This window comes from Colwellia sp. E150_009, from assembly GCF_053543955.1.
In genome coordinates this window covers 1-53,258 of record NZ_JBHFOM010000029.1, presented here as the reverse complement: position 1 = coordinate 53,258, position 53,258 = coordinate 1, and the positions used below count along the sequence as shown (strand labels likewise).

Annotated in this window: 44 protein-coding genes and 1 pseudogene; 20 read left to right on the top strand and 25 right to left on the bottom strand. The window is 36.5% G+C overall.

Translation table 11 applies throughout. From position 1 onward, the window contains the following. Window positions 1-296: 296 nt before the first annotated feature. Together pgeF and rluD are read right to left on the bottom strand one after the other, a co-directional pair. Window positions 297-1,076: a peptidoglycan editing factor PgeF gene (gene pgeF / locus ACE1OF_RS13200; RefSeq protein ID WP_448895083.1), complete on the bottom strand. Its 780-nt coding sequence runs from the start codon at window positions 1,074-1,076 to the stop codon at window positions 297-299. A gap of 19 nt (window positions 1,077-1,095) precedes the next feature. Beyond that, window positions 1,096-2,070, bottom strand: coding sequence for a 23S rRNA pseudouridine(1911/1915/1917) synthase RluD (gene rluD, locus ACE1OF_RS13195; RefSeq protein ID WP_448895081.1), 975 nt, complete (start codon window positions 2,068-2,070; stop codon window positions 1,096-1,098). A gap of 192 nt (window positions 2,071-2,262) precedes the next feature. Between rluD and ACE1OF_RS13190 the strand changes: the two genes are divergently transcribed. Continuing rightward, on the top strand, window positions 2,263-3,027 hold the full coding sequence (locus tag ACE1OF_RS13190) for an outer membrane protein assembly factor BamD (RefSeq protein ID WP_448895079.1): 765 nt from the start codon (window positions 2,263-2,265) through the stop codon (window positions 3,025-3,027). A gap of 95 nt (window positions 3,028-3,122) precedes the next feature. Here ACE1OF_RS13190 and glnB read toward each other — a convergent pair whose 3' ends face one another. Continuing rightward, window positions 3,123-3,461: a nitrogen regulatory protein P-II gene (glnB, locus tag ACE1OF_RS13185; RefSeq protein ID WP_448895077.1), complete on the bottom strand. Its 339-nt coding sequence runs from the start codon at window positions 3,459-3,461 to the stop codon at window positions 3,123-3,125. A 188-nt stretch (window positions 3,462-3,649) separates the two neighbouring features. Between glnB and nadE the strand changes: the two genes are divergently transcribed. The 3 genes from nadE to ACE1OF_RS13170 all read left to right on the top strand — a co-directional run bounded on the left by nadE (window position 3,650) and on the right by ACE1OF_RS13170 (window position 5,927). Further along, window positions 3,650-4,516, top strand: coding sequence for an ammonia-dependent NAD(+) synthetase (gene nadE / locus ACE1OF_RS13180; RefSeq protein ID WP_448895076.1), 867 nt, complete (start codon window positions 3,650-3,652; stop codon window positions 4,514-4,516). Between the two features lie 108 nt (window positions 4,517-4,624). Next, window positions 4,625-5,209, top strand: coding sequence for a GspH/FimT family pseudopilin (locus ACE1OF_RS13175; protein WP_448895074.1), 585 nt, complete (start codon window positions 4,625-4,627; stop codon window positions 5,207-5,209). Between the two features lie 163 nt (window positions 5,210-5,372). Further along, window positions 5,373-5,927 (top strand): GspH/FimT family pseudopilin, encoded by a 555-nt coding sequence (locus ACE1OF_RS13170; RefSeq protein ID WP_448895072.1) that lies wholly within the window; start codon window positions 5,373-5,375, stop codon window positions 5,925-5,927. A gap of 88 nt (window positions 5,928-6,015) precedes the next feature. On the opposite strand, the gene ACE1OF_RS13165 is transcribed toward ACE1OF_RS13170, so the two are convergent. The 12 genes from ACE1OF_RS13165 to murJ all read right to left on the bottom strand — a co-directional run bounded on the left by ACE1OF_RS13165 (window position 6,016) and on the right by murJ (window position 20,917). After that, window positions 6,016-6,354, bottom strand: a complete 339-nt coding sequence (locus ACE1OF_RS13165; protein ID WP_448895070.1) for a TapY2 family type IVa secretion system protein — start codon at window positions 6,352-6,354, stop codon at window positions 6,016-6,018. 1 nt (window position 6,355) lies between these two features. Then, window positions 6,356-6,799, bottom strand: a complete 444-nt coding sequence (locus tag ACE1OF_RS13160) for a type IV pilin protein (RefSeq protein ID WP_448895085.1) — start codon at window positions 6,797-6,799, stop codon at window positions 6,356-6,358. Beyond that, a complete protein-coding gene (locus ACE1OF_RS13155) occupies window positions 6,799-10,356 on the bottom strand; it encodes a pilus assembly protein (protein ID WP_448895069.1) in 3,558 nt (1,185 codons plus the stop codon). Before ACE1OF_RS13155 ends, ACE1OF_RS13160 begins: the two co-directional genes overlap by 1 nt. A 77-nt stretch (window positions 10,357-10,433) precedes the next feature. Beyond that, entirely contained in the window at window positions 10,434-10,919 is a 486-nt protein-coding gene (locus tag ACE1OF_RS13150; RefSeq protein WP_448895067.1) for a PilX N-terminal domain-containing pilus assembly protein, read from the bottom strand. Window positions 10,920-10,959: 40 nt separating this feature from the next. Continuing rightward, window positions 10,960-11,979 (bottom strand): PilW family protein, encoded by a 1,020-nt coding sequence (locus tag ACE1OF_RS13145; RefSeq protein WP_448895065.1) that lies wholly within the window; start codon window positions 11,977-11,979, stop codon window positions 10,960-10,962. 39 nt (window positions 11,980-12,018) lie between these two features. Next, entirely contained in the window at window positions 12,019-12,600 is a 582-nt protein-coding gene (gene pilV, locus ACE1OF_RS13140) for a type IV pilus modification protein PilV (RefSeq protein ID WP_448895063.1), read from the bottom strand. Window positions 12,601-13,041: 441 nt separating this feature from the next. After that, on the bottom strand, window positions 13,042-13,971 hold the full coding sequence (gene ispH, locus ACE1OF_RS13135) for a 4-hydroxy-3-methylbut-2-enyl diphosphate reductase (protein WP_448895061.1): 930 nt from the start codon (window positions 13,969-13,971) through the stop codon (window positions 13,042-13,044). Between the two features lie 54 nt (window positions 13,972-14,025). Then, complete coding sequence (fkpB, locus tag ACE1OF_RS13130) at window positions 14,026-14,463, bottom strand: FKBP-type peptidyl-prolyl cis-trans isomerase (protein WP_448895059.1); 438 nt, start codon at window positions 14,461-14,463, stop codon at window positions 14,026-14,028. Between the two features lie 57 nt (window positions 14,464-14,520). After that, on the bottom strand, window positions 14,521-15,018 hold the full coding sequence (lspA, locus tag ACE1OF_RS13125; RefSeq protein WP_448895057.1) for a signal peptidase II: 498 nt from the start codon (window positions 15,016-15,018) through the stop codon (window positions 14,521-14,523). A gap of 157 nt (window positions 15,019-15,175) precedes the next feature. After that, a complete protein-coding gene (ileS, locus tag ACE1OF_RS13120) occupies window positions 15,176-18,034 on the bottom strand; it encodes an isoleucine--tRNA ligase (RefSeq protein ID WP_448895056.1) in 2,859 nt (952 codons plus the stop codon). Window positions 18,035-18,093: 59 nt separating this feature from the next. Further along, entirely contained in the window at window positions 18,094-19,023 is a 930-nt protein-coding gene (ribF, locus tag ACE1OF_RS13115) for a bifunctional riboflavin kinase/FAD synthetase (protein WP_448895054.1), read from the bottom strand. Window positions 19,024-19,285: 262 nt separating this feature from the next. Further along, window positions 19,286-20,917: a murein biosynthesis integral membrane protein MurJ gene (murJ, locus tag ACE1OF_RS13110; RefSeq protein WP_448895053.1), complete on the bottom strand. Its 1,632-nt coding sequence runs from the start codon at window positions 20,915-20,917 to the stop codon at window positions 19,286-19,288. A 307-nt stretch (window positions 20,918-21,224) separates the two neighbouring features. Between murJ and rpsT the strand changes: the two genes are divergently transcribed. The 5 genes and pseudogenes from rpsT (at window position 21,225) to ACE1OF_RS13085 (ending at window position 27,612) form a co-directional block, all read left to right on the top strand. Beyond that, entirely contained in the window at window positions 21,225-21,485 is a 261-nt protein-coding gene (gene rpsT, locus ACE1OF_RS13105; RefSeq protein ID WP_448895051.1) for a 30S ribosomal protein S20, read from the top strand. Between the two features lie 231 nt (window positions 21,486-21,716). Beyond that, complete coding sequence (locus ACE1OF_RS13100) at window positions 21,717-23,432, top strand: dipeptidyl-peptidase 3 family protein (protein ID WP_448895049.1); 1,716 nt, start codon at window positions 21,717-21,719, stop codon at window positions 23,430-23,432. A gap of 359 nt (window positions 23,433-23,791) precedes the next feature. Next, window positions 23,792-25,318, top strand: a pseudogene (locus ACE1OF_RS13095) (methyl-accepting chemotaxis protein); the annotation flags it as partial. A 70-nt stretch (window positions 25,319-25,388) separates the two neighbouring features. Further along, entirely contained in the window at window positions 25,389-27,023 is a 1,635-nt protein-coding gene (locus tag ACE1OF_RS13090; RefSeq protein ID WP_448895047.1) for a GMC family oxidoreductase, read from the top strand. Window positions 27,024-27,111: 88 nt separating this feature from the next. Continuing rightward, a complete protein-coding gene (locus ACE1OF_RS13085) occupies window positions 27,112-27,612 on the top strand; it encodes a peroxiredoxin family protein (RefSeq protein WP_448895045.1) in 501 nt (166 codons plus the stop codon). A 73-nt stretch (window positions 27,613-27,685) separates the two neighbouring features. On the opposite strand, the gene ACE1OF_RS13080 is transcribed toward ACE1OF_RS13085, so the two are convergent. From ACE1OF_RS13080 to ACE1OF_RS13070, 3 genes are all read right to left on the bottom strand, one after another. Beyond that, window positions 27,686-29,482, bottom strand: a complete 1,797-nt coding sequence (locus ACE1OF_RS13080; protein ID WP_448895044.1) for an acyl-CoA dehydrogenase C-terminal domain-containing protein — start codon at window positions 29,480-29,482, stop codon at window positions 27,686-27,688. 225 nt (window positions 29,483-29,707) lie between these two features. Next, a complete protein-coding gene (locus ACE1OF_RS13075; RefSeq protein ID WP_448895043.1) occupies window positions 29,708-31,696 on the bottom strand; it encodes a hypothetical protein in 1,989 nt (662 codons plus the stop codon). Window positions 31,697-31,833: 137 nt separating this feature from the next. Continuing rightward, a complete protein-coding gene (locus ACE1OF_RS13070; RefSeq protein WP_448895042.1) occupies window positions 31,834-32,262 on the bottom strand; it encodes a DUF3010 family protein in 429 nt (142 codons plus the stop codon). Window positions 32,263-32,343: 81 nt separating this feature from the next. Between ACE1OF_RS13070 and ACE1OF_RS13065 the strand changes: the two genes are divergently transcribed. The 4 genes from ACE1OF_RS13065 to ACE1OF_RS13050 all read left to right on the top strand — a co-directional run bounded on the left by ACE1OF_RS13065 (window position 32,344) and on the right by ACE1OF_RS13050 (window position 34,872). Then, a complete protein-coding gene (locus tag ACE1OF_RS13065) occupies window positions 32,344-32,691 on the top strand; it encodes a putative quinol monooxygenase (RefSeq protein ID WP_448895040.1) in 348 nt (115 codons plus the stop codon). A gap of 69 nt (window positions 32,692-32,760) precedes the next feature. Beyond that, window positions 32,761-33,276 (top strand): S-ribosylhomocysteine lyase, encoded by a 516-nt coding sequence (luxS, locus tag ACE1OF_RS13060; protein ID WP_448895038.1) that lies wholly within the window; start codon window positions 32,761-32,763, stop codon window positions 33,274-33,276. A gap of 37 nt (window positions 33,277-33,313) precedes the next feature. Beyond that, complete coding sequence (locus ACE1OF_RS13055) at window positions 33,314-34,111, top strand: NRDE family protein (protein ID WP_448895036.1); 798 nt, start codon at window positions 33,314-33,316, stop codon at window positions 34,109-34,111. Window positions 34,112-34,335: 224 nt separating this feature from the next. Then, a complete protein-coding gene (locus ACE1OF_RS13050) occupies window positions 34,336-34,872 on the top strand; it encodes a DUF4389 domain-containing protein (protein WP_448895035.1) in 537 nt (178 codons plus the stop codon). 21 nt (window positions 34,873-34,893) lie between these two features. Here ACE1OF_RS13050 and ACE1OF_RS13045 read toward each other — a convergent pair whose 3' ends face one another. Further along, entirely contained in the window at window positions 34,894-35,067 is a 174-nt protein-coding gene (locus ACE1OF_RS13045; protein ID WP_448895034.1) for a hypothetical protein, read from the bottom strand. Between the two features lie 86 nt (window positions 35,068-35,153). On the opposite strand from ACE1OF_RS13045, the gene ACE1OF_RS13040 reads away from it, so the two are divergent. The 4 genes from ACE1OF_RS13040 to cobO all read left to right on the top strand — a co-directional run bounded on the left by ACE1OF_RS13040 (window position 35,154) and on the right by cobO (window position 40,267). Further along, window positions 35,154-36,380: a threonine/serine ThrE exporter family protein gene (locus tag ACE1OF_RS13040; RefSeq protein ID WP_448895032.1), complete on the top strand. Its 1,227-nt coding sequence runs from the start codon at window positions 35,154-35,156 to the stop codon at window positions 36,378-36,380. 23 nt (window positions 36,381-36,403) lie between these two features. Then, window positions 36,404-37,081, top strand: a complete 678-nt coding sequence (locus ACE1OF_RS13035; protein ID WP_448895031.1) for a TetR/AcrR family transcriptional regulator — start codon at window positions 36,404-36,406, stop codon at window positions 37,079-37,081. Window positions 37,082-37,323: 242 nt separating this feature from the next. Beyond that, window positions 37,324-39,396, top strand: coding sequence for a M13 family metallopeptidase (locus ACE1OF_RS13030; RefSeq protein ID WP_448895030.1), 2,073 nt, complete (start codon window positions 37,324-37,326; stop codon window positions 39,394-39,396). A 247-nt stretch (window positions 39,397-39,643) separates the two neighbouring features. Further along, entirely contained in the window at window positions 39,644-40,267 is a 624-nt protein-coding gene (gene cobO, locus ACE1OF_RS13025; protein WP_448895028.1) for a cob(I)yrinic acid a,c-diamide adenosyltransferase, read from the top strand. A 46-nt stretch (window positions 40,268-40,313) separates the two neighbouring features. Here the strand turns inward: cobO and ACE1OF_RS13020 are convergent, their stop codons facing one another. The 4 genes from ACE1OF_RS13020 to ACE1OF_RS13005 all read right to left on the bottom strand — a co-directional run bounded on the left by ACE1OF_RS13020 (window position 40,314) and on the right by ACE1OF_RS13005 (window position 47,735). Beyond that, window positions 40,314-40,706, bottom strand: a complete 393-nt coding sequence (locus tag ACE1OF_RS13020; RefSeq protein WP_448895027.1) for a hypothetical protein — start codon at window positions 40,704-40,706, stop codon at window positions 40,314-40,316. Between the two features lie 70 nt (window positions 40,707-40,776). Next, a complete protein-coding gene (locus tag ACE1OF_RS13015; protein WP_448895025.1) occupies window positions 40,777-43,272 on the bottom strand; it encodes a reprolysin-like metallopeptidase in 2,496 nt (831 codons plus the stop codon). Window positions 43,273-43,284: 12 nt separating this feature from the next. Next, window positions 43,285-46,509, bottom strand: a complete 3,225-nt coding sequence (locus ACE1OF_RS13010) for an efflux RND transporter permease subunit (RefSeq protein WP_448895023.1) — start codon at window positions 46,507-46,509, stop codon at window positions 43,285-43,287. A 2-nt stretch (window positions 46,510-46,511) separates the two neighbouring features. Then, window positions 46,512-47,735 (bottom strand): efflux RND transporter periplasmic adaptor subunit, encoded by a 1,224-nt coding sequence (locus ACE1OF_RS13005; RefSeq protein WP_448895022.1) that lies wholly within the window; start codon window positions 47,733-47,735, stop codon window positions 46,512-46,514. A 381-nt stretch (window positions 47,736-48,116) separates the two neighbouring features. Here ACE1OF_RS13005 and ACE1OF_RS13000 point away from each other — a divergent pair, with 381 nt between their 5' ends. The 3 genes from ACE1OF_RS13000 to ACE1OF_RS12990 all read left to right on the top strand — a co-directional run bounded on the left by ACE1OF_RS13000 (window position 48,117) and on the right by ACE1OF_RS12990 (window position 52,037). Next, window positions 48,117-48,572 carry a tellurite resistance TerB family protein gene (locus ACE1OF_RS13000; RefSeq protein WP_448895021.1) on the top strand — a complete coding sequence of 152 codons (456 nt, stop codon included), beginning with the start codon at window positions 48,117-48,119 and terminating at the stop codon, window positions 48,570-48,572. Window positions 48,573-48,639: 67 nt separating this feature from the next. Beyond that, window positions 48,640-49,506 (top strand): CvfB family protein, encoded by an 867-nt coding sequence (locus tag ACE1OF_RS12995; RefSeq protein WP_448895020.1) that lies wholly within the window; start codon window positions 48,640-48,642, stop codon window positions 49,504-49,506. Between the two features lie 164 nt (window positions 49,507-49,670). Then, entirely contained in the window at window positions 49,671-52,037 is a 2,367-nt protein-coding gene (locus ACE1OF_RS12990; RefSeq protein WP_448895018.1) for a TonB-dependent receptor, read from the top strand. A 268-nt stretch (window positions 52,038-52,305) separates the two neighbouring features. Here ACE1OF_RS12990 and ACE1OF_RS12985 read toward each other — a convergent pair whose 3' ends face one another. Further along, the gene (locus ACE1OF_RS12985; protein ID WP_448895017.1) at window positions 52,306-52,479 is read right to left on the bottom strand and encodes a DUF6897 domain-containing protein; all 174 of its coding nucleotides are present in this window, start codon (window positions 52,477-52,479) and stop codon (window positions 52,306-52,308) included. Between the two features lie 179 nt (window positions 52,480-52,658). After that, complete coding sequence (locus ACE1OF_RS12980) at window positions 52,659-52,982, bottom strand: DUF2834 domain-containing protein (RefSeq protein ID WP_448895016.1); 324 nt, start codon at window positions 52,980-52,982, stop codon at window positions 52,659-52,661. Between the last annotated feature and the right edge of the window lie 276 nt (window positions 52,983-53,258).

Here is a 53,258-nt window from a genome sequence, read left to right as displayed (position 1 = left end):
TGATTGAAGAGAATGGTCATTCCCTTGTCAAAATCAATAACGCCGCATATAAGCCTTTTAAACTCGCCCTTTGGGAGCTCATTAGCAAACTGATAACATCACAAAATTGAAGAAATATAGAATAACTATGTTTAATCAATTTTCCTTGTTCTAAGCTCGCTAATGAAGCTCTGAGTTGGGAAAAAATTTAATCAAATTGGTATTACCTATAACATTAGGGTTAATATGGTTTTTTTCAATAGGAAAATATTTATTAGCTTGATATAGAATAAGTTATCAACAGTTAATTGATGCCATTACACAAGACAAATTAGGCTAGCCATACGCCCTGTAACGGCATTTTTTCGGTAGGAATAATATTTTTCAGTTGCAGAGTAAGTACACTCTGGCAAAGTGCTTATTTGCTTAACCCCCAAATGCGCTAGCTGTAATCTAGCAATTTGATGTAAATCAGCTAGATATTTATCATCAACACTGGCGATAAAGGCTGATGCAAAACATTTATCCTGTTCAATAAACTTAGTTTTCACTTCTTGACCTACTTCAAAGTATTTTTGTGAAATACAAGGACCAAGCCAAGCATAAAGATCGACTGCTGGGGTTTGCATTTTTTCAAGGGTGTTATTGATAATATTAGCCGCTAATGGCCGCCAACCACCATGAATAGCAGCAATTTCATTCCCATCCTTGGACGCTAACAAAATAGGTAAACAATCGGCTGTCATGATGGCTAAACAAATATCTTTTGAACTGGTAACAGCTGCATCTGCCGTGATCTTTTGTGGTGAAAATTCATCGACTACCGCAACATCATTACCATGTACTTGGTTAAACCATTGTACTCTAGCATTATTAGGTAATATTGATTGCAAAAATTGTCGGTTTTTTTGTACTTTTTCTGCACAATCCCCCACATGTAAACCTAAATTAAAGTACTGATAAGGCGAAATTAATTGACTAATACCCTGAAGGGGCGCAATGCGCGTGGTTTGTATAGCAAACACCTGCTCGTCTATCTTTTTTTTATCAATAGACGAGTCAACAGACCATTGAACAAGCTCAATGGCTGAATTCAATTTTGATTTAGTTATATTGTTAATACTCTTCAGATGCATTTAGTTTAGTATCAGCTTTTAATAGTTCCACTAATTCTACAAAATCATCGGGTAAATCAGCATGCCATGTCATTAATTCACCAGTAACCGGATGATATAATGACAGCATAGCTGCATGTAATGCTTGGCGTTTAAAGCTACGCAACTTTGCCAGTAATTCTGGTGTTGCATTTTTTGGAGGTCTTGGTCTACCTCCATAAACTGGATCACCAATAAGGGGATGAGTAATGTGTGCCATATGGACACGAATTTGATGCGTGCGCCCAGTTTCAAGGCGTAAACGCAAACGTGTATGCAGGCGATACTTTTCCATAACTCGATAATGCGTTACAGACGGTCTACCTGAAAATGTTACTGCCATATGTGTGCGTTTGGTAGAATGACGACCTATAGGTTCATCAACAACACCTCCTGCAGTCATTAAACCATTAGCCACCGCTTCATATTCTCTGGTAATTTCTCTTAGTTGCAATGCTTCAACTAAGTTAGTTTGTGCTGCAATAGTTTTTGCAACAACCATTAACCCTGTGGTGTCTTTATCTAAACGATGAACAATACCCGCACGAGGTACTACCTCAATAGCAGGAAAATGATGTAATAAGGCATTCAACACCGTTCCATCAGGATTACCCGCACCAGGGTGAACAACTAAGCCTGCCGGCTTATTTATCACTAAAATATGATCATCTTCATAAACAATATCTAATGCTATGTTTTGCGCTTCAAAACGTTGCTCAGCTTCAACTTCAGCATTAATGGCTATGGTTTCGCCACCGTACATTTTTTCTCTAGCTCTGGGTAATACTTCATCATTTACCATCACGCTACCAGCTAAAATCCAATCTTTTAACCTTGAACGTGAATAATCAGGAAACATTATCGCCAAAGTTTGGTCTAAACGTTTACCTAAACACGAATCAGGCACGGTATCTTTATGTTGAATTATTTCTGACATTAAACTCTCTTTAAATTTTTAACGTTGTGTAACTAATGATTGCTAGGTTAGAATGCTAATACTCAGGTATGCTCTAACAAATATGTACTAGGTATAATAGTTTCATTTTACCCTTTTTATGATATCCATGCTACACGGGTTGAAGGGTTTCATACTTATTTAATTTTAAACAAAGGCGTAATTGCAAATTCCATGGAAAAATTGACAATAAAAGTAATATTTATCACGCTAGCAGTAATGTTAGCTGGTTGTTCATCTTCAGAGATTGAAAACGATATAGATAAAGTCCCTGATAAATCAGCGCAAGCACTCTTTGTAGATGCTCGAAGTGCGCTAGATAGTGGTTTATATCAAAAAGCTATTCAAATTCTTGGCGCAATTGACTCTCGTTTTCCTTTTGGGCCAATCTCTCACCAAGTACAGCTAGATTTGATTTATGCCTATTACAAAGTAGGAGACGCAGCACAAGGTATAGCATTAACAGATCGCTTTTTGCGATTGAATCCAAACAATCCTAATACTGATTATGTTTATTACATGCGTGCATTGATCAATTTATCCACCGAAGAAAATTTATTTCAAGATTTGGCTGGTATAGATAGATCAGATAGAGATCCAACAGCCGCTCGGGATGCTTTTAATGACTTAAAACGTATCGTAAATGATTTTCCCGAAAGTAAATATGCTGCTGATGCACAAAAAAGAATGATTGAAATTAAGTCTAGGTTAGCCAAATATGAGTTAGCTATAGCAAACTTTTATTTAAAACGTGAAGCCTATGCCTCTGCAGCTAATAGAGGCAGATACATTGTAGAGTATTTTGCCCCAAGCCCTGAATTAGAGCCTGCATTAGAGATAATGATTGAATGTTATGAAAAGCTTGGATTACTTGATTTAAAGAAAAATGCCTTATTAGTATTAGCGGCAAATTATCCAAATAATTCGTTGGTTAGATAACCTTCGTTTACAAGTAAATCGAGTTACGGATTCGACAACTGTTCACTCCAAGAAGAGTGACGTCACTATTCGTAACTCGGTATAGACATTTAAAATCAAATTGCTTCTTGATTTTCTTCACCTGTTCTTATACGAACAATACGTTCCACATCAGTAATAAATACTTTACCATCACCAATTTTACCCGTTTGTGCCGTTTCCAAAATGACATTGACACAACGCTCTACATCTTCTTTGGCAATCACTATTTCTAATTTTACCTTAGGTAAAAAATCAACCATATATTCTGCACCACGATACAACTCAGTATGACCTTTTTGTCTACCAAAACCTTTTACTTCTGAAACTGTCATACCCGTAACGCCAATTTCACCCAAGGCTTCTCTTACATCATCCAGTTTGAATGGTTTTATAATTGCTTCAATCTTTTTCATTATTTCTCTCTGTATGTTTTAAATGTCCGTATGACTTTCTTTAATATTACAACGCGTTTATTACCAAATCACGCTTTTATTTTGTTAGACTGTTGATTTAATATAACACCCTATTGATTAAGTTTTTAGTTCTATATTATAAAAGACACTTATTCAAAGGCGTATTTTCTCTTAAAACAGGATCCCTCATGGAACAGCAAGCTATTATTGATGAAATGAAAGTTCTACCTGAAATAGATGTTCAGTTTGAAATTCGTCGACGCGTTGATTTTATAAAATCAACGTTAACCAATTCAGGTTTAAAAACATTAGTGCTAGGTATTAGTGGTGGTGTCGATTCGTCTACCTGTGGTCGCTTAGCCCAACTTGCAGTCACTGAGTTAAATAATGAGTTAATTCAAAATTCAAGTGCTAACTCACCTGAAAATAAAACAAATGAATTCAAATTTATTGCGGTAAGACTCCCCTATGGTGTGCAAGCTGATGAACATGATGCACAACAGGCATTAGATTTTATTCAACCAAGTCATTGCTTAACCACAAATGTACTTGATTGTGTAAATGGCATGCATCAAGAAGTTATTTCAGCATTAGCTAGTGCAAACTTATTAAATGCCTCTGAAAGTCAAATTGACTTCTCAAAAGGTAATGTAAAAGCTCGTGCACGAATGATGTCTCAATATCATATTGCTGGCATATTAGGTGCTTTAGTACTGGGTACAGATCACAGCGCTGAGAACATTACAGGCTTTTTCACTAAATGGGGAGATGGAGCTTGCGATTTAGCGCCATTATTTGGTTTGTCCAAACGACAAGTTAGAATGTTAGCTGAGCAATTAGATGCGCCTACTATTTTAGTTAAAAAAGCACCCACTGCCGATTTAGAAGATTTAGATCCAGGTAAAACAGATGAGTCAGCTTTAGGAATAAGCTATGACCAACTTGATGATTTTCTAGAAGGAAAAACAGTGCCTGCGCAAGTCAAAAATCATATCATTGATATTTACAAAAAAACACAGCATAAACGCCAACCTATTCCAACGATTTATGATTAGTTTTTTATATCAACATAAAAAAACGATTAAAATACAAGCATAATTAGCAAAATTCATTTTTATCGACTATACCTAATTTACAAGGAAGTTATTTAAAATGGATTTTTTATGCTTAAACCTATTCCCCTCCCTTCCGCTGCTAAAGGCATTTGGGGTTTTACTCTGCTGGAATTGATGGTTTCACTTACAATTTTGTCAATACTTGCCGCTATTGCTACTCCCAATTTTAATGCATTTATTGTAAAAATGCGTGTTGACAATGAGATTTCTCAGCTACACAGAATGCTACTCATAACACGAAATGCCGCTATTAATAATGGGCAAAAAACAATTATTTGCCCATTAGATAATACCTCACAATGCACAACGCACTGGCAGAATGAACTCAGTGTTTTTACCGATTTTAACGATAATAAATTACTTGATATTGATGAAAAGGTTATTAAAGTTAGAGCACCAATAACAACTGGCGATAAACTTATTTATGGAAAGGGTAGAAACAAAATCACATTCAAACCAACAGGACAATTAAGTGGTCTCGCAAATGGAACATTTAGATATTGCCCTAAAGATTATAGCGACTATGCCAGAAGTATTATTGTGGCAAGATCTGGTCGAGTCTATCAATCAAGTGATATTGATAATGACGGAATAGATGAAAATAGAGGAAACATAGAAGTCAAATGTAATTAAATAATCAAAGAGGGCTGAGAACTAAAGCATAGAATATAGCTTTTTATTTTGTATACACATGATTTTAAAAGTATTTAATCTGACGAAAAAACAAGCACTGGCGAGATAAGCAATTAAATGATATAAATACAATAACATCCAAGCAGTAGATTATGGGTATATTATGGATAACACCTCTGGCACCTTTTCCTTCTCTCGCAATAAGCAAGGATTTACCTTAATTGAAACCATGATTACTATTGCAATTGTTGCAATTATGACCGCCATTGCTTTACCCAGTTTAAATAACTTTATTGTACAAATGCGCGTTGATAATGAGGTAAATGAGCTACAACGCTTATTGTTAACCGCCCGAAATGCAGCCATTAATAGCAGTCAAAATGCTCAACTTTGCCCATTAAAAGCAAATGACACGTGTAAGCCAACGACCGATTGGTCAGGACGAATAGGTGTCATAAGCATTGACGGATTAATTAAAGAAAAGTCGGCAATTAGTACTGGTGATAAGTTAACTTTTACCTCACAAAGTGTTACCTACGATCCCAGTGGGCGCTCTGATAATTCTGCTTTGATAACTTTTAAGTATTGCCCTAAAAGTGATACTGATTATGCTAGAGGTGTTTCATTAAGTATTTCAGGGAGAAGTTATTTAAGCGCTGATATAAATGGTGATGGCAAAGACCAAGACAGGGCTGGTGCTACTATTAGCTGCCCTTAATAAATGCTAATAAGGCTTTATCACTTTATTAAAACACTATCTTTATCTCACTACATTAAACATATTAAATAAATGCTTTATAATCAAATTATCTTATCAGTTTAGCTTCTAAATTACGTGCTTGGCTATCCCTAAACGCTTCATTTTGAAGTACACATTGAAAAACACTCACAATAGGTAGTTCTTTTTCTTGTAGGTTCCTTGCTTTCTCTCCTACAATCTCTACTGCTATTGTTGACTTATGTGAAGGTTTGGTATGCCAAAAATTGATACTTTTACTACCATCAATAAGTTCTGTATAACATTTTATAACAACAGACGGCTCCTCAACATCTTGTAGAGTATTCGCCTCACTAGGTGTAGCAAAACCAATGATTCCAATGATGCTAACGAGAGAAAAAGATATCAATTTTAAATAGGTATTCATATTATTGCTCCCAACATTCGGCTGGTGTTTTTTTACCCGTATCGGTAATGTCTATCGTCTTACAGTCAGGGTCGTTAGTTAATTGCACTCCCAATGCCTTTGCTCTTAATCGAAAAGTTCCTGCGCTAGGTATTGAAGGGACAATCCTGTAATTATTTGAAGGTAATTCATAATTTTTTGCACTACCAATACCTAAATCTTTCATACTACTGCTATAGGCTCTATGGTCTATAAAATATTGCTCTTGAAGATTAGCAAAACGTGTTAATTCTTGTAATGCTTCTGCTCGGTTTGAGCGTGTTACAAAATCAACATAGGATGGGTAGGCAACCGATGCTAAAATGCCGACAATAGCAACGGTTATCATGACTTCTATCAAGGTAAAACCTGATACTTTATTTTTTATCGCTTTAATGCTTCGTTTACTTCTTTGAGTATAATTCATCACTGGGCTTCATCCACATAAAGGTAATTTCGTAAGGTTTCTAAATTAAAACCTACAGGAATAACTTTTCGGCCAACAATAATATTGCCGTCGGCGTCATCTGTTGTTGGATCACCATCATCTGTTTCTGTCACAATTAAGGTAGGCGCGCCAAGAAATTGCTCACTAATAAAGGCTATTCTATCTTCTCGATTTCGAGAGTCCTCTGCTTCCCAATTATATTTTTTAGTGCCTAAGGCTAAGTCAACTGCATATAACCAACCTTGCCCACTCGGTAATAAACAACTCACCGGAGTGCCTGTGAGATCTGGCGGTGTAAAAGAAGTAAAATAAGCAACATTATTAATAACTAAAGCTGATGCGGTGTTTTTCTCTCCCGATTGCTCAAAATCAAAATACCAACCAGAGTATTCACTGACCTCCTTGGCTTTACTGTCATAACTAACGCCAGTTAACCCTTTAAAAGGATCATCAGTATAATTAAATAAATCACTAACCATTAAAGGAGCTGGAGTTGCAGGAATAGAAGATGTAGTAAATTCTTGCGTTTTTATATTGGCATCCTTAATCATATAAAAAACATCTTTTGTATCAATGCTTAAAGGAGTTACCCTATCACCTGAACCAATCAAAATCGCATCATAAGGTATTTCTTCTTTAACGACAATAGCATCACCACTGCCGTTTTTTTGACCTGAATCAATGGTTTCTGTAATAAAAGTTCGAACGATAGAGGGCTCATAAAAAAAGCGTCTATCATCCTCATTTGAAGTTGCATGACCAAAACTAGCTAATTGAAATAAGGAGAATTTACTGGTATCTGTGTCTGGCATATCGACTCGCCAAACATTGCCGCCTGTATCCCCCACATATAATCTATCAGTCAGGCCGTCTGCATCACTATCTAACGTACCAATAGCTGATGGAATACTGTCTTCAAATTGAGATGAGGTTAGACTCCATTTCAAAGTGCCATTTTCAGCATCAACCATGTAAATTCCTTTACCTACATTATCAGCAGTGCCAACACCTGAGTTATCCTTATTAATGTCATAACCACCACCAAAAAACAATACGGGTTTCGCTGTTGACCCTGAAATATTAAGCTTGCTATAAGCAACTTTAGGCTGTGACCAAGTTTGGCCTAAGTCACCAAATCCTGAAGTTTCACCTGCCTTAATTTGCCACATTTTACTCGGTACAAGCGGGTTAGTAACATTAATAGCATAATAAGAGCTACCGCCACGGCGTAAGCCAAAAAATAGCCAAGCTTGATCAGCACCATCGACAATACCATTACCATTATGATCAACTATATGAGAAGTGATAGGACCATCAACTCCATATATTTTACTTGCTGTAGAATAATTCTCTCGTAATGGTCTAATATTTGGAAAAAAGTCTTTAGGTATAAACGCCCATGCTTCATCAACATCACCCGTTTTTGAATCAGGATCGAGATCTTGGAACATATGTAACGCCCCTTGATTAGTACCTACCGCTATATATATGCCATTATTACCATAATTTAATACAATAGGTTTAGAGTGTAATGGGTCACCGAAAACATCTGGGCGAATATCTGTGGTATCGCCATCTTCATCGGCATCATCAACATCCACACCACTCATCCAATCAAAGTATTCATTAATAGTATTCTGGTTATCAGCAACATCAAGTGTTGTAGCTAAATTAGTTTGAGAGCCAAATGCACTAGCAGCTTTGGCATTACTTTGATTAAATTCAACCAGTGCCCCAGCAGCACCCAAATCGCTATAAATGGTTCTGTCAGTTTTTGTACGTAACATTTCTGCAACGCCACCTTGAGCAACTTCGTTACCATCAATATCACCTGACCAATAACTCTGCACATCGGTTGAAAAATAACCTTTACTATCTACCGCTTTCTTACTATTTGTACCATACTGAATTCCATGAATTACTTTATATTTTTTGATGTTTCCTTGCCATCTTGGTCCTATGTCAGGTTGAAACATTGCGTAGTAAACATATTCTAACGTTTTAGTTCTATCAAAAGTATTTGAGGCAACAGAGGCTGAAGTTAGCGTATCGTTACTTGGATTAATGCTTGATAAAAAGCTATTTAACGCTGCCGATAAAGTGGCACTATCATCTGCAGGATAATATTCCCCACCACCGCTTTGTGCTGCGGCAATCAATAAAGGTTCTGCGTCAGTTTGAGCATTTTCACCAAAACCTACCGTTGACGTTTTTGCTGTTTGGTCTCCGTCTAACGTTTGATTTAAGTCATTGTTGTACATCCAGCCAGCCAGTGCTGCTAGATAATTATTTGTACCATTTAAGTTAAAAGGCCCTGTCGATGTTAAAGCCTTAATAGCACCATTAGCATTAGTATCTTGAGTTGGTTCACCATCAGTAATGATAATGACATTGATTTGATCATTACTACACACTGAAAAAGGGCTAGTGTATTTAGTATTACTGTCTCTTTCTATCGTTTTATCTCGAAGCGGTAAACGGCTATTATCGCTTTGTTTACCATAAACAATACTTTTTCCTTGAAAATACTGTGCTGCTTCATATAAAGTTTCACATAAAGGCGTATTACCACTTGCAACTAATTTATTTTCTATAATAGAGAGTAGTTTTGTTCGAGAAGTTAACGTTGACTCATGTATACCATGGGCTATTCTACCGCCATTCCCACCACTATTTGCACTACCCGCATTATAATTAAACACTTGCAAACCAAAGTCTACCTCTGGTGCAGAGTTAATCACATTGGTTACACTCTCTTGGGCAATATCCTTTAGTGAACGTTTAACTGTAGATAAATCTGTTTTATGGTACCAACGTAAGTATTTAGCAGAATACAGTGTAACCAGATCCCCCCCCCAACGTGTATTACTATCTACAACATTCGCTGTATAAAATTCAGGGTTGCTTGCATCCCCTTTACCATCTATTGGATACCCTGTACTTGGGTTAGGTAAGTTAGTTAAAACCCCTCCGTTAAGATATTTACTTCCATTAGCATTATTACTGGCGTTAATATCACTTTCACAATCTATTAGGCTAATATTACTGCCATCAGTAGTTAATAGTTCTGACCATTTACCTGACTGCCCTTGATATGTATATTGCCTTACACGACCAGTATAAAAACCATACTTAGCCAGCGATGTTTTCGCCGTGTCACAACCATTAATATTTACATTAAATTTGCGTAACTCGCTAGCATCAGAAGGTTTAGGAATATCAGAGACGGGTGTTTTACCTTTGGTATAAAAAATATAATTATCACCAGTAGTACCATCGTAACTCCCTGCGGGGTTATAGGCTGGTTTAACCCACTTTTTATCTCCCATACTCCCTGATGTATCAAAAATAATTAGAACTTGACTTCTTGTTTTACCAAATGAACTACTATCACCAAGATATAATTCAATATCTTCAGCAAATGCCGTAGCTGATAAAAAAACCAGAATACTGGTAGTAAAACTAACGAGAGCATGATGAGTTCTTTTTAATAATTTACTCTTATTATGTATTGTAAACTGGACTAACCCGTTCATTTTAAACTCCTTAAACAAATATGCTCAACATTAATCATGGTTGCCGAAACAACAGTTAGAATTTGCTGCTATATTCATTACTTTAATAACTGCTGGACAACACCAGAAGTTGCTCCGATATTACTACTGTTTGTACGTCCATAATCCCTAGCTACTTGCAGCCTTAAATAATTACAAGTAAAAACACCTGTCGATGAAGCTAATTTTGAATGCGGACAATCAAGTTCTAAATTGTATTGATTATTGGCAACATTAACGCTAGCGGTTGCTTGAGTATTTGTGCCTGGTAACAATGCTGCTTGATCATTAATAGGAAAATTATTTCCCATAACAGGACGAGCAAAACGATTTACTTTGCCTGGCGCCACTTGATTAAAAATGACCTCATCTACAGCACTTAATACTGACTCTTTCGCAATTAACTGCTCCTCACTTGCCCCTGACATTTTCATGTCTGTCGTTGTGTTTTGCATTAAAGCGGCAGCTACAGCCGTTAGCGCAACTAAAAAAACGAGAGAAACAATCAATACAACGCCTTTTTGTTTAGATTTGGAAAACTTCATATTAACCTCTCGGATAGTCTAAATTACAATTTTTATAAATTTACCATGCGGTAATTTGGCTGTTATATAACGTTATAGTTGAACTAAATAATAACCGACGATAATTATCATCAACCGTGTAGTCAATATCACCTAGCTTATAAGTGCTTTTATTTTCATATTTATTATCAGGTAATACATTACGCGCTAGTACATAAATTTTAACGGCTAGTATTCGAGTACCACCTGCATTATCCCATAAATCTGAAGTCATATTATCAGCAGAAATAAAGGCGTCTACTATGCCATATCCTGCGGCAGTTGGATTCGTATCAGTATCAACACCATACATGAAACGGATCATTTCAATCCCATCAATAATGGGGGCAAAAGACATTCGCGTTGTTAACTGCCCTTGCATTAACACAGGTACGGTATCAGTTCCTTGGGGCTCGTCTCTTACATAATATACATGATGCTGATATTGCCATACTTGTGCATTTGAAAGGTTAGGCACTGCGCCTTTAGGGAAAAGAATACCGTTAGTCATATTGGTAACTAAAAAGAAATTGTCAGTAACGGTTGCTATCACAGGTACAGGTTGCGCAGGAGGTACCGCTGGTATTTCAAGAGGTGAAGCTAAAACACGCTTTATTTGTATAACATCAGAACCCAAACGTGCATCATCGAAACACCCCATAGGGTCAGCATTAGTAACAGTTTCCCCCCAAAGGGTACGAAAAGGACCTATTCCATTAGGGAAAGTACCATTATTTAATCCCGAACCAGTACACTCATTGCCTACCGCTAAAGCACCTGACCTTGTAATGGCTACCCCTCCAAATGTACCAACATAACTTCCCCAAAAATTCTGCCGTAATAAATCATCACTGAGAACACTAATGGCAAAACGACCATTCTCTTGTAACTCACCATAACCTGTAGTTTCTGCCGTTGTAGTTCGCATTCCAACAAAGATGCTCATCACACCAGCAAAAAGCACTAAGCCTACAGCCAATGAAATCATCAATTCAAGCAGAGAAAACCCCCTCTGTTTTTTGTTTGTTTCATTTTTAGTCATATATTGCATATCGCTTGTAATTAAGTTGGCAAGTATAAATTAAATAATAAAGGCTTGAACAACCACCTGTCTGCGCTTATCACTAGTGGCACCACAGGCAGCAGCCTTATTAGCATCAGTCATTGCTTGTTTACCTTGCCAATTAATCACAACAGTGATTGCATTGGCATTGACAAAAACACACCCTAGCCCACCTAATAAGCCACCAGCACTATCACCTGCCAATGTCACATCTGCGCCCATTATTGCTTGTTCCCATTCATGCTGATCATTAACTACTATTTGCGCAGGAGTACACAAAGCACCGAATAAATTACACCGATTAGCTGGTGCTGCATAATTATTGCCACCATAATCAGTACCAGCATAAGCAGCTAAATTAGCAGGATTGTTTGCCCGCATTCTAGCCACAATATCTTGTGCCAAACTGGAAGCAAGTGAACGTTGCATTGCATCAAAACTACCTTTTTTAGCATTTGCTTGCATTGCAACAGCACCTAGAATACCTGTTACTATAATGACGAAGGCAACTAAAACCTCAATAAAAGTCATACCTTTTTGTTTTACTGCGCCTTTATTCATAGTGCGATTAAGGTATTGAGTGTTAATACGTTTAGGCATTTTTTTCTCTCTTTATAGATTTTATATTGTCTACTAGAATTATGGTCAAAGACATATAAAGCTAACGGTAACAAGACAGATTTGAAAAGAGTGATTTTCATTTGGGGGAATGTGAAAAAAGTTCTTTTTATATTATTGTTATTAAAGTAACAATGATTAATAGTATGATTACACTTATGCCATTTTTTAAATCCTTTTTTTGACATAAAAAGGCTTAGAGCCAATTTCGCTATTGCTAAAGGCTCTTGGAAAAATTCACATGTGCTAAAAATCACTCGCGTGAACCGCATTAACCCATATCCTTTTTTCTACTTAACATCCATAAAATACAGTCTATATATCTTCGTATGCTGACTATCCCATTTGTCCATATATCCTTGGGAAAGCTTGTGTACATAGCCTTACCTATCTAATTTTGATTAATTAATAGGCAACTTAAGGTTAGCGTAATTCTGCAGGAACTGCAAATACAATATTTTCTTCGCGCCCTGGGTATTCATTAACTTCTTGACCACCCAACTTCTTTAGTGCCTCAATAACTTGCCTAACTAAAATAGCAGGTGCTGAAGCGCCAGCAGTCACACCAATTTTATTAACACCATCAAGCCAAGAAGTTTCAATGTTGTCAGCGGTGTCAATTAAATAAGACCTTGTACCTATTTTTTCAGAAACTTCTCTTAAGCGATTTGAATTTGAGCTATTTTTTGCACCAACAACTAATAATAAATCCACTTGACTAGCAATAGCACGCACTGCATCCTGTCGGTTTTGTGTTGCATAACAAATATCGTCTTTTCTAGGCCCTTCAATTTTTGGAAACTTTTCTTTTAGTGCATCTATTACATTAGAGGTATCATCAACTGACAAGGTTGTTTGACTGCAATAGTATAATTTTTCTGGGTTTTTCACTTCAAGCTTAGAAACATCATTAGCAGACTCAACAAGATAAATACCAGCAGTTGCACTGTCATATTGCCCCATAGTTCCTTCTACTTCAGGGTGACCTTCATGACCAATAAGAATACATTCAATGTTCTTTCTACTAACACGAGACACTTCCATATGTACTTTTGTAACTAAGGGACAAGTAGCGTCAAAAACTTTTAGCGCTCTCGATTTAGCTTCATGACGAACTGTTTTTGACACACCATGAGCACTAAAAATGACAGTACTGTCATCAGGTACTTCATTAATTTCGTCAACAAAAATTGCTCCACGGCTTTTTAAGCCATCAACCACAAATTTATTATGAACAACCTCATGGCGTACATAAATAGGGGCACCAAATAAATCCAAAGCACGGTCAACAATGCTAATAGCACGGTCGACACCAGCACAAAAACCACGGGGGTTTGCTAAAATAATTTCCATAAAATTCTCAATGCCATGTTTTTTATAATACTACCATAAACACACTATTTAACTTTATAGTATCTCAACCACGTCAATAACAAAAGTAACTGGTTGCCCTGCTAATGGGTGATTAAAATCAATAGTCACAGAGTTACCATTCACTTCCTTTATCATACCTGGTAAATCACCACCTGGCTGTGAAAAAGTGATGATATTACCAACCTTTGCAGGTACTTCAGCTGAAAACTTATCAATATCCATATAATGGATATTGTCTGGATTTGACTCTCCAAACGCATCTACAGCATCAAGTGTAAACTCTTTACTGCTACCTGCAGTCATTCCAAGTAATTGTGCTTCAAAGGCCGCAGAGATACTTTGATCTCCCATAATAATTTTAGCTGGTTTATTATTGACTTTCGTACTATCAGCTGCTGAGCCATCACTTAATTTCATGGTGATATGTACTAAAATACTAGAATTGGCTTGAATCGTTTTATCAATTGTCATTATTTATCTTCTTTACTTTCCGTTGAGTGCTAATACATTTATCAAAAATAAGCCTACTTATGACTTTTTAGAATCATCTTTAGTAATAAATGAATCTAAAATCATAAAAGCAGCACCAATGAAAATCATTGAGTCTGCCACGTTAAAGGCAGGAAAGTGATTACCTGCCCAATGAAAATCTAAAAAATCAATAACATAACCAAACATCACACGATCTATTAAATTTCCTACCGCACCACTTAACATTAAAGCAAACGCGATACCTAATAAGGTTTGTGATCTAGGTGTTTTAGCAAGCCAAATTATAAAGACTATACTTGCAATTGCGGCAATTGCCGTAAAAAACCAACGTTGCCAACCACCTTGATCAGCTAAAAAGCTAAAAGCAGCCCCTAAATTATGCACGTAAGTAATATTAAAAATGGGTAATACTTCAAATGATTCATAAAGATTAAATACACCAACAACCCACTGTTTTGTTACTTGATCAAACACCAAGCAAAGCAGTGTTAGCCAAAGCCAACGTAACCCCGTTTCTGTAAAAAGCTTATTCAATTAAATATTCTCTTTCTTATTTCTAAACAATTATTAACAAATAGCAATTGTTCAAAGTCATTTACTGCAAGAGCAAGAAGAATGCACGAAGCCTATGACTATAGGTGAGTACATTCTACCCCGTTATTGCAGAAAAATAGCTAAGAACAAAAGTTATTTAAGCATATTTTCGAAGTTCGCCTTCACCATCAACATTCGTAATACAACGCGCACAAAGCTCAGGATGCGTTTCGTGACTACCCACATCTTCAGTTACATGCCAACAACGCTCACATTTTTTGCCTTCTGCTGCTGAAACGGATAACCATAAGCCATCAACATCTGTGGATTCTACACCTGCAGGAACTTGCCCTTCACCTGTAACTACTTCAACACTGGCTTTTGAGGTAATTAGCACAAAACGTAACTCTTCACCTAATTGCGTTAATTTTTCAGCTAAATTTGCGGTGGCATATAAAGTGATTTGTGCCTCTAACGCTTTGCCTACTATTTTTTCTTTACGAGCAAGTTCTAACGCACGATTAACTTCTGTTCGAACCAATAATAATTCGCTCCAGTAGTCGTTTCCTAATACTGTATCAGCGGGCATAGTTACTAAACCGTCAAACCAAACACCTGTGAAAACAAACTCATCACGTTCACCCGTTGCAGGTGTTGGTAATGCTTGCCAAATTTCTTGTGCAGTAAAAGATAATATTGGCGCCATCCAAGCCGTCATTGCTTCGGCAATTAAGTACATTGCAGTTTGACATGAACGACGAGCATTTGAATCAGCTTTAGCTGTGTATTGTCTATCTTTAATAATATCTAAATAGAAGCCACCAAGCTCTGTTGTACAGAAGTTCATTAATTTATGAACGACAACATGAAATTCATATTCATTATAAGCATTAATAATTTCTGCTTGTAAATGTGCTGCTTTATCTACTACCCAACGGTCTAACGCCACCATATCTTCAAAAGCAACAGAATGTTGTGCTGGCTCAAATCCATTTAAGTTTGAAAGTAAGAAACGTGATGTATTTCGAATACGACGATACGCATCTGCTTGACGTTTAAATATTTCATCTGACACCGTAATTTCTTGCGTATAGTTAACCGACGCTGTCCATAATCGTAAAATATCAGCACCTAAATTATTAGTTATTTCAGATGGTGTTACCACGTTACCTAATGATTTAGACATTTTATGGCCATTTACATCAACGGTAAAGCCATGTGTAAGTACTTGCCTATAAGGTGCTTTGCCCGTCATAGCAACAGATGACATCATTGATGACATAAACCAACCACGATGTTGATCTGAACCCTCAAGATATAAGTCAGCAATATCATCAAATTCTTCTCGGGCATTAATCACTGAATAATGTGTTGTACCAGAATCAAACCAAACATCTAGGGTGTCAGGAACTTTAATAAACTCATCAGCATCATCACCAATAAGCTCATTTGCTTCTAAATCAAACCAAGCTTGAATGCCTTCTTTTTCAACACGCTGAGCAACTTCTTCAATAAGCTCAATACTACGAGGATGCAAGGCCCCAGTATCTTTATGAATAAATAAAGCAATAGGCACCCCCCAAGTACGTTGACGTGAAATGCACCAGTCTGGTCGACCTTCAACCATTTTTTCAATACGGCTTTGACCCCAATCGGGGATCCATTGAGTTTTTTCAATTTCTTTTAATGAGTCACTACGCAAACCTTTTTTATCCATCGCGATAAACCACTGTGGCGTCGCACGAAAAATAATCGGGGTTTTATGACGCCAACAATGCGGATAAGAATGTTCAAAGGCATGATGGTGCACTAATGCGCCTTTCTCTTTTAGCACTTCAACAACACTTGCATTCGCTTTAAACACATGTTGCCCTGCAAACAAAGGTGTATCTTCAAGATAAACACCATTAGCGCCTACAGGATTAGCTACTTCTAAGTTATATTGTTTGCCTACCACAAAATCGTCAACACCATGACCAGGCGCAGTATGAACACAACCAGTACCTGAGTCTGTGGTAACGTGGTCACCCAAAATAACAGGAACAGTAAAGTCATAAAAAGGATGTTGTAATTGAACTAATTCTAATTCACTACCTTTACAAAACCCTAATGCATGGTACTTATCAATACCAAATCTATCCATACACGAGGTAACTAAATCAGACGCGATAACTAAGCGTAATTTTCCAGCCTCGCCCTGTGGTAAAGTTTCACATTGTACCAAGGTATATTCAACATCGGCATTTACTGAAACCGCACGGTTTGCAGGTAATGTCCACGGTGTAGTTGTCCAAATAACCATGCCCATCTGACCTGACCCCGTATGACCTTCGGGATGAGAAAACTTATCTGCAACACTTTCCTCATTAATATCAAATTTCACATCAATGGCAGGTGAATGCTTATCTTTGTATTCAACTTCAGCTTCGGCTAAAGCAGAACCACAATCTGTACACCAATGCACAGGTTTAAAACCTTGTTGTAAATGACCGTTTTCAGCAATTTTACCTAATGCACGAATAATATTAGCTTCGGTATTAAAGTCCATGGTTAAATAAGGTTTATCCCAATCTGCAAATACACCTAAACGTTTAAAATCTTCTCGTTGGCCATCAACTTGCTTAATTGCATATTCACGACATTTTTGACGAAACTGAGCAGCAGTCACTTTATGGCCTGGCTTACCTACTTTTTTCTCAACCATTAATTCAATTGGCAAACCATGACAATCCCAGCCGGGTACGTAAGGCGAGTTGAAATCTGACAATGTTTTTGACTTAACAATAATATCTTTTAATATTTTATTTACTGCATGACCTAAATGAATACTCCCATTAGCGTACGGAGGGCCATCATGCAAAATGAATGATTTTTTACCTTTTTTTGCAGCACGAATTTTTCCGTACAAGTCTTTAGCGGCCCATTCTTTGAGCATGTTAGGTTCACGGTTTGCCATGTTGCCTTTCATCGCAAAGGATGTTGCTGGCAAGTTTAAGGTTTGTTTATAATCACTCATTAAAATCATTATCCGGTTGTTTTATTTGTTCAAATTGTCAGACAATTGCCTAACTTACATTATTTCATACAGTTTAATACTTGTTTCGCTTGCTCACTATCTAACTTAATTTGTGCTGTTAACGCTGCTAAGCTATCAAACTTCATCACTTGACGAAGCTTTTTCTTAATAACCACTTCAATACATTGGCCATATATGTCGTTGTTGAAGTTAAAAATATGAACTTCTAATTGTTGCCTAGCACCGTTAATAGTTGGCCTAGCTCCAATATTGGCAACACCGTTAAAAGTGCCATTTATTGTTTTCACTTTTACGGCAAAAACACCATTTAAAGGAGACTTTTGTCTTTTCAATAACACATTGGCAGTTGGAAAACCTAATTGTCGACCACGCTTATCTCCATGAAACACTTTACCAATAATTGAATAAGGCCTACCTAGCATGTTTTCTACAACAGTTAAGTTGTCATGCTCTAACGCTTCTCTTATCGCTGTGCTGCTAATCCGACAATTGGCCATTTTACAACTAGCGGTATCGGTAACCTCAAAGCCAAAATGTTTTCCCGCTTCAGTCAACATAGTAAAATCGCCTCTGCGATTTTTACCAAAATGAAAATCATCGCCAACAATTAAATGCTTAATCCCCAACTTTTCAACCAATAGGTTTTCTATAAATTTTTCTGCGCTTTGACTAGCAAACTTTCGCGTAAAATTAACACAAATTAACCGTTGCACACCTAATTCAGCCAAAAGCGCATATTTATCACGTAAACGACACAGCCTTGCGGGCGCTTTGTCTGGTGCAAAAAGCTCTTGTGGTTGAGGTTCAAATACTAACACAGCAGCCACACAATTTAGCGCTTTTGCTTTTGCTACTAAGGCAGAAATAACTCGCTGATGCCCTTTGTGAACACCATCAAAATTACCAATAGTTAATACACAGCCATGATCTTCAGGCTGAATATTATGTATACCGCGAACTAACTGCATTACTATTTAAATCACCTTGTAACAATCAAAATTTGAACAGCGACTATTTACACATAAATAAGGGCCAGATACGCCACAACTATTTTTAAAGCTGAATATTTATGTATACCGCGAACTAGCTGCATTAATTACAGCACTAAGCGAAAAGCAAAAAACTTTATATTGACTGTTTATAAAAATAAATCGCCGAATTATATATTAAAGCGCAATAATAATCAGTACTTCAGCCATTTTTTTTTAGACTTTTAGATTGGTATTCATTTCAACTTTTTACTTTAAAGTCACCCAACCGAATACCAAGCAAAAAAATCATAATAAAGTAACTCAAACAGCCAACACTAATACAAAGCACCAGCTGAAATATTTGCTCTAAAAAAGCCATTGAAAGCCAAACTTTAAAATCTGCAGATAATTGATAAACAACAGCAGCCATTACGCTCGCGGCAAGCATTAACTTGCCAATAAATATTTTAGTATTAATTGAAATGTGATAGATATTAGCCTGCTTTAAACCTCTGTATAACATCCAAGCATTTAAGGTTGCCGACATAGTTGTCGCTATTGCCAAGCCCACATAACCAAAAAATGGCGCTAACATTAAATTAAAAATCATATTAGCGACCATTGCTTTAATACCTATTTTCACAGGTGTTTTTGTATCTTGTCTCGCATAATATCCTGGTGCTAATACTTTAATAAACATAAAACTTAATAGGCCAGAAAGGTAAGCAAATAAAGCCATAGACACTTGTAACACGTCTGTTTGGCTAAACTCACCTCGCATAAAAAGTACCATAATAATTGGTTGTGCTAACACCATTAACCCAGCCAATGCAGGCCAACCGAATAGACTAATAACTTTAATTCCCCAATCGAGGGTAGCACTAAATTGCTTAGGATCGTTCTTACTGTGTAACTTTGATAAACTGGGTAACACAACGGTAGCAATACCAATCCCGAATAACCCCAACGGAAACTCTAACAATCTATCAGCATAATAAAGCCAACTAATAGAGCCTGTAATTAAGAAACTAGCAATTAAAGTATCCAGTAATAAATTAATCTGTGTAACAGAAACACCAAATAATGCAGGCACAATCAATTTTCGAATTTTGGTCACGCCTTGACTATGCCAAGACCAACACGGCTTGACTAAAACATTTGCTTTAAACAAAAACGGTATTTGAAACAAAAATTGAATTAATCCCCCTAAAAAAACTCCCCAAGCTAAAGCATACGCAGGGCTTTGTGTGTATTCAGCCCCATAAATAGCCATTAAAATAATGGCAATATTGAGCAATACAGGAGTAAAAGCAGCAACAGCAAACTGCCCTAGTGTATTTAATACAGCACCAGCAAGCGCAGTAAAACTAATAAACCATAAATAAGGAAAAGTGATTTTTAACAAACTTGCTGCTAATTCAAATTTTTCTCCGCCAACACTGGCTGAGCCATTATTTAGCCAATCTAAAAACCAACCACCACCGAACAACATAACAAACAAGGGCGATGCTAACATACCAAAAAGTGTTACCAAGGTAATGACAACGCCTAAAGTGCCTGAAACCTGTGCAATTAATCGTCGTGTTTCATCAAGAGAAATTACTTGTTCTTCTTCAATTACATTTTTATTGTTATTACGGTTAATTAAAGCTGTTTTTTCATCTCGCGTATGATACTCGCTTAATACAGGAACAAAAGCCTGCGCAAAAGCACCTTCTGCAAAAAGACGTCTAAAAAAATTAGGAATTTTGTTGGCAAATAAAAATACATCTGCCATGACACCTGCACCCATCACATTAGCAATAACTACATCGCGAACTAATCCTAAAACACGAGAAATCAAGGTCATCGCACTCACAATCAAACCTGATTTAATTAACTTTTTACTCAAAAAAAAACCCTTCTTATGTCATGCTAAAAGTCGCACAAAAAAATAATTACTATTATGTGATGATTTTACCTATTTAAACAATGTATACTTGCAACGTTCACAACATACTTGGTTTACTTGGTTAAATAATAAAACTTAGTAATACCAACGATATTCCTTATAGTTGCTTTCTCTATACTTTTTATTATAAATTTTTATTAGGTATTTTGTGACAAAGCAATTAAATCATTTGACAATAAGCTAGAAAACAGGCATATTTTGTCGCCTTAAATTTAAGCTTACATATTACACACTTTAGGAGTTCACCTTGGCTAACTCAAAGCAAGCTAAGAAGCGCGCTACACAATCTGAAAAGCGCCGTCAAAATAATGCAAGTCGTCGCTCATTGATGCGTACTTTAGTAAAAAAAGTAATCGCAGCTATTGAAGCTGGTGACAAAGAAGTAGCATCGAAAGAATTAGCTGCTGCAACACCAATTTTAGATCGTTACGCAAGTAAAGGTCTTATTCATAAAAACAAAGCTGCTCGTAGTAAGAGCCGTTTAAATGCAGCAGTTAAAGCTTTATAATTTCAACTTATAAAGTAATGTTCATTTTTATGAAATAATATGATTACCTGTTAGGTAAACGTAAAAACCGACTTAATGTCGGTTTTTTTATATCAAAATATTCACTTTTAACAAGTTTTAACGATAGGTTTACACTTTAGTCATTTTTTATTTACCAATGCTATTGCACTTTTCAGTAATTTTTTTTAGTCTCATTGCCAGAAATAAAACCAATAACTATTGAGAACGACAATGATTTTTTTAAAAACAAGTCAACTTAAGCTAAAACGCAGCAAAATTGCAGCTATTGTATTAACTGCAATGGCCACACTGACCGCATGCAATAATGAACCAACCACAACAAATACCACAAAAGCCGCTTATGAAAAAAATATTCAGCGCTCACCTCAATTAATTCCTGAGTTTACAAATCGATTAGATATTTATAAAGAAGTAACACTTTCAGCTGATTTAAGTCGCCTATCTGATAACCAAAAGAAAATGTTAGCTTTACTCATTGATGCCTCTAAAATTATGGATGATTTGTTTTGGCAACAAGCTTTTCCACAAAATAAAAAAGCCTTTTTAGCATCAATTACAGATGAAAAGGTTCGTCGTTTTGCAGAAATAAACTACGGTCCATGGGATAGACTCGACGGAGATAAAGTTTTTTTAACACCGAATAATGAGAAAGCACATGGTGCAGAATTTTATCCTAAAGACATGACTAAAGCAGAGTTTGAACAATCTACGTTAGCCAATAAAGACGGATTATATTCTATCATTTCTCGTAATGACGAAGGACAACTTATAACAATTGCTTATTCTGAATTATACAGTGATGAAATTAACCGAGCTGCCGCCATATTAGAAAAAGCGGCAACCTTTGCAGACGATAAAGAATTTGCCAATTATCTGAATATGCGTGCTAAAGCGTTACGCACTGATGAATACCAAGCATCTGACTTTGCGTGGATGGACATGAAGAATAATCCTATTGATATCGTTATTGGTCCGATTGAAACCTATGAAGATCAATTATACGGCTATAGAGCTGCTTTTGAAGCCTATGTATTAATTAAAGATTTATCATGGAGTGAAAAACTAGCGAAATACGCACAATATTTACCAGAACTACAAAAAGAGCTACCCGTTCCTAAAAAATATAAAGCTGAAGTACCGGGTTCTGATGCCGACTTAAATGCTTACGATGTCATTTATTATGGCGGCCATTCTAATGCGGGCAGCAAAACTATTGCCATAAACTTACCTAATGACGAACAAGTACAATTAAAAAAAGGCACACGCCGATTACAGCTTAAAAATGCGATGCGTGCTAAGTTTGACACCATCATGTTACCTATTGCAAATACCTTAATTGTGCCTGAACAACGTAAAAACGTTACCTTTACTGGTTTTTTTGCAAACACTATGTTCCATGAAGTTGCTCACGGTTTAGGTATAAAAAACACCTTAAATAATAAAGGAACAGTTCGCCAATCATTAAAAGAGCATGCAAGTGCTTTGGAAGAGGGTAAAGCTGATATTCTTGGTTTATACATGATACGTCAATTACTCGAAAAAGGCGCTATAACAGAAGGTAAACTAGAAGAGTACTATACCACTTTCATGGCTGGCATATTCCGTTCAGTTCGTTTTGGTGCAAGCTCAGCACACGGTAAAGCTAATATGGTTCGCTTTAATTATTTCCAAGAGCAAGGAGCATTTGAGCGAAATGAACAAGGTCTCTATAGTGTAAACATGGAGAAAATGGGCAAAGCCATTGATTCTCTTTCAAAACTTATTTTAACATTACAAGGTAATGGTGATTATGAAGGCGTAGCAAAATTAGTTGCTGAAAAAGGGCTAATAAATGCTAATTTAAAATCAGATCTTGCTAAGTTAACTTCAGCGAATATTCCTGTAGATATTGTATTTAAGCAAGGTAAGAAAGTGCTTGGCTTATAAACATACCAAGAGCAAAGGTGTGAATAACTCACACCTTTTTTACATTGATAGATAATCAATACTACCTAGGTAATGATAATATACTTACTAATAAATATATCATAATTAAACATTAGCCTCTAATCTAACATATTTAGAAACCATCACCTTTCCAGTAAGCATTATATTTAACCACAATAACAAAGTGCTTATATGATGAATTAAGCCTCAAATTTTTGTAGAAAATTGATACAAATCAACGTCCCACAAAAGTAAAAACATTAGTATGCATCGGAGTTTATCACACATGTTCTAATGAGAATTTTCAAATGACAAAAAGTAAATCAAAGAACACAGGTAAAGAGCAAACCTTCGCTACTAACCAAATTTTATTATCGACCACTGATATAAAAGGGCGTGTTACTTACGCCAACAATGATTTTTGTCAAATAGCTGGATACTCCAGTGAAGAATTAATTGGTCATGGTCATAATATTGTACGTCATGATGATATGCCTAAAGCGGCTTTTGCTGATTTGTGGTCAACAATTAAAACAGGCCACTCTTGGATGGGGCCTGTAAAAAATAGCTGTAAAAATGGTGATCATTATTGGGTTAATGCTTACGTTACCCCCATTAAGGAAAAGAATGGTGACATTACTGAGTATCAATCGATAAGAACCAAACTTGATGAAAACACTAAAAAACGGGCGGAAAAGACATACCAACAAATAAATAACAACCACCTCCCTTGGTTACTAAAACTAGGCACCATTGACATTACATTATATGTACAACACCTGCTTATAATTATTTCCTTATCTATTCTCACTTTTATTTTTACTACCTCAATTAACTTATTTGCTTCTATCCCATTATTAATATTAACGCTTTTTACCTTGATACTATTTTCACGTTGGCGAATTGGCTATAAAAAAATAATAGCTAAATCAGAAAAAGTATTTAACAACCCACTAATGAGTTACATTTATAGTGGTTCCACCGATAAATTAGGTCATATCAACTTAGCACTAAATATGCGAAAAGCTGAATTGAATGCCATTATAGGACGAGTAACTGACTTAAGCCTTAATGTAAATAACATCGCTCAAGAAACCGCGAACAATGGTACCCACATAACGAATATTCTCGATGAACAAAGCCTAGAAGTAGAGCAAGTAGCTACAGCAATGAATCAAATGAAAATCGCTATTAATGAAGTTGGCGTTTCAGTTTTTGATGCTAGCGATGCTTCAACCCAAGGAAAAGAATTAAGTAAAATTGGAGTTCAAGCCGTAAAAAGAACAATTAACTCAATCCAGTCTTTATCTTCACAATTAACAAGTGTTGAAGCCGTTATAGGAAAACTCGCAGAGCGTTCACATGAAATATCAGCAATTTCAAATGAAATTAGCTCAATAGCAGATCAAACTAATTTACTAGCACTTAATGCTGCAATTGAAGCCGCCCGAGCAGGCGAACAAGGCCGAGGATTTGCGGTGGTTGCAGATGAAGTAAGAGCCTTGGCACAATGGACACAGCAATCAACAGAAGAAATAAGTAAAACATTGGCATCATTAAACCAAGAGTCACTACAAGCTATTGAAGCTATTAATGATGGTATCAAGCTGGTGGATGAGTGCGTTAACTTAGCCAATAATACTGACCAAAGCTTACAAGACATTGATACAGAAGTAGATAAAATATCTACCATTAATTATCAAGTAGCTTCCTCGGTTGAAGAACAATCTGTCGTTACCGAACAAATTAATGACAACACAAATAAAATACAAAACATAGCAAATACGGGTGCTGAAGAGGGAAAGAAAACCCAAACGCTGAGCCAGAATTTATTACAAGAATTAAACATACTCCATAACTTAATTCAGCAATTTGATAGTAAATAAATTATTGTCAAATTAACCTAATTACTTCATAGTGGTCAGACTTGTTACTTCTGAATTTTAAAGGTTTTCAATGAATAACTTTGATTTTATCATTATTGGCGGCGGCTCAGCGGGTTGTGTTTTAGCAGACAAGTTATCAGCTTGTGGTCAGTATCAAATTTGTTTATTAGAATCAGGTCCTAAAGACAAACACTGGAGTATTCATATGCCGCTAGGCATTATTGAATTAATGAAGGATAAAATCCTTAATTGGCAATTTAACTCCGCGCCAGAGCCAACACAAAGCAATCGCAGAATATTTAACCCAAGAGGAAGAATGTTAGGCGGTAGTAGTTCAATTAATGCCATGTTATACATTCGCGGCCAAAAAGAAGATTACGACCATTGGCGTGATCTCGGTAATGAAGGCTGGTCTTTTGAAGACGTATTACCCTACTTTAAAAGCACGCAACATCAAGAGCGCGGTGAAGATGAATTTCATGGCACAAATGGCCCTTTGAACGTTGCAGATTCATCGTCAAAACCACCTGTTCATGATAGTTTCATCTCATCAGCTCAGCAGGCTGGCTACCCATTGAATAATGACTTCAATAGCGAGAGTCAAGAGGGCGTTGGTTATTATCAAGTAACTCAAATAAATGGTCAACGTTGCAGTGCCGCTAAAGCCTTTTTAACGCCTAATTTACATCGCAGTAATTTAACCGTTATTACCGATGCGCATGTACAAAAAATACTAGTTAACGATAAAGTGGCCACAGGCGTATGTTATAAAAGCAAAGGAAAAAAACATAATATTTTCGCTAAAAAAGAAGTCTTATTAAGTGCTGGGGCTTTCAATTCTCCACAACTTTTAATGCTATCAGGCATCGGTCCAGCGGATGAATTAACTAAACATGATATTGCTTTAGTACATGAATTACCCGGTGTTGGGCAAAATCTCCAAGATCACCCTGATACCGTTATAGTGACGCATCACAAGCGCGATGATTTACTGGCAATCCGCCCTAAAGCAGCGTGGTGGCTATTCAAACAAGCATTGAAGTACTTTCCATTATCATTAAATAAAACACCCGCGGAGAAAAAACGCAGTGGTATTTTAACGTCTGTAGTAGCAGAATCTGGCGGTTTTATTAAGTCAAAACCTAACTTGTCAAGACCCGACTTACAGTTACACTTTATTCCTGCAGCCTTTGATAACCATGGTCGAAACTTAAAAATGTTACTAAACTATGGCGTATCAATTCACACGTGTCTATTGCGCCCTAAAAGCCGAGGTAGTGTAACCTTGTATGGTAATAAAGCAAACTTACACCCTAAAATCACGTTAAACATGCTTGACCACGAAGATGATCAAAAAGATATGATCCAAGCAGTTAAAATTGCCCGATCAATTTTAGCTCAAGCCCCCTTAAGTAAAAACAATGGCAAAGAAATATTTCCTAGTGAACAAACACAAAGTGACGAAGATATTTTGGCCTTTTTGAGAAACAAAGCCAATACTATTTACCACCCAGTAGGTACTTGCAAGATGGGTAATGATGACATGGCCGTTGTAGACAACAACTTAAAAGTACATGGTATTCAAAATTTACGTGTTATAGACGCTTCTATTATGCCAACGCTCATTAGCGGCAACACTAATGCACCAACGATCATGATTGCAGCTAAAGTTGCTGACGTTATTTTGGCTGAATACGCAAACTAAGCGAAGTATTAACATACAGTAATCTGATTGTAATATAATTCTCAGTATTCAGGTCATATAGTAAACACTCCCTTGCTAAAGACTAAAGATGAAAATTTTAACACTTCTAAAATCAGCGCGATATCTTCTGTTAATCTGCATAATGTGGGGATTTAGCGCTAATGCTACTGATTATCCAACCGCGCCAGCCTGGCAATTACACACTCAAAATGGCGAGAACATCTCACTCAGTGATTATCAAGGTAAACCCATTATTTTGCACTTTTGGGCCACTTGGTGCCCCTATTGTAAGAAGCTTCAACCTAAATTAGTGGCGCTTGAAGAAAAATATCAAAAGTCAGGTATAAAGCTAATCGCCATTAGTTTTAACGAAGATGAAGATGCGCGACCTCAAAATGAAATAAATGCCCGAGGTTATCACTTTATCACCGCTGTAAATGGTGAATCCGTCGCCATGTTATACGGTGTAAGAGGCACACCAACAACTTTTTTTATTAATCGCCAAGGTAAAGCTATTTACAAATCAACAAGCTCCGATATTAATAACCCTAAACTAGTGTTAGCGGTTGAAGAGATAATTAAGCCATAATTATCTGATTGCTAGTCACAAAAAAGGGAAGTAAATTACTTCCCTCTTTATATTTATAACTCTCTGTTAATAACTAAAAAACAAAGTCATCAGCATCAAGCGCCATCATTGAATTAGCACCATTTGCTACACAAGCGGCATGACCATTAGCTCTTGGTAAAATACGTTGAAAATAGAATCGTGCGGTTTTAATTTTAGCTTCATAGAATGCTTTATCATCATCACCAGCTGCCAATTTATCTTGCGCTACTTTAACCATTTTCGCCCAAAAATAAGCCAGTGTTAAATAACCAGAATACATCAAGTAGTCCACTGACGCAGCACCTACTTCATCAGGGTTTTGCATCGCTTTCAAGCCTAACGTTTCAGTCATTTTTTGCCAATCACCACCAAAGGTCATTATAGGTTGAATGAACTCTTGCATCGCTTCATTACCTGCATTTTCAACGCAAAATGCGGTTACTTCAGCACCAAAAGGTTTTAATATCGCACCTTTAGAACCTAAAATTTTACGTGCTAATAAATCAAGCGCTTGAATACCTGTTGTGCCTTCATACAAGCAGCTAATTTTAGTATCGCGCATCAACTGTTCCATGCCCCACTCTTTAATAAAGCCGTGGCCACCAAACACTTGAACACCATGGCTAGTACACTCTAGCCCAAGTTCAGTTAAAAACGCTTTTGCAATTGGTGTTAACAGCGCCATTTTGGTTTCCGCATTGGCTTTTTCTGTTTCATCAGTACTTGCGTGACCAATATCAACTAATTGCGCTAAATAACCAATTAACGCACGACCACCTTCAGCAATCGACTTTTGTGTTAACAACATACGACGAACATCAGGATGAACAATAATAGCATCTGCAGGGCCATCTGGATTTTTAACACCTGACAAAGAACGCATTTGCAAACGGTCTTTTGCATAAGCTAAAGCCCCTTGGAATGACGCTTCTGCTGCTGCAACACCTTCAGAAGCAACTCCTAAACGCGCCGCATTCATAAACGTAAACATACAGTTTAAACCACGATTTACTTCACCAATTAAATAACCTTTAGCACCATCAAAGTTAATAACACACGTTGCATTAGCATTGATCCCCATTTTGTGTTCAATTGATCCACAAGAAACAGCGTTTCTATCACTCACTTCGCCAGCTTCTGTTACGTTAAATTTAGGTACAATAAAGAGTGATATACCACGGCTACCTTCTGGAGAGCCAGGAATTCTAGCAATAACAATATGTACAATATTGTCAGATAAGTCATGCTCACCCGCTGAAATAAAAATTTTGGTTCCTGTTAGTGAATAGCTACCATCATCATTAGGTTCTGCTTTTGTACGTAACATGCCTAAGTCAGTTCCACAATGCGGCTCCGTTAAACACATGGTGCCTGTCCACGAGCCTTCAACTAATTTAGGCATAAAGGTATTTTTTTGCAATTCGCTACCATGGGCCTCAATGGTTGCTAATGCACCGTGACTTAAGCCAGGGTACATAGCAAAACTGTGGTTAGCTGCTGATGTTAATTCACCAATAGCAATATTTAATGAATGCGGTAAACCTTGACCGCCAAATTTTTCTGATTGAGATAATGTTGGCCAACCACCTTCCACATATTGTTGGTAAGCTTCTTTAAAGCCGTCAGGTGTTGTTACAACACCGTCGTTCCATGTACAGCCTTGCGCATCACCACTTTGATTTATTGGGGCTATTACTTGTTCAGTAAATTTCGCTGCTTCACTGATAATAGCGTCAACCATATCAAGGCTAGCATCTTCATAACCTAATTTTTGATAGTGGCTATCACAATCAAGTAATTCTTGCATGACAAACTTCATGTCTCTAATCGGCGCTTTATATTCTGGCATAGGGTTCTCCAATAATTAATTGAGTTGTTTTACGAAAATCAACACAACTGGTCAGTGGTCAGACTTTCAAACAGGTGTTTGATTAAATCATGTTCCTAGTATTTTTAAAAGAAATTTTTTGAAAGTTTCTGTATTAGTGTAGAAGTAAAAGCAAAAAAGGAGCGAAAATGCTCCTTTTTTATCTTTTATAAATAGCTTATTACAAGCCCGAGGAAAGACAGAGCACTATGGTAATATTGTTACAACCTCAACTTGAGATTCAAGCGTTTCGTCAGTAGAAGCATCAACATTAATAAATAAACGCTGAGCATCAGCTGACAATTTAATACGTGTTGGCAGCCTACCTTGTGTATAAGTTGTTGAAGTAACATTTTGATTTTCACCATAAGTCGCTAAATAAAACCCAAGCGCGTTAGAGCCATTAAATCTTAAATAATTTGGATTACCTGCATTGTTTTTTTCCAAAAATAACGTCACTACGCTAGTACTCGCTTCGAGTAAACCATTGTCCACAAAATCATCACCATCAAAACTAATCCACTCACTAGACTCACTAATTGCATAAATATTTTGTTCATCATCAGAGACCATAAAATCAATAATACGTTTGCCTTCAGGCAATAATCTAGGGCGATATTCATGTGTTAACGAAACTGAAATTTTATCATCGCCAAAGTCATTAACTTCTGGCATGTATCGTTTAATGCTTGCCGCATCGTAATCTAACGCAAACAGTGTATTTTTTTGTGCAGCAACATCAATTTCACTAGCCAAAAAAGCATTAGCCCCATCCCAAAATAATACTTGTAGGTTTTCGTCTGCAAATTCTAATACTTGTGTAATAACGAAGTAGCGACCTAAAAGTCTAACTATATCGGTAGGCTCAGATAAAACATTGCTATCAACTATTTCAGTAATAATATTATCAGCAAGATTTACTTTATAACGATGAACCAATTCAGAAGTCGTTTCATCTTCTGGATTAATCACGGTTTCAACGGCTTTTGCTAATAAATAATCACCTGCAGGATGCATAATTAACTGTTCTAACACTGTGTTTTCAGGTGAAACAGTTAACGTGGATTCAAGTGTCCCAGTGTACTGATGATAAGTTTTTAATTGATTGTCCACCGCAACATAAAATTTAGGAAATAATGGCGAGGGAAGTATTTCATTGCTATTAATTTCTAAACTTTCTAATACTGTATTTTCAACAACCAAATCACTATTGTAAAAATTAACATTAATCGTTTCACTCACAACACCTGTTTTTTCACTAGCAGCAATAGTTACTTGGGCTAAAGAGCTTGCATTCATTGGGGCAGCTGCTGGATCAGCAGTAATCATTAATTGGGTGTTATTAATTGGAGTTAAAGTTAGCCAATTTGCCTCTGTAGATGCCAGCCATTCAATTGTTTGTGCGCTATTATTGCTAATTGTTATAACTCTTTCTAATGCTGAAATAGCACTGGTTGAAGCTAATGAAATGCTGGGTTGTTCGGCTAACATGTAGATATTATCAAGCGCCAACTCAACAGGAACCAATTTAGTATCACCCGATGCTATTTCAGTTAAAACAATATTACCTTGTTGTAAACCTGGGCTTGTAAATGAAGTAACATCAGGAGTTACTTCAATTTCTGTCTCGCCACTGCCAGAGGTTATGTCTAATGACAACCAATCAACGTCAGTAGTAGCTGTCCACTCACTAACTTCGCTGGCAATAGTGATACGTTGAGAAGGCAGGTTTTCAACCCCAAAAGTTCCATTATATTTTACTTTCTGGGTGTCAACGGCCAGCTCCCATACTAATAATGAAACCTCAATATCATGCGAGGAAAATTGGGTCAAATCTTCATTACTTGTCGCTAAACGTAACGTTGTAGTGTAGGTATCAGCAGCATAAAGCTGTGCATTAACAACATCTATATATATCGTTGCTGAAGTGTCTGTAACATTTTCGGTGCGATATTCTAACCAACCAACTGGAGTCTCATCAGGTGCATAACCAACCAATAATCCCTCACCGACAAAGTTCACTTCTATCGCAATGGTACTCGTTGATTCCTGTAAAATCTCATTAGTAAAGTGAGCCTCATTAAGATCAGCAGAAATAGACAAAACGACTTCATTATCTGATCCACCACATGCTTGCAGCATAATAACTATAAGCAGTAATAATGCCTTATAGAGTTGACACATCGGTTCCTTCATAACAATTCCTAAAGATAACACCTAAAGTTAAGACCTAAAGTTAAGACCTAAAGTAAACACCCAATAATAATTAATTTAATACTGTTATTTTCATTCAGTTTAATAGCAAAAGCTAACATAGTATTGCAATAAGAACACTATTTTATGCCTTCTAAATAAGCAAAAACGGTTTCAAATGCTTGTTCTTGATACTGCTTTAGCCCTGTATCTCGAAAATCGATATCAATTTGGCTTTTGGCTAATTCTTTTTTGATAAAGCTTCCCGCAAGAATTTCAACCTGTAATTCTTTGATCAACTGAATAGCTGCTTCAACTTTAAAACCTATAGGGCCGCCAGCAAACTTACCTTTTAGCGCTCTACCTCTAATAACGACATGAGTTACCTGGTAATCTTCCATTAATTTGGCAAAGGTAAACTGAAACTTCTGCACTTGCTCTGCATCCCCCGCATTATCTAAACTAACCTTTTGAACCCGTGTATGAGGAATATCATACAAATTATTCTCTTTTGACATAATACAAATTATGGCTTCATTACTTTTTATCTCTACACCGCATGCTTTCATGAAAAAATCTCTTTAAACTAAGTGAATACATTATATACTTAATCATTCTTTTTTTTCACAATTTTTATATTCGGAGACAGCATGACACAACGCGTTTATGTTTTAGCACAATTTCAGCCTAAAGCGGGCAAGGAACAAGCGCTTTTCGACACCTTAAAAGCACTAGAACCAGATTCTTATCGCGAACAAGGCTGTATTCAATACACGGTTACCAGACAAATAGCGCACGAAAGCGCAACAAACAATAAGCATACAATTGTTTTTAATGAAATTTGGGCAACCGCTGCAGATTGGACTGCGCATGGTCGTCGTCAACAAATACAACAATTTTTTGAAAATGAAGTCAGTAACCCGAATGGCTTAGTGGCTGATGTTATCGTAACAGCCTACAGTGATGAAGGCGTTAATTATGACGCGCCAGTTTATTAGTCACAAGCGACATGAATATGATAAAATCCCCTTCTGTTAACTTTTAAGTAACGTTTCAAGAGAATTACTATGCCATTATTAGACAGTTTTACCGTAGATCACACAATCATGAATGCCCCTGCGGTACGTGTAGCTAAGAAAATGAGTACACCAAGCGGTGATAATATTACCGTATTTGATTTACGTTTTTGTAAACCCAACATGGAAATCATTAGCGAAAAATCTATTCATACCCTTGAACATCTTTTCGCAGGGTTTATTCGTCAGCACCTTAACAGTGATAATATTGAGATTATTGATTTATCACCTATGGGCTGTCGTACGGGCTTTTATATGAGTGTGATTGGTACACCTACAGAACAACAAGTCGCTGACGCATGGCTTAAATCAATGCAAGATGTTTTAGAGGTTACCAGTCAAGATGAAATTCCTGAACTGAATTTACATCAATGTGGCACCGCAGTAATGCACTCATTAGAGCAAGCTAAAGAAACAGCTTCATTAGTTATTGAGCAAGGTGTTGGTATTAATTACAACGAAGATATTTTATTAAGCGAAGAGCAACTGAAGCAACTGGCACACTAAATATCATAATTGAATTAAAGCGCTAAGCTAAATAAGCATGTGTATTTTATTTTTTGCTATTAACCAACACCCCAAGTACCCAGTGGTCATTTGTGCTAATCGTGATGAATTTCATCAACGCCCTACACAAATGATGCATTGGTGGCCTGTTCATGAGACTCAAAGTCCTATGCTAGCAGGCAAAGACCTGCAAGCAGGTGGCACTTGGCTAGGTTTAAGTCAACAAGGACGATTTAGCGCATTAACTAATTTTCGTCAGCCACAACTTCTTGATAAAAATAAAAAATCTCGTGGTGATTTAGTACTGCAAGCTTTAGTTAAAACAGATCAAAAAATATCTGTTCAACTAAATGAATCCGCTCATCTGTATAACGGTTTTAATATCGTCTTTGGGCAACTCAATAAGTTAACTTGTTTTGACAGTGTTTCCCAAAAAACGCAGGTGTTAACCTCTGGCTTTCATAGCTTGTGCAACGGCGCTCTTGATGATGTTTGGCCCAAAATGGCTTTAGGACAACAGCAACTTACCAACACTATTAAACTTAGTGCCAATGCAGAAAATCCTCTCCCCATTAATGATTTATTTGCCATCATGCAAAACAACCAACAAGCACCAGTAGAAACCTTACCAAGTACAGGTTTACCATTAAACTGGGAACAAAAACTCAGTTCAATTTTTATTGTTTCGCCCGAATATGGCACGCGCACAACCAATATCATTATTCAGGATAACCATGGAAATATTACCGTGTATGACAGAAGTTATAATGTGGAAGGTAAATGCAGTCATGAACAAAGCTTTATGATCCCCCCCTCTATCAACCAAATTACATAGATCAAATTACTTACCCTAAATTTATTAATGATTTTGTCAAACAAATCCGTTTATCAAAAAGACTAAATTTTATTCAAAATAACCAAATATTAGTTTACCACCTTCATTAATCTTATAGGAAATCAAATAACACACTGAAAAACAATAATATTTTCAATGGCATCTTCTTTGCTATTATTTCTTTGTAACGAAAGCTCAAACCAATATTTTAAAAGGAAAGTAGTATGAATAACGATGACAACAAATTTACATCACAACAAGATCCTACCCAAAATGCTGATTCTGAAAATAAAACTCCCGTAGAAAATAATATTGAAAGCAGCGTTAAACCTAGCACTAAAAATAACGAGCAACAAGAAAACACTGTTCAGGATGAAACAAACACTCATAGTCAATCAACTAAAAGTGAATCAACACAACAGCAGTATACTGACAACAGTGAGGAGCTTAATGAGCCTATGTCTGATACAGATACTGAAAAAACTTGGCACAATAAAAATGTAATAAAACGTGGTATTGCTATGTTAGGTTACGGATTTGTCGCGGGTTTTGTTCGTTTAGGGATAACATTGATCGCTGTTTTTCAATTTTTTTCATTATTGCTGTCAGAAAAACCAAATTTGCCTTTGGTAAAATTCGGTCAAAATTTGAATACCTATCAATACCAAATTAATCAGTTCTTAACCGTTAATTCAGAAGTATACCCTTTTCCTTTTGCTGACTGGCCAGATTGTGGCGTAGAGGAATCTACACCTAAGTAGCTTAATATAATTGATATAATACTAAATTAACTCTTTAACAATTGCAGCAAGTAACAAAACAAAGACTAAAATCCAACTCGCCTTACTAAACTTTGCTTGCTGCTCCTCACTCATTGGTTTCCCAAATCGTTCTCCTAAAATAACCATTAACGCAACCACACCAAATACGCACGCAAGAATTATTAATAAAGTCATATTTTTCCCTGAAAAAATTTACAAATGCTAAAAATACATTAACATAGCATACAAGTTTGATTCTCCCCTTATTTATTGTACCCTATATGAAACATGCCGATGACTTTTATCAGAAACGTCGATTTATTATTGAGCTTGGCAAAGCCCTGCACAAGCTAGGCTCTACTGCCTATCGTTTAGAAGATAATTTACTTTCTATCGCGCATTTTTTAGATCTTCGTGCTTCTTTTATTATCACTCCTACCGCATTAACTTTTATTTTATCAGACGATGAAGACGATCAACAATATAACCACTTAATGCGAGTGACTCCAGGAGAGATAGATTTAGGCTCTTTAGCACGCATTGATGAATTGGTAGACGAATTAATCAATGGTGAAAGAACCTTAGAGGAAGCTATTGCACGGTTAAAAGAAGTCAATGCAAAGCCCCCGCCTTACGGCGCTTTTTTAACCTTTTTAGCTTTTGGTGCGTCGAGCGGTGCCTTTGCCATGTTAATGCATACCAGTTGGCATGATGTTTTTTGGTCAACCATTTTAGGTTTTATCGTCTTTATTTTTGTGGTCTGGGCAGAACATTCACGCCGTGTTACTGAAATGCTTGAGCCAATTGCCGCAATTACCACCTCAATGTTAGCTTCCTTTATTTCATTGTTTGACCCTAGCATCAACATCCCCATGGTTATTCTGTCTAGCATCATTGCATTTATCCCTGGACTGTCATTAACCGTAGGTTTATCTGAATTAGCAGCCCGCCATTTAATGTCAGGAACAGCGCGCATTATGGATAGTATCATGGTGCTTTTTAAAATTTACTTTGGCGCAGTCTTAGGCATGGCCTTTGGAAAACTCATTTGGGGTGACGTAAGCTTTGTACCTCCTGAAACTATGCCTATATGGACTTCATGGCTTGCAGTAACAACGTTAACTATTTCTTTAGTTATATTGTTCAAGGTACGCTTAAAAGATGCTCCTTGGGGTATGATTGCAGGCTATATATCATTTGGTGTTAGCATTTGGGCTAGCAGCTATTTAGGGGTTGCGTTAGGTGCCTTTGTCGGGGCCTTTGCGTTAGGTATTTACAGTAATTTATTCTCTCGTATTATGAATTTACCGTCATCCATCGTACGATTATTGGGTATGGTTGTGTTGGTTCCAGGAAGTAAAGTTTATATTGGACTAAACAGCTTGGTATCAGGACAACAAATGCTGGATGTTACCGATTTAGGCTCACAAACATTTTTAATTTTTATGTCGTTAGTTGCTGGTATTATATTTTCTAATGTTGCTCTGCCTCATAGAAAAACCCTTTAATGCTGATGACCTTTGAGACAATAATGAAAGAAATACCCGTGACCAAAGTAAACAATAAATCGTCAACTTATCACCATGGTGATTTACACGCTAGCTTGCTTGCAACAGCAACCGCCATGATTACAGAACAAGGCATAGAAGCCTTATCATTAAGAAAGCTTGCTGAGCGCATAGGTGTTTCTCGCACCGCAGCCTATCATCACTTTAAAGATAAAAATGATTTGCTTTGTGCCATTGCTGCACAGGGTTTTACTTCCTGGCAAAATGAAGCAGAGCAAATTTTCAATAATAATGAGTTAACTGATCAAGAAAAATACCGCGACTTTGTTCACTTTTATGTACAATTTGCCACCAAAAATGCGGCTATATATAAACTGATGTTTGGTAGTACATTATGGAAGCAATACAAAACGGAACGTAATAATGAGAAAAAAATTAACGTTAGCGGTACGTCAACTAGCTCACAAGCACTAATTGATGTGGCTTATCCTAGTTTTCAATATCAAGTAGAAATGACTCAAGCTTGGCAACAAAAAGGCATACTTCCCAAATCTCAAAACTCACTCAGGCTAGCACAAGTCACCTGGGCAACATTACACGGAATTGCACAACTTGTGATTGATGGAATTTATGGTGATGCAAGTCAAATTGATGAAATGTGCCAATGCGCTGTCGATCTATTTATCTCTAATAACAAGTAAAGTCCGGCATTCTACCCGATAAAATTAACTAATTACCCCATTCATCTTGTAAATATACTGTAAACAACATATAAACGTTTGGTTACATAAAAAATATAAATAGATGAGCCTTCAACTAGAATTTTATTAAAATTCTTCGTAACATTCATCATCCATGTTTTTCATAGCAACATATTTATCAAAAAACAAAGAATGATGTGTATGAATAATATATGTTAATTTACAAAAATGAGAGTGATTAAATGAAAACAATTATCGCAAGCGCTGTATGTTCGTCAATACTACTGCTTAGTGGCTGTAGTAACAGCGACGAATCAAATTCAACAGCGCAAAATAGTATTGCAACACCTCAAAAATCCATTCTAGCTTCTGGTATAGAGCAAACCAATATAGATAAAACTATTCGACCTCAAGATAATTTTTATCGTTATATTAATGGTGGTTGGATGAAAAAAAATAAGATTCCTGATGATAAAACCGCCATTGGTTCTTTTTATGATTTACGTGACAAAGCTGATGATGACGTAAAAGCTATTATTGAAGAGCTTGCCGCAAATGAACACTTAACAATGGGTTCAGACGAACAAAAAGTCGCTGACTTGTTCCGTTCATACATGGACACAGACGCACGAAATGCGCTTGGCACTGCACCTATCAAAGATATTTTCAATACAATTAATAACCTTAAAAACAAAGATGAATTAGCCTCTTTTTTTGGAAAATACTCATCTATTGGTATTAATAATCCACTTGCACTCTATGTCAATATAGATGAAAAAGACTCGTCAAGTTATGCTGCTTATATCTGGCAAAACGGTTTAAATTTACCAGATAGAGACTACTACTTTAATACAGATGAGCGTTTTGTAACGCTACGAGCTAACTACCTTACTCACATTGAAAAAATGTTAACGTTAGCAGGATTACCTAATGCAAAAGAGTCCGCTAAAAATATAATGGTATTAGAAACAAAGCTAGCTGACTCGCATTGGACACGTGTTGAAACCCGTGACAGTGAAAAAAGTTACAACAAAATAGCTATCAATAAATTAAATACGCTAACAAATAAATTTAACTGGCAAGCATTTTTAGCAGCAGAAGGCGTTACCAAGCAGCAAGATATTATTATTAATCAACCAAGCTTTATTAAAGGCTTTGGTAAAGTATTTGATGAGACATCATTAGCCACATGGCAACAATATCTAACTTTTAATACCTTAAGTGCTTTTTCAAATTACCTAACAACAGAAATCGACAATGAAGATTTTGATTTCTTTTCCAAGCAACTAAATGGCCTAAAAGAACAACGACCACAATGGAAGCGCGGCGTTCGTGTTGTGAATAGTAATTTAGGTGAAGTAATAGGTAAAGTGTACGTTGCTCGTCATTTTACACCAGCCGCTAAAGCACGCATGAGTGAATTAGTTGAAAATTTACGTAATGCCTACGGCTCAAGTATTGATAACTTAGAATGGATGTCAAAAGATACTAAGAAAGCAGCTCAAGTAAAATTAGCCGCTTTCACGCCTAAAATTGGTTACCCAGATCAATGGGAAGATTACTCTAAACTCTCAATTAGCGGTGATGACTTAGTTGGGAATATTATTCGCGCACGTAAAGTTGCTAGCGAGAAAGAACTATCTAAATTAGGTGGCCCAATTCGCAAATGGGAGTGGCACATGACACCACAAACCGTTAATGCTTATTATAACCCTCCTGCCAATGAAATAGTATTTCCAGCTGCTATTTTACAAGCACCATTCTTTAATATGAAGGCAGATGATGCAGTAAACTACGGTGGTATTGGGGCAGTAATTGGACACGAAATGGGTCATGGCTTTGATGATCAAGGCAGTAAGTACGATGCTGAGGGCAATTTACGCAATTGGTGGACAGAGCAAGATCTTAAAGAATTTTCTAAACGTACCAAAGCATTAGTTGACCAATATTCTGCCTATCAAGTATTTGATAATTTAAACATTAACGGTGAATTAACATTAGGTGAGAACATTGGTGATTTATCTGGTGTCACTATTGCCTACAAAGCCTATAAAGCTTCGTTAAATGGTAAAGAAGCACCGATCATTGATGGTTTAACAGGAGATCAACGATTTTTCATGGGTTTCGCACAAATTTGGCGTTCTAAAATTGTAGAAAAGTCAATGCGTAACCGTGTGGCTACTGACCCACATTCTCCAGGTGAATTCCGCGCTTTAGGGTCACTTTCAAACATGGATGAGTTCTATGAAGCATTTAATGTTAAAGAAGGTGATGCGATGTACATAGCACCAGAAAAACGTGTGAGTATTTGGTAAGATTTTTTATACCATCTATTTACCCTCTCCGTAAAAACACTAAAAGTAACGAGCTAACAAACTAGGCTCGTTACTTTTTACTTAAGGTTTTCAACCCATCACAATGCTTATCACAGCCAATCCTGATACTGCCTTACCATTATCAATAAAATATTAATAACTCATCTGTATAGTCTTTGAAATACTACCAATACCTCTTATACTCTTGTGCTATAAAAATTTTACGATAAAGCGAAGACATAAGACGATGACAGATAGCAACGAAGAAAAAAGTACTGATATCAAAAATACACAGCATAAAAAGCGCATGCAAGCAGTTAAAGAAAAAGTAGATCAACGTATTGATAATGCTAAAGAAGAACGTGGCATATTGATTGTCATTACGGGGAATGGTAAAGGTAAGTCAACCTCTGGTTTTGGCACTATTGCCCGTGCGGTAGGTCATGGCCTAAATACTGCGGTTGTGCAATTTATAAAGGGTACGTGGGCCTGTGGAGAACGAGCCTTACTTGAAAATGCTGGGGTAAGTTTTGATGTTATGGCTACAGGCTTTACTTGGAATACGCAAGATAAAGCTCTAGATATCGCCGCCGCACAAAAGGTATGGCAACGTGGTAAAGAGTTATTAAAAGACAACAATGTTGATGTAATTTTACTTGATGAGTTAACCTATATGGTTGCTTATAAATACATCGATTTAGATGAAGTACTTGAGGCGTTAAAAAATCGCCCTAAAAATCAACATGTAATAATCACTGGGCGAGGTTGTCATCGCGCTATTATTGATTTAGCTGATACAGTTAGTGAAGTACAATCTATCAAGCATGCTTTTGAGAACAATATAAAGGCACAAAAAGGAATAGACTGGTAAGTATTCACTTACCTCTTAAAGCTTGTTTAATAAGTGATTAATTGTTTTATTTGAGGATGTTCTGCTGACAAATAGTTAACATTTTTTCGTTGTATTGGCGCATAAAATTGACTTCTTTTTTACGCGCCATACGTTGCTCTTCAGACGTAATAACATCACCAGTCGTTGATGAATATTTTTTTCCACAAAGTGCAATGGCCGTTTTATAATCGCTAGATTTTACGCCTGGAATATTCATACTTCTTCCTGACGTAACCAATAACCTATAATCTTTACTTTCAATAGCTAACATTAATGCTTGATTCAAATCATCGGAATCGGCTGTTTCTATCATGGAAGGTTTTGTTTCCTTTTCATTAATCACCTCATCGGTTGAATTTACTATAGAAGAACACGCAGTATTAAGCAGAACTGATGATATTAAAATAATAGATTTCATAGATAAATAATTCCTTGCTGACAAAAAATGGCTTGACTATATCGCGTTAATGCTTGACTCACGCTAATAATTATTGCGCTCTACACCAATAACGCCAAGGCAAAACAGAAATAACGAATAATAGCCAAAACGCACTGCCCCCTGAAGATTCACCACTTGTTGGTTCTGTTGGTTCAGGCTCGGGTTCAGGCTCAGGCTCGGGTTCAGGCTTGGCTTCTACGTTTATAGTTACATCAAAAATCTCACTAGCCACGGAACCTTTGTTAGCAATAACAGGAACACTTAACTCACCAACAAAGTCACTGTTGGGGGTAATAGTTTCATCTAAAACAGTATAATTATCACCTGCTTGAATAGTAATTGAGTCAGCGGTTTCGCATGCATAAGTAAAGTGTGAAGTGTTTAATACAACACTCCCCCCTTGAACAAGCGAAAATGATTGCTGAGTAATAATAGCAACATCGCTAGATGCCAATGCTTTGTCTATAACAAAAACCCCTTCATTTGTTGAGTAAAAAACATTATCACTACACACGAGTTTTACTCTTGCATTGGCTGTATTGATTTCATCTCGGCAAAATGACCCCATATCAATATTGGTACTACCATTATTATCTACACCACTTACCAGTGTCACATCAAAATTTTCACCGTTATCTTTAGAAAGCAAAATATCAACCGATGAGCAATTAATAGGCGCAATATTTGTGCCTGCTACTTGCCAGCTGATTAGGTTACTATTGTTTGTCCATGTGTCACCCAGTAATGGAGTATTAAGTGCAAAAGCTTCTCCTGTATCGATAACAGTCAACTTAGTTTCATCGAAACTAACTCCACCTTTATCATCAAATACCATTAAGCGAAAATTTAATTCTCTGTTTGTAGTCGGTAATGATTCACCACTAGTACTTGTGCTATTCAGCACATCGGTTAATTGGGGAAAATAACGACTCACATTTTCACTCGGTAAAAACGCGCGAAACAAAGGTCTAGTGCCATCATCAATTTGCTCAAGCAGTGATGAACTTGCATTACCTAAATCAAATTGTTGCCAACTATAACTCAAGCTATCACTATCACTGTCCTGCGCGCTGCCAGATAACTTAAAAGGCGTTTGCGCGGGAATGGTATAATCTAATCCAGCATCAACAACAGGAGTATTATTTGATTCACCTGTCACAGCACCACACTCACTGCCACGCCCATTTTGTATGTTGTCACTTATTTGCTCTATAGATCTTGCATGAAAAAAAGCATCCGAATGTGGCTGTATATTTTGATCATCACAAATACCAGCATAAGACATAATTGTGGAGCCACTACCTACTTCATAAGCCGAATGGCTTACACGGTTACCTTCACAAGCGCCTGCAGAGCCATTAAACGTATGATTAGCACCAAACTGGTGTCCTATCTCATGAGCAACATAATCAATGTAAAATGAATCATTAATTGGATAAGGGTCGCCCGTTACGCCATCACCTTTATAAATTGAATCACAAACCCCACCAAGCACAGCTAAACCGCCACCATCGGTATTAACCACATGACCAATATCATAGCTTTCACTCCCAATAATGCCATCAATAACCGCTGTATTAAGTTCACCATCATCACTATCATTATTAAATGGGTCTGTATCGCTATTGGTAAAAATTAATAAATCACTGTTTTCTACTAACTCTAGCTTTATCGCCAAGTCATGCTGATATACCTCATTCAAACGATTAACCAAAGTCACTATTTCAGCCATGGCCGTATTAACTGTACCACCATTAAATTGGGTGTATTCTGCTGCTGCAGCTATCGCAATACGGTAGGTTTTGATTGTACTTTGAGATTCAATAGACTTGCTCGTTTTATTTGCTTTATTGATTTGTGAATTTTGCAATACAGCGATGCCAGATTCTATTTTTTTTGGGGGATGAAATTTGTGCGCTAATTGGGTTACCAAACGATTATCAACACCAGCGTAACTTTTATATTCATTTTTACGCGAATTAAAAACTCTTTTCTCTTTCGACGATTTCAGTACAGCTTGCTCTTTTACAAATACATTTTCAGGTTCTATAAATATACGCTCTCCACCATAATAAAACATACCATGAAAACCATTTGACGTAATATCAAAACGCCCCGTATTACTCGGGTTATCAAGGGCAGTACCTGAAAATGTTCTCGTGTTAGGATACTTTTTGGCAAGCCCATCAGCCATGATTTTCACAGGCGTTAATGTGAAATAAGTAACGTCTCCATTAGGTAAAGGTAACGCTACAACCATAGATTCAACATCACTAAGCAGTAAAGTACGTAAATCATCAATATTTGCAGTTAGTGTTGAAGCTTTACCACTTTGCTTGAAAAAATAATTCTTTTCATCATCTACAGCTTGCGCGAAAACGATATGAGGCATAACCATTTGCATCATGAGTATTAATACACTGTAAACCGTTAACTTATTCAATTGCTTCATATTATTCTCATCGGTAAATATCACTGCATTAAGCTTAACGGTAATGTAATAAAAAAACCACTGATAATGCAGTGGTTTTTTACTAATAGGCAAAGAATAGTGTTACTAGTTTAAAGGTAATTCTTGCGGTTTTGTTATTTCGTCAACTGTTGGCAATTTTTTCTTTTTACGACTGAATAACACTCGTAAATCCTCAATAATAACGTATAAGCTTGGTATAAAGATTAACGTTACAATAGTGGCAAAAAGTACACCAAACGATAATGACACAGCCATAGGAATAACAATTTGAGCTTGTGCACTCGTTTCAAAAAAGATGATAGGAACTAAGCCGATAAAAGTTGTTGCCGAGGTTAGCATGATCGCTCTAAAACGTTTTGTTCCCGCATGCATAACAGCATCTTTTAAACGTTCTCCTCGTTTTCTCGCATTATTAACATAGTCCACCATCACCAACGAATCATTTACAACAACCCCTGATGCTGCCAAAATTCCCATAATGGATAATGCGCTTAAATCCATTCCTAAAATAAAGTGACCAAATACAGCACCAATAACCCCAAAAGGAATAACGATCATAATCATTACCGCTTGTGAATACGACCGCAATGGAATAGCAAGTAAAGAAAAAATGACCATTAAAGAAATTACAAAATCTCTAAGTTGATTATCAGCACTGTCCATTTCTTCTTGAATACTGCCAGACACTTCACTCTGAACATGCGGGTATTGTTTTAGTAGGTTTGGAATAAAGTTGTCTCTAATATCTTTTGCAACTTCAAAGGGTTCTACTTGCTCTGCATCAACACTTGCCCACACATTAATCGTACGATTGCCATTTTCACGACGAATACGCGTAACACCATCAGTTAATGAAATATCGGCCAGTTCAGACAACGGAAGTTCTGCCCCATTCGGGGCTTGTATCATCACATCATCAACATGCCCTATACTACTGCGCTGTTCAAGCGGATAACGTACCATCACCTTGATTTCTTCACTGTCTCGTAATATACGTTGTGCTTCTAAACCATAAAAACTATAACTTACTTGCGATGCGACTTCTGCTAATGTTAAACCCATGCTGTAAGCCAAAGGCTTTAATTCAAGCTGTACTTCTTTCGCGCTAGTTTGACGTGAATCATTAACATCACCTACCCCTTTCAGCGAGTTTAGTTTAGCTTTAAGTTGTTTTGCAGCCGCTAATAACTGAGCATCATCAGTGCTTTCTAATTTAAAGGCAACATCGCCATCATCACGGCCACCGCCAAATAAATTATCATCAATCGCTAATGATTTAACTCCTGGATAACTGGGGATCGCTTTACGCCATAAATCAGCCAATTCAAATGTATTAATTGGTCTTTCTTTCGGTATCACTAATTTAACCATCACGTTACCACTGGTACGGCTACGTAAATCAACTTGCATATCCGCAATCATAGAACGACCATATTGCGCTTCTACTTCCTTGTCTACCTTGTATAAAATACGTTCAATATTTAACAAGGTTTTTAATGTCGCTTTTTCAGAGGCATCAACGTTCATGTCAATAGTAACACGAGGAAAATCGTGAGGGATTTTAGGTTGCCCGATAAACCGAACAAAACCACCACTATATAAGCCGGCACTTAAAAGCATTAAGCTTATAAAAAACATTAATACGCCATAACGGTATTCAATACACACTGATAATGCTGGTCTGTATGTATTATCAATAAAGCCTTTTAGCTTAATGTCTACCCAACGACGAATTCTATCCAATGGGTTTTTAGGGTTAAACTCTTTAACTTTCATTTTAACTAAATGTGCAGGTAAAATCAGTTTAGATTCTATTAATGAGAAGATAAGACAAAGTACTACCACGGCACCAATAGCCTTACCAAAAGCGGATGACGGCCCTTCTCCAAAAAGAAAAGGCACAAAAACCGCAATTGTCGTTAACACACCAAACGTTGCAGGCATGGCAACACGCTTTACACCACGAATAACATTCTCAGTAGAGTGTCCGTGCTCTTCTATTTCATCGTGAGCACTTTCCCCCATCACAATAGCATCATCAACCACAATACCCAGCACCAAAATAAAAGCAAACAAGCTAATAATATTGATGGTAACGTTGATAAACTCCATTGGCATAACTAACAAAGTACCCAAGAAGCAAACAGGCAAGCCCATCATTACCCAAAATGCCAAACGAACACGTAAAAACAACGCTAGCATTAAAAATACCAATACAGCACCACTTTGCATGTTGTCTAACATCATGTTTAAGCGACCTTTTAGGTAGTAGGTCATATCTACCCATGTTTCTAACTTAACACCATGAGGTAATAGTTCAGATTTTTCTTCAACATAAGCATTTATAACATCAGCAACATCAGTAATGCTTTGATTATCAGCAGCACCAATAAAAAGAGTTACAGAATTTTTTCCATTAAATTTAGAGTATTGCAACCCTTCCTCAAATCCATCAATAATAGTTGCTACATCGCCTAGTAATATTTTACTACCATCAGCCAGTGTAATAAGAGGAATTTGTTCAAATTCATGACCCCGGTACGCTTGGTTTTCAACTCGAAGGTTGATATAGCCATTTTCAGCTCGAATTTGTCCTGCTGACATATTACGTGAAGAATTACGCACTGCATTAGCGACATCTCTAAAGCTTAATCCATATTCCCTGAGTTTATCTTTACTCACTTCAACAGAAATTTCATAACCTAAACCACTGTAAAATTCTGAGATATTAATTTTAGGTAATTGTTGAATTTCATGATGGATTTTACGACCTAACTCTTTTAATTCACTATTGGTTAAGTCACCATACAAACTGATATACATAACTTCTTGACGAAATTTTTCGCGTTCTACCTTGATCCGTTCCATCCCATCAGGAAAACTTGAAATTGAATCAATGGCTGATTTAACTTCTTCTAATACTACTTGGGGATCATAATCAAGCTCTACTTCAAACCAACCATTTGAGTAATTTCTATTTGAGTAAGTAATCACACGCTTAAGACCTTGCACTGTTTTCAATGCTTCTTCAATCTTGATGGTAATACCTTCCTCAACTTCCTGAGGTGCTGCTCCAGGATATGGAGCCGCATACGAAATCCAATTAATTTTCACTTGTGGGAACATTTGCTTGTCAATAGTTTGCATAGTGAGAAAACCACCTAGCAAAATAAATACCATCAATAAATTAGCCGCAATGGTATTACGGGCAAACCAAGCAATAATGCCTACATTGGTATCAATGGTTTCATCCACTTTTTTGAGATTAACGGCTTTATCTTTACTATTTTTTTCAGAAAGCGAACTCATATTTACTCACCCTTATTCTTAATGCTAACAACTTGAGTATCTACCTCTTCATGTACGCTTTTCTCTTCAAGGTCGTCTTCATCTAATTGATCACTAGCCAATGTTAACTTCATCCCTGCAACAGGATAATCTAACGCAGAAACAATGAGTTTATCCCCATCAATTAAACCATCAGAAACAATAACATTACCTCCCTGTTCGCGAAGAATATGGATTTTAGCGTAATGTAACTTTGACTCATTATTTAAAATAGCTACGCTATTATTGACTACTAAATAACGAGGAACAACAGTAGCGTTATCTACTTCAACACCGAGTATTTTAGCTTGAACATAAGAACCAAATCGTAGTGGTAATTCATTTTCACGAGTATTTTGTTGTAAAAGATACGGGTCTTGAATTTCTGCCACTAAATAACTCATTCGGCTATTACTATCAATAACGCCTTCACTTCTGGCTATTTCTGCCTGCCATTGAATTTCCTGACCTGAATATGTCCCTATTAACTTAACTTTTGCTTGCTCGCCTTGAGCCACTAAAAATTGTAATTGATTATCTGCAACAGGTAATCGTACTTCGGCAATATCAGTACCAAGTAACATACCAATTTCACTCCCCACACCCACAAACGAACCAAGACCTATTTCTCGGCTATTAATCATGGCATCGTATGGAGCTCTTATTTCAGTACGTTGTAAGTTACGCTCTGCACGTAAAATAGCTGCTTGGGCAGACTTTACCCTAGCCAATTCTTGAGCAAGCTGGGGTTTGCGTAAACTTAATTCTGTTGGCGAAGTATCGGTTATTTGTTTCCATTCCCTTTCGGCAACCTTACCTTGAGCAACTTCTTTCTCTAAAGCTGCTCTTGCTGAAGCCATATCCGCTTGAGCATCAATTAATGCTGCGTGGTAGTCATTGGGGTCAATGCGCGCTAACAGTTGATCTTTTTTTATTAAGCCTCCTCGCACAAAAGCATCACTGAGTTCGACAATTTCACCGCTAACTTGCGCAACAATAGTGGTTTCATATTTTGGTTTAACCACACCGTAAGAGCTGACTTCAAGTGTCATTGGCGCAACAGAAATATCTTCAACGGCAACAATAGGTGTTTTATCTACAGCATCTTTTTCTTCTGGCGGTTTTTTCATACTAGAAAAGCCTACAAATGCGATTGCTCCAATTGCTAAAATGGCGATAGGTATAATTATTTGTTTTTTACGGGCCACTGTTTTATCCCTTCTAAAATCTATATTTATTATTAAGCAGACAATTGATAAAAATTATCTGATGGTATGAATAAATCATAGCGAATATATCGCCACGAAATAATATAAAGTTGTAACTGTCTATTACAAAAAGTGCGCCTATTTGTAAAAATGTTATAAATAAGCACAAAAAATATTAAAATATTAACTAATATCAATTAGATACGCAGTTTAATTTTAAATGAGATTTTTATGAATAAGTATCATAAACTGAACATCTAAATAACTAGTTAGTTAAATACACCATTTATTGAACTTTTTATAAATAATTCTTGGCAAATTAACCACTCTCTAATTTAAAGGCCATTAATACGCTTTTTATAACACTCACTAGGAACGACAATGCTCAATAGAATTACCGATTTTTTAAATAACTTGCTCCATACTGAAAATACACAAACTGAAAACACAATTTCCATCGAAATCGCTTGTGCTGTTTTACTGTGTGAAGTGATGCGCGCTGATCATGTTTTTACCGAAAATGAACAAGATAAACTCAGTGCTATTTTAACAAAGCAATTTAACTTAACTGAGCAAGAAGTAACGACCACTTTAGAGCAAGCTTTTCAATTAAGTGAAAATGCTAACGATTTTTATCAATTTACGTCAAAGTTGAACCAACACTACACCTTAGACGACAGGATTAACATTGTCACGTTATTATGGCAAGTGGCCTACGCTGATGGTGAGTTAGCCAGTATTGAAGAGCATATTATTCGTAAAATTGCTGACTTATTGCATTTAAGACACAGTGAATATATAGCCACTAAAATTGCTGCAGAACAATTTGCTAAATAATTAGTGAAGCGTATTAGAATCGGGTAAACTAGCACCCGAATTAATTCTCCATAAAATGGCATCACCAATGAAAAACTCAAGCGAACAATCAGCTAACCTTTCCCGCGCACAAATAGGAAAAAATAACACGCTCAATGTTGTTGCGGTAACAGATAATGGTGTTTACCTTGATGGCGATGATTTAGGTGAAATTTTATTACCAAAACGCTATGTTCCTGTTGATTGTAATGTTGGCGCAAGCATTGACGTTTTTCTTTATACTGATTCAGCCGACAGACTTGTTGCAACAACAGAAAAAGCATTGGGGCAAGTAGGCGAATTTGTTTCTTTGAAAGTAGTACAAGTAAATAAAATGGGAGCCTTTTTAGACTGGGGCTTACCTAAAGATTTATTGGTACCGTACAACCAACAACACTCTGAAATGGAAGTTGGTAAGTATTATTTAGTGCGCATTTTTCTTGATCAAATAACCAACCGTGTTGCCGCGTCTAGTAAGCTAGATAAATTTATTGATATTTGGCCAGCCGAATACCAACAAGGTGATAAAGTGAAATTAATTATTGGTGGTAAAACTGACTTAGGTTTTAAAGCCATAGTCAACGATTTGCACTGGGGCTTATTATACGACAATGAAATTTTTCAACCGTTACGCATTGGCAAAAAAATTGATGGTTATATTAAACAAGTAAGAGAAGACGGACGCTTGGATCTTATTTTAACCCGTGGCAGTAAAAATAAAGTTAATGACTTTGCCGATAAACTATTGGATGCTTTACAAAAAAATAATGGCTTTTTACCACTACACGACAAAAGCGCACCAGAGCTTATTCAAAGAACTTTAGGGGTGAGTAAAAAAACCTTTAAAGCGACCGTGGGTAATTTATTCAAGAAAGGGAAACTGAACATAGAAAAAAATGGCATTAGATTAAAGTAATTATTATTAGCAAAATATGTAATATTTGTTTTTGATCAAACAATCATTAGTTTATGAGGACTCCTCCTATATTTAACCGACAAATGCGACAATTTGTCACTTCTGCTACATTTTTATCCTGCTAAAGTTGCGCCACTTTTAATAACAATAAAACCATCTTTAAAATGCAAAGACTTAATCGATATTCCCTAACAACTAGCTTATTAGTTTGCGGTTTAGCTCTACCTACAATAGCGGCTACTAACAATAGTAACACTCAAGCCTCTAGCGAGGTTATCAATGAAACCGCTAAAATTAACAGCACTAATACAACCAAGACCAAAGACACTGAGGTTTTACGCATTTGGGGCAAAAGCCTTAAAGCTGATGAACCAGGTTATACCAGCCCTGAAAGTTTACTGTTACCGTCAGATATGCAGGCAATTAATGCGGTAACTACCGAAGATTTAGTTAAATATGAACCTAGTTTAGTAATCAGACGTCGTTTTATAGGTGATGCAAACGGTACTATGGGTATACGCAGCGCTAACATGTTTCAAACCGCGCGTTCTATGGTATTTGCTGATGGTGTACCGCTTCACTATAACTTACAAACACGTTGGTCTGGCGCGCCACGTTGGACAATGGTTTCAGCAAGTGAAATAGCACAAGTAAGTGTGCTATATGGTCCTTTTTCTGCTCAATATGGCGGAAATGCAATGGGCGGTGTTATCAATATTGAAACAGCAATCCCACAAGAACGTGAGTTTAATGCAGACATAAGTACCTTTGTGCAACAAGCACAAGCTTATGATTTTGATAAAGACGTTAGTGGCTATAAAGGCTTTGTTTCATTTGGTGATAAAATTGATAACTTAAGTTATTACCTGTCGTTTAACCATTTAGATAACGACGCGCAACCACAAACTTACAAAAGTGCCAGCGCAACCCCCTCAAGCAGTTCTGACACTGCAACAGGCGGTTCTGCTGGGCCAGATGCACGCAACCGTGATGTTTATTGGTATGGTGATACGGGGGTGGTTAACAGCCAAACCGATAATTATAAAATAAAGCTAGGTTACGATGCGAATAACTGGCAAGCATTATTAAACGTGGCCTACGAAGATCGCAGTAGTGAGAATACTGGAGATACCCATCTTCGTGATACAAACGGTAATAAGTTATGGAGTGCAAAGAACGCCGTTATCAATGGCACTACCTTTTCCTTTAACTCTGCTAGGTTAAATAAAAGCCGTTTGCTACGAGAAAGCTTATCCGTAGGTTTACGTTTAAAAGCAGACATTACAGAAAAAATAGCCCTTGAAGCAAATATAAACCAATTTGATATTCTTAAAGACGAAACACGTTCATCTGCACTTAATCCTAACGACCCAGCTTTTACAGGGAATGGTAAAATCACAGATTATGATAATTCAGGTTGGACAACTGGCGACTTAGCAATGACAGTGTCAGATATTATGATCCCAAGATTAAATTTAATTACTGGCGTACGTCACGAAAATTATGAGTTAAATCTTGATGTTTTTAATACTGACGATTACTTGCATGGCGCTAAGCAAGATTATAGCAGTAGCTTTGGTGGCAAAACCGAGCTTAATGCTGCATTTGCACAGTTAAACTGGAGTGACAATGCCCATTGGGATATGACCTTTGGTTTACGCTATGAACAGTTTGAAAGCAGCGACGGTTATTATAGTAACATAAATCCAGAAACGAATTCGTTTGACTTAGTGCAAGCGCCCAGTGTTGAATACGACAAAACATCACCTAAATTCACCTTAGGATACTATCCAAGTGACAAGTGGTTAATTCGCTACTCCGTTGCTAAAGCCTATCGTTTTCCAATTGTTGAAGAATTATTTCGCCAATATCAAGCCTATAACAGTATTAACGAGTCTAATCCTAATTTAGCGCCCGAAAATGGCTTTCATCAAAATTTAATGTTTAACCGTGAATTAACTGCTGGTTATGTACGTATCAACTTATTTTATGACCAAATCAAAGATGCCATTGAATCACAAAGTACAACGATTGTTGGTGGTATAAATGACGGTACAAGTTTAAGTACTTTTGTTCCTCTAGATAAAACAGAAACCAAAGGGGCTGAGTTTATTTTAAATCAAACTGATGTGTTAATTGACGGCTTCGATTTACGATTCAATATAACATACACCCATGCTCGTATCACCCAAAACAAAGCTAACCCAGAATGGGAAGGTAATGTTTATCCTCGTATGCCTAAATGGCGAGCTAATATATTATCAACCTATGCGCTTACTGAAGATTGGAATATTAGTTTAAATGCGCAATACGCAAGCGATGTTTATTCGCGTTTGCAAAATGACGATACTATTGATAATGTTTATGGCGCAGCAGACAGCTATTTATTATTTGGTTTGAAAAGCCAATACATCATTAACGAGCATTTGAAAGCCAGCATTGGTATTGACAATATAACAAACGAGCTAACTTATGTTGCTCACCCATGGCCGCGTCGTACTGCCTATTTAAACATATCGTATCAAATGTAATAAAATAACTATTAAACAATATCACTACTCAGTTCACTACTTTTTGTTCAAGTTAAAGCAATCATAAAAAAGTTTGAACTGAGTTTTAGCTAGCTTGTTAAGAACGACCTTTGCATAATATTTTGAGAAGATAAAAAGTCGTTTTTTTCATATCACTAAAATAGTAATGAGATCCCATTAAAAGCACGTCAACATATTTGTTTCACATAAATATTTAACGACTGAGCAACATAACGAAGAAAACAAATTGGCTGACTATAATAACTTTTTAAGGCACTGATATTTTAATAATTGCGTCAACTCGAATAAACTCTATTGTTTTCTTAGTTTGTATTTTTAACCAGCTATCTGAAATATTTACAACTTCACCTTTAACTACATTACTGAAATCGGTTGTACCCAATGCAATTACCACACTCTTTCCTTGAACTTCTCTAAGCATAATTAACCCCTATTATTTGGTAGATGATTATCATCGAATATTGATTTCCGCATAAACGGAATTCATGTTCGATATTGAAAAGTATAAAACATCAATTAAAGCACTCGGCATTGATTTAGCCAAATTAGTTTTGAGTACTCATAGAGTAAAACCAACTGTTATTTTTTCTTTTAAGTGGCTTATACTTCGTTTTCAATTTTCACTTGCCTCATATACAAAAAAAGAGGAAAACCAAACGAAACGCCAACAGTTAACGTTGCGACGATAGGAAGCCATAATTTTTTTATATTTAGACGCTGCCCCTCGATAAAGATAAATGCCAATAAAACAACCGCAGAAACAATTACATCCAAGCCAAAGAAACCACCAATTTGTGTAGAAAATAATTCTTGGAACAAAAGTGGTATGTTTAATCCATTGCTAATAAGCCAAGGAGCAAGCTGAGATAAAGGTAACAATAGCCCCAAAACACATAATATTAAGAAGCTTATTTTAAGGCTCATTATTCAATTTTTCAGCTAGAGATATAACGAGCTTTTAGAGTAACTCGTTTTTTATATAATTTTTAATCAAAACACTCTAACTGAATTATTTTCTTTTAACAATCAAAAAATGCATGGTTCTCTCATAACAACATATTTATCGTAGTATATTGAATAATAAAATAATTTTTAAATTACCCACAGAGACGTTATACCATTTTGATTAAATTTGTGATCTAATTGATTTTATTTTTCATACCTAATATCACAACTTATGAGTCCCTTTGATCACATCGA

Bases quoted from the DNA above. Each gene is read 5' to 3' on its own strand.
- rluD (WP_448895081.1), bottom strand. From the start codon at position 2,070: ATGTCAGAAATAATTCAACATAAAGATACCGTGCCTGATTCGTGTTTA.
- ACE1OF_RS13190 (WP_448895079.1), top strand. From the start codon at position 2,263: ATGGAAAAATTGACAATAAAAGTAATATTTATCACGCTAGCAGTAATG.
- glnB (WP_448895077.1), bottom strand. From the start codon at position 3,461: ATGAAAAAGATTGAAGCAATTATAAAACCATTCAAACTGGATGATGTA.
- nadE (WP_448895076.1), top strand. From the start codon at position 3,650: ATGGAACAGCAAGCTATTATTGATGAAATGAAAGTTCTACCTGAAATA.
- ACE1OF_RS13175 (WP_448895074.1), top strand. From the start codon at position 4,625: ATGCTTAAACCTATTCCCCTCCCTTCCGCTGCTAAAGGCATTTGGGGT.
- ACE1OF_RS13170 (WP_448895072.1), top strand. From the start codon at position 5,373: ATGGATAACACCTCTGGCACCTTTTCCTTCTCTCGCAATAAGCAAGGA.
- ACE1OF_RS13165 (WP_448895070.1), bottom strand. From the start codon at position 6,354: ATGAATACCTATTTAAAATTGATATCTTTTTCTCTCGTTAGCATCATT.
- ACE1OF_RS13160 (WP_448895085.1), bottom strand. From the start codon at position 6,799: ATGAATTATACTCAAAGAAGTAAACGAAGCATTAAAGCGATAAAAAAT.
- ACE1OF_RS13155 (WP_448895069.1), bottom strand. From the start codon at position 10,356: ATGAACGGGTTAGTCCAGTTTACAATACATAATAAGAGTAAATTATTA.
- ACE1OF_RS13150 (WP_448895067.1), bottom strand. From the start codon at position 10,919: ATGAAGTTTTCCAAATCTAAACAAAAAGGCGTTGTATTGATTGTTTCT.
- ACE1OF_RS13145 (WP_448895065.1), bottom strand. From the start codon at position 11,979: ATGACTAAAAATGAAACAAACAAAAAACAGAGGGGGTTTTCTCTGCTT.
- pilV (WP_448895063.1), bottom strand. From the start codon at position 12,600: ATGCCTAAACGTATTAACACTCAATACCTTAATCGCACTATGAATAAA.
- ispH (WP_448895061.1), bottom strand. From the start codon at position 13,971: ATGGAAATTATTTTAGCAAACCCCCGTGGTTTTTGTGCTGGTGTCGAC.
- fkpB (WP_448895059.1), bottom strand. From the start codon at position 14,463: ATGACAATTGATAAAACGATTCAAGCCAATTCTAGTATTTTAGTACAT.
- ileS (WP_448895056.1), bottom strand. From the start codon at position 18,034: ATGAGTGATTATAAACAAACCTTAAACTTGCCAGCAACATCCTTTGCG.
- ribF (WP_448895054.1), bottom strand. From the start codon at position 19,023: ATGCAGTTAGTTCGCGGTATACATAATATTCAGCCTGAAGATCATGGC.
- ACE1OF_RS13100 (WP_448895049.1), top strand. From the start codon at position 21,717: ATGATTTTTTTAAAAACAAGTCAACTTAAGCTAAAACGCAGCAAAATT.
- ACE1OF_RS13090 (WP_448895047.1), top strand. From the start codon at position 25,389: ATGAATAACTTTGATTTTATCATTATTGGCGGCGGCTCAGCGGGTTGT.
- ACE1OF_RS13085 (WP_448895045.1), top strand. From the start codon at position 27,112: ATGAAAATTTTAACACTTCTAAAATCAGCGCGATATCTTCTGTTAATC.
- ACE1OF_RS13080 (WP_448895044.1), bottom strand. From the start codon at position 29,482: ATGCCAGAATATAAAGCGCCGATTAGAGACATGAAGTTTGTCATGCAA.
- ACE1OF_RS13075 (WP_448895043.1), bottom strand. From the start codon at position 31,696: ATGAAGGAACCGATGTGTCAACTCTATAAGGCATTATTACTGCTTATA.
- ACE1OF_RS13070 (WP_448895042.1), bottom strand. From the start codon at position 32,262: ATGAAAGCATGCGGTGTAGAGATAAAAAGTAATGAAGCCATAATTTGT.
- ACE1OF_RS13065 (WP_448895040.1), top strand. From the start codon at position 32,344: ATGACACAACGCGTTTATGTTTTAGCACAATTTCAGCCTAAAGCGGGC.
- luxS (WP_448895038.1), top strand. From the start codon at position 32,761: ATGCCATTATTAGACAGTTTTACCGTAGATCACACAATCATGAATGCC.
- ACE1OF_RS13055 (WP_448895036.1), top strand. From the start codon at position 33,314: ATGTGTATTTTATTTTTTGCTATTAACCAACACCCCAAGTACCCAGTG.
- ACE1OF_RS13050 (WP_448895035.1), top strand. From the start codon at position 34,336: ATGAATAACGATGACAACAAATTTACATCACAACAAGATCCTACCCAA.
- ACE1OF_RS13045 (WP_448895034.1), bottom strand. From the start codon at position 35,067: ATGACTTTATTAATAATTCTTGCGTGCGTATTTGGTGTGGTTGCGTTA.
- ACE1OF_RS13040 (WP_448895032.1), top strand. From the start codon at position 35,154: ATGAAACATGCCGATGACTTTTATCAGAAACGTCGATTTATTATTGAG.
- ACE1OF_RS13035 (WP_448895031.1), top strand. From the start codon at position 36,404: ATGAAAGAAATACCCGTGACCAAAGTAAACAATAAATCGTCAACTTAT.
- ACE1OF_RS13030 (WP_448895030.1), top strand. From the start codon at position 37,324: ATGAAAACAATTATCGCAAGCGCTGTATGTTCGTCAATACTACTGCTT.
- cobO (WP_448895028.1), top strand. From the start codon at position 39,644: ATGACAGATAGCAACGAAGAAAAAAGTACTGATATCAAAAATACACAG.
- ACE1OF_RS13020 (WP_448895027.1), bottom strand. From the start codon at position 40,706: ATGAAATCTATTATTTTAATATCATCAGTTCTGCTTAATACTGCGTGT.
- ACE1OF_RS13010 (WP_448895023.1), bottom strand. From the start codon at position 46,509: ATGAGTTCGCTTTCTGAAAAAAATAGTAAAGATAAAGCCGTTAATCTC.
- ACE1OF_RS13000 (WP_448895021.1), top strand. From the start codon at position 48,117: ATGCTCAATAGAATTACCGATTTTTTAAATAACTTGCTCCATACTGAA.
- ACE1OF_RS12995 (WP_448895020.1), top strand. From the start codon at position 48,640: ATGAAAAACTCAAGCGAACAATCAGCTAACCTTTCCCGCGCACAAATA.
- ACE1OF_RS12990 (WP_448895018.1), top strand. From the start codon at position 49,671: ATGCAAAGACTTAATCGATATTCCCTAACAACTAGCTTATTAGTTTGC.
- ACE1OF_RS12985 (WP_448895017.1), bottom strand. From the start codon at position 52,479: ATGCTTAGAGAAGTTCAAGGAAAGAGTGTGGTAATTGCATTGGGTACA.
- ACE1OF_RS12980 (WP_448895016.1), bottom strand. From the start codon at position 52,982: ATGAGCCTTAAAATAAGCTTCTTAATATTATGTGTTTTGGGGCTATTG.